Annotated in this window: 48 protein-coding genes (2 of these 48 cut by a window edge); 23 read left to right on the forward strand and 25 right to left on the reverse strand. The window is 70.1% G+C overall.

Annotated features, from left to right (window positions below; all coding sequences use genetic code 11):
* From CLV67_RS23520 to CLV67_RS23535, 4 genes are all read right to left on the reverse strand, one after another.
* Positions 1-631, reverse strand: partial view of an L-talarate/galactarate dehydratase gene (locus tag CLV67_RS23520; RefSeq protein WP_106321863.1) — the 5' portion only. The gene continues 497 nt to the left of window position 1, outside the view; only the first 631 of its 1,128 coding nucleotides appear in the window; the start codon lies at positions 629-631; the stop codon falls past the left edge of the window.
* A gap of 3 nt (positions 632-634) precedes the next feature.
* Positions 635-1,957: an enolase C-terminal domain-like protein gene (locus CLV67_RS23525; RefSeq protein WP_106321865.1), complete on the reverse strand. Its 1,323-nt coding sequence runs from the start codon at positions 1,955-1,957 to the stop codon at positions 635-637.
* On the reverse strand, positions 1,954-2,871 hold the full coding sequence (gene kdgD / locus CLV67_RS23530; protein ID WP_106321867.1) for a 5-dehydro-4-deoxyglucarate dehydratase: 918 nt from the start codon (positions 2,869-2,871) through the stop codon (positions 1,954-1,956). The genes CLV67_RS23525 and kdgD overlap by 4 nt, the downstream gene beginning before the upstream one ends.
* A gap of 63 nt (positions 2,872-2,934) precedes the next feature.
* Positions 2,935-3,822: a LysR family transcriptional regulator gene (locus CLV67_RS23535; protein WP_106321869.1), complete on the reverse strand. Its 888-nt coding sequence runs from the start codon at positions 3,820-3,822 to the stop codon at positions 2,935-2,937.
* Positions 3,823-3,926: 104 nt separating this feature from the next.
* On the opposite strand from CLV67_RS23535, the gene CLV67_RS23540 reads away from it, so the two are divergent.
* From CLV67_RS23540 to CLV67_RS23555, 4 genes are read left to right on the forward strand one after another with little or no spacing between them, the layout of a single operon-like run.
* The gene (locus tag CLV67_RS23540; protein WP_106321871.1) at positions 3,927-4,916 is read left to right on the forward strand and encodes a tripartite tricarboxylate transporter substrate binding protein; all 990 of its coding nucleotides are present in this window, start codon (positions 3,927-3,929) and stop codon (positions 4,914-4,916) included.
* Positions 4,913-5,365, forward strand: a complete 453-nt coding sequence (locus CLV67_RS23545; protein WP_106321873.1) for a tripartite tricarboxylate transporter TctB family protein — start codon at positions 4,913-4,915, stop codon at positions 5,363-5,365. The genes CLV67_RS23540 and CLV67_RS23545 overlap by 4 nt, the downstream gene beginning before the upstream one ends.
* A gap of 17 nt (positions 5,366-5,382) precedes the next feature.
* Positions 5,383-7,146 (forward strand): tripartite tricarboxylate transporter permease, encoded by a 1,764-nt coding sequence (locus CLV67_RS23550; RefSeq protein WP_106321875.1) that lies wholly within the window; start codon positions 5,383-5,385, stop codon positions 7,144-7,146.
* A complete protein-coding gene (locus CLV67_RS23555; RefSeq protein ID WP_106321877.1) occupies positions 7,143-7,541 on the forward strand; it encodes a universal stress protein in 399 nt (132 codons plus the stop codon). Before CLV67_RS23550 ends, CLV67_RS23555 begins: the two co-directional genes overlap by 4 nt.
* Positions 7,542-7,922: 381 nt before the next feature.
* Here CLV67_RS23555 and rfbD read toward each other — a convergent pair whose 3' ends face one another.
* Both rfbD and rfbB read right to left on the reverse strand, forming a co-directional pair.
* Positions 7,923-8,768 (reverse strand): dTDP-4-dehydrorhamnose reductase, encoded by an 846-nt coding sequence (gene rfbD, locus CLV67_RS23560; protein ID WP_239166466.1) that lies wholly within the window; start codon positions 8,766-8,768, stop codon positions 7,923-7,925.
* Positions 8,769-8,854: 86 nt separating this feature from the next.
* On the reverse strand, positions 8,855-9,832 hold the full coding sequence (gene rfbB, locus CLV67_RS23565; protein ID WP_106321880.1) for a dTDP-glucose 4,6-dehydratase: 978 nt from the start codon (positions 9,830-9,832) through the stop codon (positions 8,855-8,857).
* A 45-nt stretch (positions 9,833-9,877) separates the two neighbouring features.
* Here rfbB and rfbA point away from each other — a divergent pair, with 45 nt between their 5' ends.
* From rfbA to CLV67_RS52015, 5 genes are all read left to right on the forward strand, one after another.
* Positions 9,878-10,750, forward strand: a complete 873-nt coding sequence (rfbA, locus tag CLV67_RS23570; RefSeq protein WP_106321882.1) for a glucose-1-phosphate thymidylyltransferase RfbA — start codon at positions 9,878-9,880, stop codon at positions 10,748-10,750.
* Entirely contained in the window at positions 10,747-11,358 is a 612-nt protein-coding gene (locus tag CLV67_RS23575) for a dTDP-4-dehydrorhamnose 3,5-epimerase family protein (protein ID WP_106321884.1), read from the forward strand. The genes rfbA and CLV67_RS23575 overlap by 4 nt, the downstream gene beginning before the upstream one ends.
* Positions 11,359-11,589: 231 nt before the next feature.
* Positions 11,590-13,086, forward strand: coding sequence for a sugar transferase (locus CLV67_RS23580; RefSeq protein WP_106321886.1), 1,497 nt, complete (start codon positions 11,590-11,592; stop codon positions 13,084-13,086).
* A 210-nt stretch (positions 13,087-13,296) separates the two neighbouring features.
* Entirely contained in the window at positions 13,297-14,052 is a 756-nt protein-coding gene (locus CLV67_RS23585; protein ID WP_106321888.1) for a hypothetical protein, read from the forward strand.
* Positions 14,049-14,201, forward strand: a complete 153-nt coding sequence (locus CLV67_RS52015) for a hypothetical protein (RefSeq protein ID WP_170153966.1) — start codon at positions 14,049-14,051, stop codon at positions 14,199-14,201. The genes CLV67_RS23585 and CLV67_RS52015 overlap by 4 nt, the downstream gene beginning before the upstream one ends.
* Positions 14,202-14,348: 147 nt before the next feature.
* Here CLV67_RS52015 and CLV67_RS54295 read toward each other — a convergent pair whose 3' ends face one another.
* Both CLV67_RS54295 and CLV67_RS23595 read right to left on the reverse strand, forming a co-directional pair.
* Positions 14,349-18,779 carry a DUF4082 domain-containing protein gene (locus tag CLV67_RS54295; protein ID WP_106321890.1) on the reverse strand — a complete coding sequence of 1,477 codons (4,431 nt, stop codon included), beginning with the start codon at positions 18,777-18,779 and terminating at the stop codon, positions 14,349-14,351.
* Positions 18,780-18,795: 16 nt separating this feature from the next.
* Positions 18,796-21,984, reverse strand: coding sequence for a N,N-dimethylformamidase beta subunit family domain-containing protein (locus CLV67_RS23595; RefSeq protein ID WP_106321892.1), 3,189 nt, complete (start codon positions 21,982-21,984; stop codon positions 18,796-18,798).
* A 350-nt stretch (positions 21,985-22,334) separates the two neighbouring features.
* On the opposite strand from CLV67_RS23595, the gene CLV67_RS23600 reads away from it, so the two are divergent.
* Entirely contained in the window at positions 22,335-23,285 is a 951-nt protein-coding gene (locus CLV67_RS23600) for a glycosyltransferase family 2 protein (protein WP_106321894.1), read from the forward strand.
* Positions 23,286-23,287: 2 nt separating this feature from the next.
* On the opposite strand, the gene CLV67_RS23605 is transcribed toward CLV67_RS23600, so the two are convergent.
* From CLV67_RS23605 to CLV67_RS23620, 4 genes are all read right to left on the reverse strand, one after another.
* Complete coding sequence (locus CLV67_RS23605) at positions 23,288-23,953, reverse strand: polysaccharide deacetylase family protein (protein ID WP_106321896.1); 666 nt, start codon at positions 23,951-23,953, stop codon at positions 23,288-23,290.
* Positions 23,954-23,959: 6 nt separating this feature from the next.
* Entirely contained in the window at positions 23,960-24,820 is an 861-nt protein-coding gene (locus CLV67_RS23610) for a glycosyltransferase (RefSeq protein ID WP_106321898.1), read from the reverse strand.
* Entirely contained in the window at positions 24,817-26,106 is a 1,290-nt protein-coding gene (locus CLV67_RS23615; RefSeq protein WP_106321900.1) for a glycosyltransferase family 4 protein, read from the reverse strand. The genes CLV67_RS23610 and CLV67_RS23615 overlap by 4 nt, the downstream gene beginning before the upstream one ends.
* Positions 26,107-26,359: 253 nt before the next feature.
* Entirely contained in the window at positions 26,360-27,430 is a 1,071-nt protein-coding gene (locus CLV67_RS23620) for a glycosyltransferase (protein WP_106321902.1), read from the reverse strand.
* 555 nt (positions 27,431-27,985) lie between these two features.
* Between CLV67_RS23620 and CLV67_RS23625 the strand changes: the two genes are divergently transcribed.
* From CLV67_RS23625 to CLV67_RS23645, 5 genes are all read left to right on the forward strand, one after another.
* Positions 27,986-28,738, forward strand: coding sequence for a hypothetical protein (locus tag CLV67_RS23625; RefSeq protein WP_106321904.1), 753 nt, complete (start codon positions 27,986-27,988; stop codon positions 28,736-28,738).
* The gene (locus tag CLV67_RS23630; protein WP_106321906.1) at positions 28,735-30,117 is read left to right on the forward strand and encodes an O-antigen ligase family protein; all 1,383 of its coding nucleotides are present in this window, start codon (positions 28,735-28,737) and stop codon (positions 30,115-30,117) included. The genes CLV67_RS23625 and CLV67_RS23630 overlap by 4 nt, the downstream gene beginning before the upstream one ends.
* 305 nt (positions 30,118-30,422) lie before the next feature.
* Positions 30,423-34,184 (forward strand): DUF4082 domain-containing protein, encoded by a 3,762-nt coding sequence (locus tag CLV67_RS23635; protein ID WP_106321908.1) that lies wholly within the window; start codon positions 30,423-30,425, stop codon positions 34,182-34,184.
* A 114-nt stretch (positions 34,185-34,298) separates the two neighbouring features.
* On the forward strand, positions 34,299-35,522 hold the full coding sequence (locus CLV67_RS23640) for a glycosyltransferase family 4 protein (RefSeq protein WP_106321910.1): 1,224 nt from the start codon (positions 34,299-34,301) through the stop codon (positions 35,520-35,522).
* The gene (locus CLV67_RS23645; RefSeq protein ID WP_106321912.1) at positions 35,519-36,988 is read left to right on the forward strand and encodes a lipopolysaccharide biosynthesis protein; all 1,470 of its coding nucleotides are present in this window, start codon (positions 35,519-35,521) and stop codon (positions 36,986-36,988) included. Before CLV67_RS23640 ends, CLV67_RS23645 begins: the two co-directional genes overlap by 4 nt.
* A 73-nt stretch (positions 36,989-37,061) precedes the next feature.
* On the opposite strand, the gene CLV67_RS23650 is transcribed toward CLV67_RS23645, so the two are convergent.
* The gene (locus CLV67_RS23650) at positions 37,062-38,129 is read right to left on the reverse strand and encodes a right-handed parallel beta-helix repeat-containing protein (protein ID WP_146169267.1); all 1,068 of its coding nucleotides are present in this window, start codon (positions 38,127-38,129) and stop codon (positions 37,062-37,064) included.
* A gap of 506 nt (positions 38,130-38,635) precedes the next feature.
* On the opposite strand from CLV67_RS23650, the gene CLV67_RS23655 reads away from it, so the two are divergent.
* From CLV67_RS23655 to CLV67_RS23675, 5 genes are read left to right on the forward strand one after another with little or no spacing between them, the layout of a single operon-like run.
* Positions 38,636-39,496, forward strand: coding sequence for a hypothetical protein (locus CLV67_RS23655; RefSeq protein WP_106321916.1), 861 nt, complete (start codon positions 38,636-38,638; stop codon positions 39,494-39,496).
* Positions 39,497-39,534: 38 nt separating this feature from the next.
* Positions 39,535-41,103: an acyl-CoA ligase (AMP-forming), exosortase A system-associated gene (locus CLV67_RS23660; protein ID WP_106321918.1), complete on the forward strand. Its 1,569-nt coding sequence runs from the start codon at positions 39,535-39,537 to the stop codon at positions 41,101-41,103.
* Positions 41,100-42,326, forward strand: coding sequence for a pyridoxal-dependent decarboxylase, exosortase A system-associated (locus tag CLV67_RS23665; RefSeq protein WP_239166467.1), 1,227 nt, complete (start codon positions 41,100-41,102; stop codon positions 42,324-42,326). Before CLV67_RS23660 ends, CLV67_RS23665 begins: the two co-directional genes overlap by 4 nt.
* A 29-nt stretch (positions 42,327-42,355) precedes the next feature.
* Entirely contained in the window at positions 42,356-42,619 is a 264-nt protein-coding gene (locus tag CLV67_RS23670; protein WP_170153967.1) for an acyl carrier protein, read from the forward strand.
* A gap of 25 nt (positions 42,620-42,644) precedes the next feature.
* Entirely contained in the window at positions 42,645-43,547 is a 903-nt protein-coding gene (locus CLV67_RS23675; RefSeq protein ID WP_106321920.1) for a hypothetical protein, read from the forward strand.
* A 1,116-nt stretch (positions 43,548-44,663) separates the two neighbouring features.
* Here CLV67_RS23675 and CLV67_RS23680 read toward each other — a convergent pair.
* The 7 genes from CLV67_RS23680 to CLV67_RS23710 are packed head-to-tail and all read right to left on the reverse strand — an operon-like array spanning position 44,664 to position 51,862.
* Positions 44,664-45,680, reverse strand: coding sequence for a TolB-like translocation protein (locus tag CLV67_RS23680; protein ID WP_106321922.1), 1,017 nt, complete (start codon positions 45,678-45,680; stop codon positions 44,664-44,666).
* Positions 45,677-46,918 (reverse strand): MFS transporter, encoded by a 1,242-nt coding sequence (locus CLV67_RS23685; RefSeq protein ID WP_239166468.1) that lies wholly within the window; start codon positions 46,916-46,918, stop codon positions 45,677-45,679. The genes CLV67_RS23680 and CLV67_RS23685 overlap by 4 nt, the downstream gene beginning before the upstream one ends.
* 40 nt (positions 46,919-46,958) lie before the next feature.
* Complete coding sequence (locus CLV67_RS23690) at positions 46,959-48,065, reverse strand: DegT/DnrJ/EryC1/StrS family aminotransferase (protein ID WP_106321926.1); 1,107 nt, start codon at positions 48,063-48,065, stop codon at positions 46,959-46,961.
* Positions 48,062-48,715, reverse strand: coding sequence for an acetyltransferase (locus tag CLV67_RS23695; protein WP_106321928.1), 654 nt, complete (start codon positions 48,713-48,715; stop codon positions 48,062-48,064). Before CLV67_RS23695 ends, CLV67_RS23690 begins: the two co-directional genes overlap by 4 nt.
* Positions 48,712-49,851, reverse strand: coding sequence for a DegT/DnrJ/EryC1/StrS family aminotransferase (locus tag CLV67_RS23700; RefSeq protein WP_239166469.1), 1,140 nt, complete (start codon positions 49,849-49,851; stop codon positions 48,712-48,714). The genes CLV67_RS23695 and CLV67_RS23700 overlap by 4 nt, the downstream gene beginning before the upstream one ends.
* Positions 49,833-50,801, reverse strand: coding sequence for an NAD-dependent epimerase/dehydratase family protein (locus CLV67_RS23705; RefSeq protein WP_203737218.1), 969 nt, complete (start codon positions 50,799-50,801; stop codon positions 49,833-49,835). Before CLV67_RS23705 ends, CLV67_RS23700 begins: the two co-directional genes overlap by 19 nt.
* Positions 50,798-51,862, reverse strand: a complete 1,065-nt coding sequence (locus CLV67_RS23710; protein ID WP_239166470.1) for a Gfo/Idh/MocA family protein — start codon at positions 51,860-51,862, stop codon at positions 50,798-50,800. Before CLV67_RS23710 ends, CLV67_RS23705 begins: the two co-directional genes overlap by 4 nt.
* A gap of 301 nt (positions 51,863-52,163) precedes the next feature.
* Here CLV67_RS23710 and CLV67_RS23715 point away from each other — a divergent pair, with 301 nt between their 5' ends.
* On the forward strand, positions 52,164-52,757 hold the full coding sequence (locus tag CLV67_RS23715) for an acyltransferase (protein ID WP_106321931.1): 594 nt from the start codon (positions 52,164-52,166) through the stop codon (positions 52,755-52,757).
* A gap of 134 nt (positions 52,758-52,891) precedes the next feature.
* Here the strand turns inward: CLV67_RS23715 and CLV67_RS23720 are convergent, their stop codons facing one another.
* From CLV67_RS23720 to CLV67_RS23740, 5 genes are all read right to left on the reverse strand, one after another.
* Positions 52,892-53,482 carry a GTP-binding protein gene (locus CLV67_RS23720; protein WP_239166471.1) on the reverse strand — a complete coding sequence of 197 codons (591 nt, stop codon included), beginning with the start codon at positions 53,480-53,482 and terminating at the stop codon, positions 52,892-52,894.
* Entirely contained in the window at positions 53,466-53,810 is a 345-nt protein-coding gene (locus CLV67_RS23725) for a DUF742 domain-containing protein (RefSeq protein ID WP_106321933.1), read from the reverse strand. Before CLV67_RS23725 ends, CLV67_RS23720 begins: the two co-directional genes overlap by 17 nt.
* Positions 53,807-54,232: a roadblock/LC7 domain-containing protein gene (locus CLV67_RS23730; RefSeq protein WP_106321935.1), complete on the reverse strand. Its 426-nt coding sequence runs from the start codon at positions 54,230-54,232 to the stop codon at positions 53,807-53,809. Before CLV67_RS23730 ends, CLV67_RS23725 begins: the two co-directional genes overlap by 4 nt.
* Positions 54,229-56,472 (reverse strand): sensor histidine kinase, encoded by a 2,244-nt coding sequence (locus tag CLV67_RS23735; RefSeq protein WP_106321937.1) that lies wholly within the window; start codon positions 56,470-56,472, stop codon positions 54,229-54,231. The genes CLV67_RS23730 and CLV67_RS23735 overlap by 4 nt, the downstream gene beginning before the upstream one ends.
* A gap of 158 nt (positions 56,473-56,630) precedes the next feature.
* Complete coding sequence (locus CLV67_RS23740) at positions 56,631-57,056, reverse strand: MarR family winged helix-turn-helix transcriptional regulator (RefSeq protein WP_106322057.1); 426 nt, start codon at positions 57,054-57,056, stop codon at positions 56,631-56,633.
* 65 nt (positions 57,057-57,121) lie between these two features.
* Between CLV67_RS23740 and CLV67_RS23745 the strand changes: the two genes are divergently transcribed.
* Both CLV67_RS23745 and CLV67_RS23750 read left to right on the forward strand, forming a co-directional pair.
* Positions 57,122-57,511: a PPOX class F420-dependent oxidoreductase gene (locus CLV67_RS23745; RefSeq protein WP_106321939.1), complete on the forward strand. Its 390-nt coding sequence runs from the start codon at positions 57,122-57,124 to the stop codon at positions 57,509-57,511.
* A gap of 146 nt (positions 57,512-57,657) precedes the next feature.
* Positions 57,658-57,671: the 5' end (the start) of a M20/M25/M40 family metallo-hydrolase gene (locus tag CLV67_RS23750; protein ID WP_106321941.1), read on the forward strand. The gene runs 1,348 nt beyond the window's last position; only the first 14 of its 1,362 coding nucleotides appear in the window; it begins with the start codon at positions 57,658-57,660; the stop codon falls past the right edge of the window.

A 57,671-nucleotide genomic window follows, 5' to 3' on the forward strand; every position in this document is an offset into this window, starting at 1 on the left:
GACGGTCCCACTGCTGATTGGCGTCGACCATCAATGGCACCTCGTCGCCGATGTGTTCGCGCACCGCCCGTACCCGCGAAAGGTCTGTCGCAGCCGAAGGATGCCCGACTTTGATCTTGATGCCGCCGATCCCGGCACCGAGCGACCTGGAGGCGTTGTCGAGGATCTGCTCGATCGGCTCGTGCAGAAACCCGCCGGACGTGTCGTAGCAGCGCACCGAGTCACGGTGGGCGCCGAGCAGCTTGGCCAGCGGAAGACCGGCCCGTTTGGCCTTCAGGTCCCACAGCGCGACGTCGATCGCGGCGACGGCCTGCGTGGACGCGCCGCTGCGGCCCACCGAGGCACCGGCCCACACGAGCTTCGTCCAGAGGCGCTGGATGTCGTTCGGATCCTCGCCGATCAGATCGGGGGCGACCTCGCGGGCGTGCGCGAACTGAGCCGGCCCGCCGGCCCGTTTGCTGTAGCTGAAGCCGACACCCTCGTGACCGTCGGCGGTGCGGATCTCGGCGAACAGGAACGCGACCTCGGTCATCGGCCGTTGCCGGCCGGTGAGGACTTTCGCGTCGCTGATCGCGTTCTTCAGCGGCAGAGTGACGGAGGAGAGCGTGAGGCCAGTGATTCGGTCAGACATGGGTCACCGCACCAGACAGGGGCGCTTGGGGTCGAAGCGCCAACCGGGAATGAGGTACTGCATGGCCTCGGCGTCGTCGCGGCCGCCGAGCTGGTGCTCCACGAAGAGCTCGTGGGCGGCGGTGAGCGCCTCGCGGTCGAGCTCGACACCGAGACCGGGCGTGGACGGCACGGCGATCGCGCCGTCACGGATCGGGAACGGCTCGCGGGTGAGCCGCTGGCCGTCCTGCCAGATCCAATGCGTGTCCAGGGCGGTGATCTCACCGGGCGCGGCGGCTCCGACGTGCGTGAACATCGCCAGCGAGATGTCGAAGTGGTTGTTGGAGTGCGAACCCCAGGTGAGCCCGAAGTCGTGGCAGAGCTGCGCGACGCGGACCGAGCCACGCATGGTCCAGAAATGCGGGTCGGCGAGCGGGATGTCGACAGCGCTCGCGCGGACCGCGTGCGCCATCTGCCGCCAGTCGCAGGCGATCATGTTGGTGGCGGTGCGCAGGCCGGTGGCCCGCCGGAACTCGGCCATCGTCTCGCGCCCGGACAGGTCGCCCTCGCCGCCGACCGGGTCCTCGGCGTAGGCGAGCACACCACCCAGATCGCGGCAGAGCGCGATCGCGTCCTTCAGCGGCCAGGCGCCGTTGGGGTCGAGGGTGATGCGGGCCTGCGGGAACCGTTCGGCCAGGGCCCGCACCGCCTCGACCTCCGCCTCCCCGTCGAAGACACCACCCTTGAGCTTGAAGTCGCTGAACCCGTAGCGAGCCTGGGCGGCCTCAGCCAGCGCGACCACCGAGGACGGCGTCAGGGCGGGCAGGCGGCGCAGTTGTTCCCACTCGTCGGCCGGGTGCCGCTCACGCACGTAGGGCAGTGTGGTGCGGGTCGTGTCGCCGACGTAGAAGAGGTAACCGAGCACCGGCACGCTGTCACGCTGCCTGCCCTCGCCGAGCAGTTCGGCGACCGGCACGCCGAGGTGCTGGCCGAGCAGGTCCAGCAGTGCCGACTCCAGAGCCGTCACCGCATGGACGGTGACGCGCAGGTCGTACGTCTGAAGGCCCCGGCCCCGGGAATCCTGGCCCGCATGGACCGCGGCGAAGCTGCGCAGCAGCGAGGCGAATTCCGCGACGGGCCGGCCGAGCAGCAGCTCGTGAGCGGTCTCCAGGGTGCGCCGGATCGCCACGCCCCCGGGTGCCTCGCCCAGGCCGGTGCGGCCCTCGCTGTCGGTGACGACCACGACGGTACGGGTGAAGAACGGCCCGTGTGCGCCGCTGAGATTGAGCAGCATGCTGTCATGGCCGGCCACCGGCACGACTTCGATGCGCTCGATCGTCGGCTTCATGACCGGACCTTGTCGATCAGGCGGGCCAGGTCGGCCCTTTCCTCCGTGGTCAGATCGGTCAGCGGCGGGCGCACCCGGCCGCCGTCGCGCCCGACTGCGGTCAGCCCCGCCTTGATGATCGAGACGGCATAGCCGCGGGCGCGGTCGCGGATGTCGAGGTAGGGGATGACGAAGTCGTTGAGCATGCCGTAGACGGCGGTGCGGTCCTGCGCCCGGACCGCGGAGTAGAACCGCAGGGCGAACTCGGGCACGAAGTTGTAGAGCGCCGAGGAGTAGGTGCTCACCCCGAGTTGCAGCAGCGGCAGCGCGAACGTCTCGGCCGTGGGCAGGCCGCCGACATAGATCAGCCGGTCACCGACCCTGGCGTACGTGCGGGTCATCTGCTCGATGTCGCCGATCCCGTCTTTCAGCCCGATCAGCGTGGGGTTGCGATCGGCCAGCTCGGCGACGGTCACGTCCTCGAGGACCGCGTTGGCCCGGCTGTAGACGATCACCCCCAGCCCGGTGGCCCGGCAGACCGCCTCGACGTGCGCGATCAGGCCTGCCTGGCTCGCCTCGGTCAGGTAGGGCGGGAACAGCAGGATCCCGGCGGCGCCGGCCGTCTCGGCCGCCTGCGCCTGGGCGATCGCCTGTGCGGTGCCGCCGGTGGCCGGGGCGACCACCGGCACCAGCGTGCCGACCTCGTCGACGGCTGCACGCACCACGGTGTCGATCTCGGCGCTGGTCAGTGAGAAGCCCTCGCCGGTGCCGCCGGCGGCGAACAGGCCGGCGACGCCGTGGCTCGCCTGCCACGCGAGGTGTTCGCGGTAGCGCGGCTCGTCGAAGGCGAGGTTGTCGTCGAAGTGGGTCACGGGAAAGGAGAGGAGGCCCGAGGCGAGCCGGGCGGCCAGTTCGAGAGGGGGGATCCGGTTCACGAGGCAACCGTAGGAAGCGACGGTGATGCCTGTCCAAGAGTGTTTCGGCATCGGTTGATACCGTCAGCGCATCATGAAACTGAGGGCCGAGATCGCCCGGGGCAGCGCCGGATTGTCCGACTTGCGGGGCCAGATCACGTGCAGCTCGACCGGCTCGGGGATCGGTGTGGCGATCCGCAGGTAGGCGACGTTGGGCAGGCCGATCATGCCGGCGGAGTCGGGCACGAAGGCCACGCCGCGACCCCGGGAGACCAGCCACAACATGGTCATCACCTGGCTGACGGTGTGGATGACCCGCTCCTGCGCCAGCGGCACCATGCTGACGACCAGGTCGTAGAAGTACCGGGCCTTCTGCTGCGAGTGGAAGATCAACGGGACGCCGACCAGATCGGCGGGAACCACCGGCCGGCGCAGGTGGGCCAGGGGGTGATCCTCGTGAACCGCGAGGAGCAGGGCTTCCCGGTGCAGCAGGCGGGACTCGAACAGCTCCGGGTCGAAGGGCGGACGCGCCAGCCCCATGTCGATGTCGCCGGCGGTCAGCGCGTCGATCTGCTCGCGGGTGACCATCTCGAACAGCTCGACGTGCACCTCGGGCAGCTCCAGGTTCAGATAATCGAGGATCCGGCCCAGGTGCCCGAACGTCGAGGCCGAGGTGAACCCCAGCTTGATCACTCCGCGCATGCCGGAGGAGACCCGCTGGGCCAGGGCAGGGGCGGCCTCGGCGATCGTGAGGATGCGCCGGGACTCGGCCAGGAACGCGTGCCCGGCAGGGGTGAGCCGGACCCGGCGGTTGTCCCGCTCCAGCAGCTGCACCCCCACGGCTGCCTCCAGTTTCTGGATCTGCCTGCTCAGCGGTGGCTGGGTCATCCGCAGCCGGGCGGCCGCCCGGCCGAAGTGGAGCTCCTCCGCGACAGCGACGAAACCGCGGAGCTGCTCGAGGGAGTAAGTCATGCCGTGAAGGTATCAATCGATGCACTAATTGGCTTGGACATGCATGAACACCCGGCCATACGCTCGCCGCACCAGTGACCCCCCTCACAAGCGGGAGATTCCCGATGAAAATAACGCTCCCCGCACTCGGCCTGGCCGGTCTTCTCCTGCTCACCGGCTGTGGCGGCAACCTCGACTCGGACGGCGACAGCGGCTCCACCGCCGCCTACCCGGAACGAGCCGTCACCCTGCTCGTCGGTCAGGACGCCGGCGGCAGCACCGACCTCATCGGCCGTGCGCTGGCCGACCCCGCGAGCAAGGACCTCGGGCAGCCGATCACCGTCCAGAACAAGCCCGGTGCCAACGGGGCCGTCGCGGCCAAGGAACTCGCCGCTGCCAAGGCCGACGGGTACACGGTCATGGTGTTCGTCGGCTCGCTCGCCTACATCACGCCGCTCGCCGTACCGGCCGACCAGGCCGTCGACATCAACAATTACGAGGTGGTCACCGGGATCTCGCAGGACGACTTCGTCCTGATCGCCAACCCGCAGACCGGCTTCAAGACCGTCCAGGACATCGTCGCGGCCAAGCGGCCGATCAAGTTCGCCACCACCGGCGTCGGCACCGGCAGCCAGCTCACCCAGACCCTGCTGTTCGCCCAGGCCGGGGTCGACGCCACCGCGGTGCCGTTCAACGGCGGCGCACCGGCGCTCACCGCGGTCCTCGGCGGGCAGGTCGACGTCGCGGCGGTGCAACTCGGCGAGGCCAAGGAGCAGATCGAGGCGGGCAAGGCGGTCCCGATCGTCACGTTCGCCACCCAGCGGCCCAGCTACATGCCGGACACCCCGACCGCCACCGAGGCCGGCTTCCAGGTGCCGGTCCAGCAGTCCCGCGCGATCGTCGCGCCGAAGGGCACGCCCAAGGAGGCGGTGGACCGTCTGCGGACCGCCTTCCAGAAGGGCTTCGCCGACCAGGCGTACAAGGACTTCAACACCAAGCGTCTGCTCACCGCCAACGAGGTGGACGGGACAGCCCTGCTCCAGCAGTGGAACGGCTCGCTCCAGACGTACCGTGACCTGGTGGCCCAGCACAAGATCGACCTCACCGCCAAGTGACCACCGAACCCGCTGACGACCGGCCGCCCGCGGCCGGCCCGTCCGCCAACCTGATCGCTGCCGCCGTCGTGGTCCTCCTCGGCGGCGCGGCAATCGCGGGAGCCACCGATCTCGGCTCCGGCCCCGGCACCTGGCCGATGATCGTCGGAGTCGCCCTCGTGGTTCTCGGCCTGGCACTCGCCGTCCAGGCCCGCCGGGCCGAGCCACCCGAGCGGTTCACCCGCAGCAGCCTGCTGGTCGTCGCCGCGGTCGCCAGCATGATCGTCTATGTCGCGGTGATCGCCACCATCGGCTTCGAGATCCCCACATTGCTGCTCGCCTTCGTCTGGCTGAGATTCCTGGGCAAGGAGACCTGGCGTACGTCCATCGCCGTCAGCCTCGGCATCGTCGTCGTCTTCTACGCGCTGTTCGTCGGCGCGCTCGACGTCACCATCCCCCACCTGTTCTGAGTCCCTCGGGAGGACCGTTGTCCGCGGTCATCGACGGCTTCGCGGTCGTCCTCGAGCCGACGAACCTGCTGTACTGCCTCGTCGGCGTCGTCATCGGCATGCTCATCGGCGTCCTGCCCGGCCTCGGTCCGGCCGCCACCATCGCGATCCTGCTGCCCGTCACCTTCGGCATGGAACCGGTCACCGCGGTGATCATGCTGGCCGGCATCTTCTACGGCGCCCAGTACGGCGGCACCATCACCTCGGTCCTGCTGCGCCTGCCCGGCGAGGCGTCCTCGGTCGTCACCGTCTTCGACGGGTACGCCCTCGCCCGCCAGGGCCGGGCCGGCGCGGCCCTCGGCATCGCCGCCATCGGCTCCTTCGTCGGCGGCACCCTCTCGATCGTCGCGCTGACCTTCGTCGCCCCGATCGTCGCCGGGTTCGCCCTCGACTTCGGCCCACCCGAGTACACCCTCCTGGCGCTGCTCGGCATCATGCTGGTCGCCACCATCAGCAGCGGCGGCCGGATCCGCGCGCTCGCCGCCGCAGGGGTCGGCCTGCTGCTGGCCACCGTCGGGCGTGACGACTTCACGAGCGCCGAACGCTTCACCCTCGGCAACCTGTCACTGGCCGACGGCATCGACTTCGTGCCCATCGCGATGGGGCTCTTCGGTCTCGGCGAGATCCTCTACAACCTCGAGGAACGCCACCGGGCCGTGCAGCCGCCCGCCAAGGTCACCGGCGTCTGGCCCAGCCGCGCGGACCTGCGCCAGTCGTCCGGAGCCATCGGCCGCGGCTCGGTCATCGGGTTCGTCCTCGGCATCCTGCCCGGCGGCGGCGCGGTCCTCTCCTCGCTGGCCGCCTACGCCCTGGAGAAACGCCGCTCCAAACATCCGGAACGATTCGGCCAGGGGGCCATCGAAGGCGTCGCCGCACCGGAGACCGCCAACAACGCGGCCACGACCTCCTCGTTCATCCCGCTGCTGTCACTGGGCATCCCCGCCAACGCGACCATGGCCGTCATCTTCGGCGCGCTGCTCATCCAGGGCGTCACCCCGGGCCCACAGCTGGTCACTGAACACCCGGAGCTGTTCTGGGGCGTGGTCAACTCGATGTACATCGGCAACGTCCTGCTGCTGATCATGAGCATCCCGTTGCTCGGCGTGTTCGTCCGGATCCTCCGGGTCCGCGCCACGGTCCTCGCCCCGATCACAGTGCTGATCACCCTGGTCGGCGCTTACACGGTCAACAACAGCGTCTTCGACATCGGACTGGTCATCGGCTTCGGCGTTCTCGGCTATCTGATGAAGAAGGCCGGGTTCGACCCCGGTCCGATGGTGCTCGCGTTCGTCCTGGGCAGCCTGCTCGAGACGTCTCTGCGTCGTTCCCTGCTGCTCTTCGACGGCGACCCGACCGGCTTCGTCACCCGACCCATCTCCGGCACCCTCTTCGCCATGTTCCTCGCCGTCGTTCTCCTGCCGCTGGCCGGGACTCTGCTTCGCCGACGCCGCCCAGCCCCGACTGCGGGAGGCGAGGTTGCCGCCCATCCCGAAGCCGACCGTCCGACGGACACCGCGCAGACCCAGACCGGGTCGATGGAGCCCGGGCCGACGGTGAACGAGTCGGCGGAGAACCGACCTGCGGACAGCCAGCAGATGAAGAGCGGCCTTGTGGCCGGTAAGCCGGTGAGCCAGTCCCCATCGAGCACGGGGCCGGCGGACGCGCAGGTCGGCAGCATGGCCGAACGTCCCGGCGAGTCCCCGAGCCGGAACCCCAACTCCGAGACCAAGGAGCCGGAATGACCGTCCTTGTCGGTTACCTTCCCACGGTAGAGGGCGAGGCCGCCTTCGCTGCCGCTCTCGACGAGGCCGTACGCCGGGCGGAACCCCTGCTACTGATCAACTCGCCACGCAGTGGGGCGCCGGTGAGTGCTGACGCGGCCGCCCCCGCCGAGCTCGCCACTCTCACGAAAAGGGCCTCAGAAGCGGGCGTCGCTCTGGAGATCCGCCAGCCGTCACACACCGGCGAGCTTTCCGAGGCACTGCTCGCCGCCGCCGACGAGGCCGACGCGTCGGTGATCGTCATCGGCCTGCGTCGGCGGAGCCCGGTCGGCAAGCTATTCCTGGGCAGCGCGGCCCAGCAGATTCTCCTCAATGCCACCCGTCCGGTTCTGGCCGTCAAACCCGCCCATCACTGACGACCTGCCCGCCTGAGGCGATTCCCAGGAAGAAGGCAACCGGACAGGCTCCTGAGGGGAAAGCAGGTGGGCGGATACCCGGGAAGAAGGCAACCGGACAGGCTCCTGAGGGGAAAGCAGGTGGGCGGACACCCGGGAAGAAGGCAACCGGACAGGCTCTGAAGGAAAAACAGGTGGGCGGACACCCAGGAAGAGGCAGGTGAACAGGCTCCCGGAGGGAAAGCAGGTAGACGGGCTCCCGGCATGAAGGCAGGCGGGCAGACTCCGGGAAGGGAGGCAGGCAGGTCCGAAGGACAGGCTCGGAAAGGCAGGTGGACAGGAGGGGCGGTTCGGGAACGGAAGCGGCAACGCCGCCCGGAAGGCAGAAAGCAGAGGGACAGCTCAGGGCAGGAAGAGCGGCATGGCTTGGGTCAGCATGCCGCGCCATTCGGGCAGGGGCGCGACCCCGGTGCCCGACCAGCGGCCGTGGCTCAGGATGCTGTAGGCCGGCCGCCGGGCAGGGCGGGGGAAACGGTCGCTCGTGGTCGGGCGGATCCGGTCCGGGTCGAGGCCCGCCTCGATGAAGACCGCACGTGCCAGGCCGAACCAGCTGGTCGAACCGGCCGCGGTGCCGTGGTAGGCGCCGGGCGCCGCGCGGCCGGACAGGGCGGCGTGAGACAGGTCGACCAGCAGCTGGGCCAGGGCGTACGACCAGGTCGGCTGCCCCACCTGGTCGTCGACGACGTCGAGGGTGTCGCGGTCGGCGGCCAGCCGGAGCATGGTGCGCACGAAGTTGGGGCCGTGCTCGCCGTACAGCCACGCGGTTCGCACGACGTAGCCGCCGCTGGACAGCACCGCCCGCTCGCCGATCGCCTTGCCTCGCCCGTAGGCGTTGACCGGGGCGTGCGGATTGTCCTCCGGGTACGGCGAGGTCGCGGCACCGTCGAAGACGTAGTCGGTAGACACGTGGACGAGACGCTTGCCGGCCTCGGCCGCGAGGAGGGCGACGCCGTGACCGTTGATCGCGGTGGCAGCCTCCTCCTCGGTCTCGGCGCTGTCCACATTCGTCCAGGCCGCGGCATTCAGGACGATATCCGCCTCGGCCACCGCGGCGCGGACCTGTGCCTGCGAGGTGATGTCGAGTTCACCGCGGGTGGCCGCGACGACCTCGGTCTCGCCGTGCTCGGCCAGGACCTTGCACAGGTCGCGGCCGAGCATCCCGCCGGCACCCGTGACGAGCCACCGCACCGGCTGCCCCCCACCGCTGAGGGAGACGACGGCGGGGGAGGCGGCGGAGGCCGGAGAGGAGGAGGCGGCGGAAGCCTGAGACGGCATCAGAGACCGGCCCGCGACTTCAGCGGCTCCCACCAGCCGCGGTTGTCGCGGTACCACGCGACGGTCGCGGCGAGGCCGTCCTCGAGCGTCACCTGCGGGGCGTACCCCAGCTCCTGAGAGATCTTGGTGATGTCCAGCGAGTAGCGCCGATCGTGACCCTTGCGGTCCGCGACCTGCCGCACCATGTCCCAGCCGGCGCCGCACGCTTCGAGGAGGCGCTCGGTGAGCTCGCGGTTGGTGAGTTCGGTGCCGCCGCCGATGTTGTAGACCTCGCCGGCCCGGCCTTTCTCCAGGACGAGCTGGATGCCGCGGCAGTGGTCGGAGACGTGCAGCCAGTCGCGGACGTTGCCGCCGTCGCCGTACAGCGGGATGGGCTTGCCGTCGAGGAGGTTGGTCACGAAGAGCGGGATGACCTTCTCCGGGAACTGGTGGTGCCCGTAGTTGTTGGAGCAGCGGGTGACGACGACGTCCATGCCGTGGGTGCGGTGCGCGGCGAGAGCCATCAGATCGCTGCCGGCCTTGGATGCGGCGTACGGCGAGTTGGGCGCCAGCGGCCACGTCTCGTTCCAGGAGCCGGTGTCGATGGAGCCGTACACCTCGTCGGTGGAGACGTGGACGAACCGGCCGACTCCGGCTTCGCGGGACGCGTCGAGGAGGGCCTGGGTGCCGAGAACATTCGTTGTGACGAACGGCATAGCGCCCGAAATAGACCGGTCCACGTGTGATTCGGCGGCGAAATGCACCACCACGTCATGTCCGGGAAGGAGTTCCCGCAAGAGGTCGGAATCGGAAATGTCGCCCTGCACGAATCGCAGTCGGGGATCCGACACGGGAAGGTTTCCACGATTGCCTGAATAGGACAACAGATCCAGAACGGTCACCGAGGCACCGGCCGCACCGGCGTACTCGTCCTGCAAGAGGGCCCTGACGTAGGCCGATCCGATGAAGCCGGCACCACCGGTCACGAAAATCTGCACGGGTGGCGAGTTTAGACGTAGGCGCCGACTGTTTAGGGTCAGCCGGTGCGCGGAATTCTTCTCGCCGGTGGTACCGGTTCGAGGCTCTGGCCGATCACCATGGCCATGTCCAAACAGCTCATGCCCATCTTCGACAAGCCGATGGTCTACTACCCACTGACGACCCTGGTGTCAGCGGGCATTCGGGAGATTCTGGTCATCACGACCCCCGAGGACCAACCACACTTCGAGCGTCTGCTGGGTGACGGGAGCCGATTCGGCCTCGACCTGCAGTACGCGGTTCAGCCCAAACCCGACGGTATCGCCCAGGCGTTCCGGATCGGGGCCGACTTCATCGGTGACCAGCCCGTTGCGCTGATCCTGGGGGACAACATCTTCCAGGGTGTCGGCCTCGACCGGCAGCTGTCCCGCTTCGGCGACCTCTCCGGCGGCCGGATCTTCGCCTATCCGGTGGCGGACCCGGAGCGGTACGGAGTGGTCGAGTTCGACGAATCGGGCAAAGTGCTTTCAATTGAGGAGAAACCGGAGCATCCCAAGTCGACGTACGTGGTGCCGGGCCTCTACTTCTATGATGCCGACGTGGTGAAGATCGCCGAGAATCTGGAGCCCAGCGCCCGCGGCGAGCTGGAGATCACCGCGGTGAACGAGGAGTATCTGCGCCAGGGACGGCTCGATGTGACGGTTCTGGACCGGAGCACGGTATGGCTGGACACCGGGACGTTCCAGTCCATGGTCCAGGCCTCGGAGTACGTCCGGGTGATCGAGGAGCGGCAGGGTTTGAAGATCGGTTGTGTGGAGGAAGCGGCCTGGCAGGCCGGCTTCATCTCCGACGACGAGCTGCGCGAGCTGGCGCAGCCGTTGCTGAAGAGCGGGTACGGCCAATACCTGATCCGTCTGCTGGACGGCGGTGTGCGGTGAAGATCCGCCCCCTGGGTATCGAGGGCGCCTTCGAGGTGACCCCGGTGCAGCACGGTGACGATCGGGGCCGGTTCCTGGAGTGGTACAGGTTCGACGCCCTGGCCGAGGCTGTCGGGCATCGGCTCGACCTGGCACAGGCCAACCTGTCGACCTCGGCGCGGGGTGTGGTGCGCGGTGTTCATTTCGCCGATGTGCCGCCGGGGCAGGCGAAGTACGTGACATGTGTCTCGGGCGCGGTGCTCGACGTGATCGTCGACATTCGCGTCGGTTCGCCCACCTTCGGGACGTGGGAGGCGGTGCGGCTGGACGATGAGGATCGCCGGGCCGTCTATCTGTCCGAAGGATTGGGGCACGGATTCTGTGCCCTGACCGAGGGCGCCACCGTGGCCTACCTGTGCTCTTCGACCTACCGGCCGGGGCACGAACACGGAGTGCATCCGCTTGATCCCGAACTTGGGATTGCCTGGCCGGTGGCCGAGCCCGTACTGTCCGGCAAGGATGCTGTGGCTCCCAGCCTCGCCGAGGCCGGCGCGAAAGGTTTGCTGCCTCGTTACGCCGCTTGTCACAGCTATGTCGAATCGCTGCGTCAGATTGACGACAGTCGATAGTGAGAGTGCCTGCGCGGTCCTACTTGGACACTCGCGTCTCCCGGTTCCCCGCATCATCCGAATCGCCATGCCTGTCGAACGGAAAGATGTAGCGCGATCGTGGTCGCATTGACAGTCTGTCTGTTGTGTCTCGGTGGTTTCCGCCAAGGGGCGTTTCTGGTCGGTGTGTCCGAGCACACCTTCACATGTGGATCATCATGAGTCGGTCGCAGCCGACGATGGGGGCCTGGCGTGCGAACAATTGAATCAGTCGAGACCGTCGATCTCGCGGCGACCGCCGCGCAGCTCAAGGCCCGTTCCCGGGCCACCAAGGCCCGCACCGGGTGGCAGAGCCGCTACGCCCGGTCGCTCTACGTCATCGACTTCCTGGTGGGCCTCAGCGCCGCCTCGTGGGCGCTGCTGCTCCGGTTCGGCGCCGAGGGCATCGCGCCGTATCAGCGTGATTACCTTGCGCTCACACTGCTTCTGCCGCTGGCGTGGATCGCGTGCCTCGCGTTCAACCGAGCGTATGAGCCCCGTCACCTCTTCGTAGGCACCGAGGAGTATGCGCGGGTATTCCGTGCGGGATTGGCGCTGACCGCCGCTCTCGCCATTGTTTCGTTCGCATTCGATCTGCGCCTGGCCCGCGGTTACGTCCTCATCGCCATGCCACTGGCGCTCCTGGTCGACCTCGGCGCGCGTTTCTTCTACCGCCAGCGACTGCACCGCGCCTGGGCCAACGGCCAGCGCCTGCACCGGGTCGTCCTGGTCGGTCACGAGCGCGCGGTGCTCGACATGACCCGCCGGCTCAGCCGCGAGCGTTTCCACGGTCTCGGCGTGATCGGTGCCTGCCTGCCGCCCGGTCCGCCCCGTACCCGGGCCGTCACCGGCATGCCACCGATCTACGGCAACTTCGACGACGTCGCCACGGCGGTCGCCCGCTCGGACGCGGATACCGTGATCGTCCTGTCCTGCCCCGAGATCGACGGCCCCGCGGTCCGCCGTCTCGCCTGGCAGCTGGAACGCGACGACATCGACCTGATCGTGGCCAGCACTCTGGTCGACGTGGCCGGCGACCGGACCACCATCCGGCCGGTCGACGGCCTGCCGATGCTGCACGTCGAGCACCCCAAGCTCAAGGGCAGCGCCCGCGTCGTCAAGGAGATCTTCGACCGGGTCGGCGCGATCATGCTGCTCCTGCTCGCGTCGCCGGCGCTCGCCGTGGTGGCGCTGCTCGTGAAGTTCGGGCCGCGCGGTCGTGGCCCGGCGATCTTCATGCAGGAACGGGTCGGACGCAACGGCAAGCCGTTCATGCTCTACAAGTTCCGGACCATGCAGGTCGACGCGGAAGCGCGCCTCTTCGAACTCGGCAACCTCAACGACACCGACGGCGCGCTGTTCAAGATGCGTGAGGACCCGCGGATCACACCGGTCGGCAAGTGGCTGCGCCGCTTCTCGATCGACGAACTGCCGCAGCTGCTCAACGTGGTCAAGGGCGACATGTCGCTGGTCGGCCCGCGCCCGCCGCTGGCCAAGGAGGTCGCCGACTACCCGGCCGACATGTTGCGCCGCCTGGTGGTCAAGCCCGGCCTGACCGGTCTCTGGCAGGTCTCGGGCCGTTCCGACCTGTCCTGGGAGGAGTCGATCCGCCTCGACCTCACCTACGTCGAGAACTGGTCACTCGCCATGGACCTGGCCATCCTCTTCCGCACGGTCAGCGCGGTCGTCCGCAGCTCGGGCGCCTACTGACCGCTCCGCACCACCACAAAGGCCCGGGGAGCTGTCTCCCCGGGCCTTCTGACATTCAAAACCATCATCCGGTACGCCCTACGCGCGCCCGTGGCTGGCCGGTGCCCACCACCCGGTCCCGTGGCTCATGGAGGGCGACCCAGCCGTGTGGGCAACCCGGTCCCATAATCGCGTGGACACCCGAGCCGGCCCCCGGGCACACTCCCGCGAGTGAGTACGACGGATGCCGACCTGGCCCTGCTGTACCTGGCCGACTTCGGGTTCACTCCGATCGGACCCGACCGATGGCGGTCGGACGGCACCCCTCCGGAGGAGATGTCAGGCGAGGACGTCGCCTTCCACACCGCGTTCGAGATCACCACCGACGAGGACCTGGACGCCGTACAAGGTGTGCACACGGCGCTCGGCCTGCTCGACCTGACCGCCGCCTTCGAGGTGTTGACCCATCTCAACGCCTACGTCCTCGACAACACCGACCCGGCGGTCGCCGACACCTTCTGGGCCGGCCTCCGCGACCGGATGGCGGCCCCGGAACCGATCGAGCACCTCAGACTGAACCTGAGGACCTACTGGTTCTGGGGAGCGACGGCCAGGGCCGCCTTCGACGCGCTGCTCGGCGACGACGTGCGCCGCTTCGCGGAGGCGGGCCGCCTCCCCGACCTGGCCACCGGTCCGCTGCATCGGCGCGCCCGCCACGTCCTGGAAGACTCGGGCGCGGTCGACTGGGACGACAAGCGCGACGTCTATCAGGCCGCCGCCACCGTCGCCGAGCTTCGGCCGGCGGTTTTCCGCGCCCTGCTCGGCAGCTATCACGCCGCGTCCGGCCGACTCGACCCACCCGAGGCCCTGACCCTGCTCGACAGTCTGCATCTGCCCGCCGACACCGAACACCTGCCCCAACTGGCTGCGGTCCTCCGCAAGGGCGTAGCGAAGCACTACGAAAACCCCACCGCCTGGCGGGCGTGACGCTGTATGGCGCGCGCCGGCCCGGCGTTGACCTGACCGCGGAAACTCTTCAGCGTCTCGGCGCTGACCGCGAGGCCATCCAGCTGATTCGGTGGGAATACAAGATTGACGTCGAGTTGCCCGTCCGGGGAACCGTCGACATCCGTTGAACGACCACCATGCCGCGATCGACGGCCTGCTCGCCCCGCCCCGTGCCGTCGGCCTCCACCAAGGCTGACTGTGATGGTGTGACGGTAAAAGGGGGCCGCCCCGGCACCCGCGGGGAGCGGGTGCCGGGGCGGCCGTGGGGGAGGGGATTACTTCTCTGTGGGGTGGTGCAGCTCCGCGCCGTCGGAGGTGATGCCGACACCGTGCAGGACCGGCGTGGAGCCGCCGGCCGTCCGGGTCAGTTCGGCCCGGTACTGGGCGTACCGGGAACCACCCGGCACCTTGCCGCCCTGCCCGACCGCGGTCCACCCGCTCCAGGACGCGTCCGGCGTGCTGGTGCTGCCGGTCCGCACGAACAGCCGCACGGAAGACCCGCGAGGCACGGTGGCCTGGTAGGTCAGCCGGTCCCAGTGGACCATCTGCTGCACGTCCAGGACCCGCGACACGAGGCTGCCGGAGCGGCCCCCGCCCGCGAGCCGCACACCGTCGTCGCCGACCCTGGTGCCCGACTCCACACCGGTCCGCAGCTGCGGCGCCGTGTAGTCGGCCACACCGACCGCCGCCGACACGAACGTCGCCGCCGGGCGGTCCAGCGCCGGCCACGTCGTCACGTTCCCGGCCGCGTCGACACTGCGTACCCGATAGTGGTAGGTCTTCTGCGGTTCCAGGTCGGTCACCACGGCACTCTGCCGCGTGCCGCTCTGGGTGCCCGGCCACCGGTCCAGCGACTCCGGAGTGCCGCCGACCAGCAGTGTTCCGGCCGAGGACTCGCTGGTACGCCACGACACCTGTGCCGTGCCGTCCGGCCTAGGTGTCACGGTGACCGCCGAGGTGCCGGGACCGGTGCGGTCGGCGGCGCCGGTGGTGACCTTCTGCAGCGGGCCGGTGGTGGTGCGGCCGGCGGGGGTGGTGACCTTCACCCGGTACCAGTAGGTGGTGCCGGGGTTCAGGCCGGCGAGCCGCACGGTGCGCTTGCCGGACTCGGTGCCGTCCACCGCGGTCCGCGTGAGGGCGGTGGGCGCGTCGCCGTACACGATCTCGGTTTTGGAAGCACTGCTGCTCGCGACCGTGACCGATGCCGTGGTGCCGCCCGCCTCGGCCGCGGCTGTCGCGGTGAGGGTGGCGGTGGCCGCGGCGGCGTAACCGGCGGTGTACGCGCCCGAGGCGGCGCTGAAGAACGCGTACTCCACGCCCTTGATCGTGGTCCTGGTGAACGGGACCGCGACGCCCGCGCGGGTGAGGGTGGACAGCGTGCGCCCGCCCGGTCCGGCGGTCGGCACCATGCCGGTGAGGCCGTTGGCGCCGGTGCCGACGTTGACCGCGAAGGTCAGGTTGTTCCCCGACCAGGCGATGTTCGAGTACGAGGACGCGTTGCGCCCGTCGAGCCAGGTGAGCAGCTGGTGGCCGGTGATGATCGGCACGTTGCGGCTCAGCGCCGATGCCAGGACCTGGTCACTGTCGTACGTGGTGGCCTGGTCGGTGTGCATGTTGGCGGTGAACGCCCCGTAGTAGCCCAGCGACCCGAGGGCCGCGTCGAGCAGGGCGTTCGAGGTGTACGGGTAGCTCTGCCCCGACTCGTCGGTCATCTGGGTGGCGGCCTGGTAGTTGTCGATCAGCGCACCGCCCGAGTCGGCGAACCGCATCGGCATGCCCGAGCCGGTCATGAACCCGGGCCGGTCGGCGACCCAGGTGTCGGGCCAGTAGTAGTAGTTGGTGTCGAGCCGGATCCCGTTGGCCGTCTCGGCGGTGGCCTGGCTGGACCAGTCCGACCAGACGATGCAGTGCGTCCGGTTGGTGTCCGGGGCACGCACCGAGCTGTACTTGGACCGGAACGACGCCAGCTGGTCGGTCAGGTTCGCCGCGATCGAGGCCGCCGTGTAGTCCGAGCAGTTGGTGCTCAGGTGCAGGCCGACCTCGAAGCCGCGGGTCTGGTAATTGCCCGCCTGCGTGTTGCTGAGCGGGGTGTTCGGGTACACGTACGAGGTGAACCGCGGGCACTGCCAGTCGTCCACCACGCAGCCGGTCGCGCTGTTGGCGAGGTACTGGTCGAACCGGCCCGCCGTGCCGCCGGTGGCGTGGTCGTCACCGGTGGCGACGACGACCGCCTTGAGGCTGCGGGGGAAGTACCAGAACCTCGGCAGCGGCTTGCGGTCGAGGTTCATCGCCCCGATCAGGTTGGCGAGCAGTCGCTGCTGCTCGTCGGCCTGCGGGACCGCGACCTTGGTGAGGTCGACCCAGTCGGCCGAGCCGGCTCCGAAGTACATGTCGTTGGAGCGGACCGGCGCCTTGCCGTCCCGGTTCTGCTTCTCCCAGGCCGGGTTGCCCTGGCGGGTGTAGACCAGGGAGCGCGGCAGGTCGAAGGTGAACGCCGCCGCCTGGCCGCCGGAGGTGCCCACGTCGGTCAGGGTGACCGCCGGGTTGGTGGTGGCCGCCGTGGCGCTGGAGTACAGCGTCGCCACCGACCGCGCGCCGGCCAGGGTGTAGCGGTCGGCGGTGGAGTGGTACTGGATGGTCTGGCTGGTGATGCCGGCGCCGGGCGACGACGACGTGTCGACGCGCAGGTAGCCCTCGGCCAGGGTTCCGGTGGTCGACGTCAGGCCGAGCAGGCTCGCCAGCTGCTTGTCGGGACGGAACGTGATGAGGTTGCCGCCGCCGGAGACCCAGGTGGTGAACATGGTGACCTGGGCCGCGGTGAGCGGCGTCGAGCCGAGCAGCACCACGTCGTACTGGCCGAGCAGTGTGGCGTTGACCGCGGACAGGTCCACGGTGGCGAACTCGTTGAGGCCCTCGTTGCGCAGCACCTCGGCGGCGAACGAGGTGAACCCGCTGGCGCCGGAGACGGTCGACTTGATGACCAGGACCGGGCCGCCGGGACCCTGGTCCGGCGGCGGGGGCGGCGGAGCCGCGGTGGTGAACGACCAGGTGACCGGGGCCATCACGTTGCCCGCGGAGTCCCGGGCGCCGCTGACCGTGGCGGTGTAGGTGGTCGAGTACGCCAGTGCCGCCGACGGCGTGAAGATCGCCGAGGTGGTGGCGCTGTCGTAGGCGGTGCTGCCGGCGACGGCGCCGGACGGGCCGCTCAGGGCCACGGCGGCGGCCGTGACCGGCTCGCTGAACGTGGCGGTGACCGGGCCCGAGGTGGCCGCGCCGGACGATCCGGCGGCCGGTGCCCGCGACGACACGACCGGGGCCGTGGTGTCCGCCGCGGTGGTGTCGAAGACGACGTCCACCCAGTAGTTGGTCGCCTGGTAGGTGCTGCTCGGGAAGCCGCTCGCGCCGTACCGGTAGACGCCGTTGCCGCCGTCGGTGCCGTTGGCCAGGGCGGTCAGCGGGCCGCGGGTGACCGCCGAGGCGAGCCCGTTGCTGCTGACCGCGTACCGGCCCACCGGCGCGTGGTAGGACGCGACGTAGGTGGTGTTCGCGGCCACCGAGACCGGGCTGGTCAGGGTGGCGGTCTGCCATCCGGTGGCGCTCTCGCCGGTGAAGGTCACCGTCGTGAGCCGGGTGCCGCCGCTGTTCCACAGCGAGCCGGTGTGCGTGCCGGTGTTGCCGCTGCCCTTGTAGAACTTGAGGGCGGTGATGTAGCCGGCCGAGGTGGTACGGAACTTGACGCCCAGTTCGACGGCCGAGTTGTCACTGGCCGCCGCCGTGGCCGGGGTGGCCGTGGACGCCCAGATCGAGCACGGGCATCCGGAGCCGCCGGCCGCCGCCGTGGTGAACGACCAGGAGAACGGTGTCATCGTGTTGCCGGCCGCGTCCCGGGCACCGGAGACCGTGGCCGTGTAACTCGTCGTCGGTGCGAGCGAGCCCGGGGTGAACGTCACCGTACGGGTGCCCGCGTTGTAGGCGGTGGTGCCGGTCGCTCCGGCCACCGTGAGGGCGACCGTGCCGGTCTGGATCGCCTCGCTGAGGACCGCGCTGACCGAGCTGGTGGTCGCCACCCCGGTCGCTCCGGCCGCCGGGCTGGTGCCGGTGACCGCGGGCGGCGTGGTGTCGGCCGCGCTCGGGGTGAACACGACGTCCACCCAGTAGTTCGCGGCCTCCCACGTGTTGGTGGGGAAGCCGCCGCCGCTGCCGTAGCGGTAGACGCCGTTGCCGCCGTCCTCGCCGTCGCGCAGCGCGCGCAGCGGGGCGTTCTCGACGCCGGCCGAGGCGAACGCGCCGGTGTCACCGGCGTACCGGCCGTTCGGCGCGTAGTAGGACGCGACGTAGGTGGTGTCGGCGGTGATCGTGATCGGGGTGGCGAACGTGGCGGTCTGCCAGCCGGTCGCGGTCTCGCCGGTGAACGTCACCGACCCGAGGTTGGTGCCGCTCGCCGACCACAGGTTGCCGACGTGGGTGCCGGTGTTGCCGGAGCCCTTGTAGAAGCGCACCGCGGTGATCTGACCGGGCAGGTCGGACCGGAACTTCACGCCCACCTCGACGGCCGAGGGGTCGGAGTCGGCCGGGGTGCCCGGTACCGCGCTGGCGGCGAAGATGCTGCACGGGCAGGTCGCGGCGGAGGCCGCCGTCGGGGAGACGACGGCGACCATCGCGGCGACCAGGGCCAATATCAGGAGGAACGGACGTGTTCGAGCCATGGACAAAGTGCGCTCCTCAGGTGCCCGGGGTGAACACGACGTCCACCCAGTAGTTGCTCGACTCCCAGCTGTTGCTCGGGAAGCCGCCGCCGCTGCCGTACCGGTAGACGCCGTTGGCGCCGTCCACGCCGTTGCGCAGCGCGTGCAGGGGGCCGTTGTCGACCCCGGTGGTGGCGAAGAACCCGCCGTCGAACGCGTACCGTCCGACCGGCGCGTAGTAGGACACGACGTACGTGGTGCCGGCGGTGATCGGGACCGGCGTGGCGAAGTTCGCCTGCTGCCAGCCGGACGCGGTCTCGCCGCTGAAGGTCACCGTGGCGAGCTGCGTCCCGGTGGAGGACCACAGCCGGCCGAGGTGGGTGCCGGTGTTGGCCGTGCCCTTGTAGAAGCGGACCCCGGTGATCGTGCCGGCGACGTCGGAGCGGAACTTCATGCCGAGCTCGACCGCGGCGGTCTCGGAGTCGCTGGCGGTGCCGGGTGTCGCCGTGGCGGGCCAGACCGAGCACGGGCAGTTCGGCCCGGTCGGTGCGGTCCCGGTGGTGAACGTCCACGACGTGCTGGTCATGGTGTTGCCGGCGGCGTCGCGGGCGCCGCTGACGGTGGCGGTGTAGGTGGTGGACGCGGCCAGGGCGGCCGACGGGGTGAAGGTGACGGTCGAGGTGCCGGAGTTGTACGCCGTGGCGCCCGCCACCGTTCCGGCCGGGCCGGTCAGGCTGACCGCTGCCTGGGTGACGGCCTCGCTGAAGGTCGCCGTGACCGGGCTGCCGATCGCCACGCCGGTCGCCCCGGTGGCGGGGGTCCGGCTGGTGACCACCGGCGCGGTGGTGTCGGGCGCGGTGTCGTTCGGGGTGAAGACGACGTCGACCCAGTAGTTCGCGGACTCCCAGGACAGGGTCGGGAAGCCGGTGCCGAAGCGGTAGACGCCGTTGGCCCCGTCGACGCCGTCGCGCAGCGCGTGCAGGGGTCCGCTGTCGACGCCGCTGTCGGCGAAGTAGCCGACGTCACCGGCGTACCGGCCGTTCGGCGCGTAGTAGGACGCGACGTAGGTGGCGCCCGCGGTGAGGTTGACCGGTGTGGCGAAGGTCGCCTGCTGCCAGCCGGTGGCCGTCTCGCCGGTGAACGTCACGCTGCCCAGCTGGGTGCCGGTCGAGGACCACAGCTTGCCGACGTGCGTACCGCCGTTGTTGGGGCCCTTGTAGAAGCGGATCGCGGTGACCTTGCCGGCCACGTCGGCGCGGAACTTGACGCCGACCTCGGTGCCGGTGCCGTCCGGGTCGCTCGGTACCGCCGGGACGTCCTCGGCCGTCCACAGGCTGCACGGGCAGACCCGCTGGCCGATCGTGATCGAGCGGGTGGCGGGCGTGCCGATACGCGCGCTGTCGTCGATCGCGCGGGCGCGGATCTCCAGGGCGCCCGAGCCGCTCGGGGTGAAGCTGTACGTCCAGGTGCCCCGCCCGGTGGCGGGTTTCCAGGTGGTGCCGCCGTCGGTGGAGACCTCGACGCCACCGACCACGCCGCCGACGTCGGTGGCGGTGCCGGAGACGGTGACCCGGGAGCCGGACGACACCGTGGTGCCGGCGGCCGGGGCGGTGATCACCGCGGTCGGCGCCGTGGTGTCGGTGGACGCGGTCGCCGCGGTGAGGCCGCTCTGGATGGTGGCCGGCTGCGCGCCCATGTCGGCGAACAGGTTGACGGTGGCCTGCTTCATCGGGGTGCTGGCGGCGCCGGAGCCGCGGTCGTGGTTGCTGTCGAGGCCCCACGACCACTGCACGGTGCCGGCGCCGAAGACCAGGGCGCCGCTGGGTGCCCGGTAGAGCGTCAGGTGGTGGGTGGCGCTGCCGGAGGTGTACGACGAGCCGTGGTCGGTGAGGATCTCGACGCCGCTGGCGTTGGTGGTGGACAGCCGGATCAGTCCCTGCGGGCGGGCCGCGTTGACCAGGTCCTCGTCCCACTCGTAGCCGACCGTGCCGGTGCCGAGGGTGGCGGTGGCGTTGCTCGCCTGGCTGGCGACGGTGGTGCCGCGCCACAGGCGCATCTTGCCGTCCTCGGCGGGGACCTGCAGGTTCACCGTGCCGGAGTTGACCTCGAAGGCGGTGCCGGTGAGGCTGTTCTCCGGTCGTCCGCCGTTCTTGGGCGGGCTGAACCGCGGGTCACGCCAGGTGCCGGTCCATTCGGTGCTCGGGTCGATGACGGCGTTGGCGTGGGTCTCCTTGTAGCAGACCATGGTCCGGTACGTGGTGCCCGAGCCGTCCACGCTGGTCTCCCAGCGGGTCTTCCAGAACACCTCGTTGCCGCTGAAGAACGCCAGGTTCACGCCGGCGTCGCGGGCCGCCTCGACGTTGGCGCGCTGTGCGCCGGACCAGTACTCGTCGTGGCCGACGGACAGGAACGCCTTGTGGTTGCGCAGCAGGGAGCCGCGCCGGTCGGCGTCGATGCCCGAGATGTAGCTGACGTCGTAGCCGTTGGCCTCGAGGAACCGCACCATCGGGTACTCGGCGTTGAAGACCGCGTCCTCGGCGCCGGTGCCGCGCGTGGTGATCGGACGGTTGTAGCTGACCTTGTAGGCGCGTCCGGCGGGTGAGCCCTGGTAGAGGCTGTTGCCGCCGTAGGTGTTGTACGCCTGCCAGGTGGTGTCCGAGGTCTGGAAGACCAGGTCGGAGCGGCTGGCGTCGTCGCGGACCACGAAGACGACGTGGCTGGCGCCGCTGGTGCCGTCGGTGCGCACGAGCCGTGCGAAGTAGATGCCGGAGACCGAGGTGGCGGGCACGGGCCAGGACGCCGAGACGGCCCAGTTGCCGCAGTCGACGAGTCCGGTCGCGGGGACGGTGATGCAGTCCGGCTGGGTCTGGCGCCCGACCGGGTTGACGCTGGTGATGAGCCGGGCGCCGTTGCCGCCGTAGTAGCCCATCCGGTAGATGTCGAGCCGGTACGAGGTGGCCGTTGACTTGATCTTGAAGTTGACGGTCTCGCCGACGTTGACGCTGATGTCGGTGGTGAAGCCCTGCAGGGCGGCGCTACCCGAGCCGGACACGTCCCACGTGGCCTTCGGGGTGCCGGTCTTGGTGTTCTCGCAGGCCACCGGATTGACGACCGGGGCGCACGGGTCCGCCGCCGCGGCCGGTGTGGCGGACGGCACGGTCAATGCCGCCGCCACCAGGGTGAGAACCAGCAGCGTTCGACGCCGCAGGTATCTGAGATCTCGCAAGGGGTACGCCTCCCTGCCGCGCGCCCCCGGCGACACGGCCGTCGTCCACGCCGGGCCGCCCCGGCAGAGCTGCAAAGATCCTGAGATAGGAGCCCGACGATAACTATCGACCCGCTGACACTCAGAGAGCCCGATGGGTCTTTCGATCCTGTAGGCGGATGAAGCCCGCTACCGACTTGATCCAATCCGCGGACGAAAGTGCCACTCATGTCTGCCCGTTCGGTCATCCGGGCGCGGCCGGGCCGTACCGGGGTGCCGGATTCCGACACTCGCGATGACCGACCGGCGGTACCGGCTGTCCATGGCGGACGGCAGGATGATCGGCGTCTGTGACATCTGGGGAGGACAAGTTGGACAGCACGCCCGAAACCGTGGCGGTAGTCGTGGTCACGTACAACAGCGAACGATTGCTGCCAGACCTGATCGCATCGCTTCCGCCGGGGCTGGAGGGTGTGGACTGGCAGCTCATCGTCGCCGACAACGCCTCCAAGGACGACTCCGTGGGTGCCGTGCGGCGGCTCAAGCCCGACGCGATCGTGGTCGAGATGGGACGTAACGCCGGATATGCGGCCGGCATCAACGCGGCCGTTGCCAAGGCCGGCCGGTTCGACGCCGTGCTGGTGCTCAACCCGGACGTGCGGTTGACGCCCGGCTGTGTGCGTACCCTCCTCAAGGTTCTCAAGACCGAGGGGACCGGCATCGCGGTGCCGCTGCTCAAGGACGGTGACGGCGAGCTCATCCACACGATGCGCCGGGAGCCGTCGGTGCGCCGGGTGCTCGGCGACGCCCTGATGGGCGCGGTCCGGGCCGGTCGGTACCCGGCGCTCGGCGAGATGGTGACCGACGAGAGCATGTACACGGCCGAGCGGGTCGCCGACTGGGCCGAGGGCTCGACCGTGCTGATCAGCGCCGAGTGCTGGAACCGGATCGGCGCGTGGGACGAGTCGTTCTTCCTCTACTCCGAGGAGACCGACTTCGCGCTGCGGGCCAAGGACGCCGGCCTCGCGACCCGCTTCACGCCGGAGGCCCAGGCGGTGCACCTGGAGGGCGACTCCAAGGTCTCTCCGGCGCTGTGGACGCTGCTGACGCTCAACAAGGTGCGGTTGTACGGCCGTCGCCACAACCGGGCGCTCGGTGCCGCGTTCTGGGCGGCCCTGGTGCTGCGCGAGGGCAGCCGTGCGGTGCTCGGCAAGGAGCCCAGCAAGCTGGCGACGAAGGCGCTGGTCAAGCCGTCCCGCCTGCGGGAGGCGCCGGGGCCGGACACGGTCCAGCGCGACGCCGCCCGCGTGGCGGGCCGGTAGTTCTAGCGCAGTCGCTTGACGACGCCGACCGCCTCGAGCTTGAGGCGGGTCAGCGCGCCGGGGCCCACGAGAGCCTCGGCGCGCAGGCCGTCGACGGTGTCGTCGGTGCGCAGGCTGTAGCGGGGCTGCAGCCAGCTGCCGGAGTTCGCGCGCCGCCGGTCGCTGGTAAACACCCGGTGGTACCCGAGCCTGCGCATCTTGGTGAGCAGCTCCCGGTCGTAGCGGCCCAGCGGCAGGGCGGCCCGGTCGACGGGTACGCCGACCGCCTCGGTGATCTGCTCGCGGGCGGTGACCAGCTCGTCGGTGCTGGTCTCGGCGTCCATGCCGCGCCACGGCCGGTGCCACATGCCGTGCGTGCCGATGGTCATGCCGGCCGCGTGCAGCTTGCGTACGTCGGCCTGGTCCAGGCTGCCCGGCTTGCCGAACCGGCCGGCCAGCACGAAGAAGTCGGCGGTCAGGCCCCGCTCGAGCAGGCCGGGCAGGCCGATCTCCAGGTCGGACGTGTTGCTGTCGTCGAAGCTGATCCGCACCGACGGCCAGGTACGGATCTCGTCGAGGACGGCGTGGTACAGCTCCTCGCTGATCCAGTACCGGTCCTCGCCCAGCTCCAGCTCACGCTGCGGGGTGCCGATGCCGTGGAAGCAGATGTTGATGACGTCGTCGCTCATGACTTCCTATCGCTGTTCCGCGGAATCACTGATCCGGGATGACTCGTCACGTCCCCAGGCGGCGCCGCCGTCACCGGCCCGCTTGGCGGCCAGCGCCGCCCACACGGTGATACCGACGTAGCAGACCGCCGCCGGGGCCAGCCAGGGCCGGGGGACCACCACGTCACGCAGCCAGGAGCTGCGCGCGGCGGCCCGGACCGGCACGGTGATCTCGCCGCGGTCGGCGGCCGCCCGCATGGCCGCGTTGCCGCCGCGGACCCGGACCAGGCGCCGGATCAGGTCACCGGTGCGCCGCGGGGTGGCGACGCGTGCGGCGTACGCGTTGACGTGTTCCTTCTCCTCGGGTGCGAACTGCGAGTCGAGGAACAGGTCGTCGGCGACCAGCTCGGGGAACCGGTCGAACCGGGAGCGCCCCTCCTTGGACAGCGCCACCACGCCACGCCCGAACAGCCCGTCGCGCATGACCGGCAGCCGCCCGTGGATCGCGAAGTAGGCCTTGACCAGCAGCGGGCGTCCGGTCAGTTCCAGCTCGCGGCCCACGGTCGCGGACGGCGCCCCGGCCTCGAGGACCTCGGTCAGCGCACGGACGGCCGCGGTGCTCAGCACGATGTCGGCGTCCAGGTAGATCCGGGGGAACCCCTCGGCGGCCGCGTCACCGGCGTTCAGGGCCCCGGCCTTGCCGGGCTTCGCCAGATCGAGCACGCGTACGCCCGGACGCGATCCGGCGATCGTGACGGTGTCGTCGGTGCACCCGTTGGCCACGACGGTGACGTCGATCTCGCCGGGGTGCGCGTCGGCCAGCAGCGCGTCCAGGCAGCGCCCGATGACGGCGGCCTCGTTGTGGGCCGCGATGACGACACTGGTCACGGCTGGTCCACCCGGGTGGGCTGCTCGGAGCCGGTGCGCTGACGCGGGATCCGCGGGGCTTGCGTGGACTGGGCGGGCTGTTTGGGCAGGCGCTTGGCGAGCAGCCGCTGGAACACCGAGGCGTACGGCCCGGCCTGGTGCTCCCAGGAGAGCTGGCCGAGGAACCGGTCGCGGCCCAGCTTGCGCATCTGCGCGCGGCGCTCCGGGTCGTCGAGCAGCTCGTTGATGACCGCGGCGAACTCCTCCGGGGCGCCGGTCGGCACGTACGCGCCGGCCTCGTCCAGGGTGCGCCGGGTCTCGATGCCGTCGGCGGCCACGACCGGCAGGCCGCGGCCCACGTACTCGACGGTCTTGGCCATCGTGGAGAGCTGGTTCATCCGGGTCGGCAGGTCGGGCTGGATCGCCACGGTGGCCGAGCGCAGCACCTCGTCGACCTGCTCGCCGTTCAGCCAGCCGGTCAGCTCGACGACGTCCTCGAGGCCCTTCTCGGCGACCAGGGCGCGCACCGACGGCATGCTCTCGCCGTCACCGGCCAGCACGATCTTCCAGCCGTGGCGGCCGCGCAGCCGGGTCAGCTCGTCGGCGGCCAGCACGACGCCCTCGACGTTGTCCTGCGGGCCGAACACACCCAGGTAGACCACGCGGAGCACGCCGTCGGCCGGCACCGGCTCCTGCGGGTCGCCGTCGACCTTGATCTCCTTCAGGGACGGGCCGTTGCGGACCACGGTCACCTTGTCCGGGTGCACACCCTTGCGTACGGCGTTGTCCTTGAACGACTGGTTGGTCGCGACCACCTCGGTGGCGGTGCGCAGGGTCAGCCACTCGAAGGCGTTGAGGGCGCGCAGCACCCACTTGTTGGGCTCGCCGTCGCCGCGGGAGATGTAGACCTCCGGGCACAGGTCGTGGTGGTCGAACACCCACGGCCGGCCGATCGCGCGCAGCAGCAGGGCGAGCGGCCAGTAGACGTCCGGCGGGTTGCAGACCTGCACGGCGTGGGCGCGACCGGCCAGCACCTCACCGATCAGGCGCACCGCGATGCAGAGGAAGGACCAGCCGAACTCGACGGCGAAGGTGAGCAGGCCGCTGCCGTACACCTTGACCGGGTAGGGCTTGAGGCGGGTGTTGCGGCTGCCGGGGAGGACCTTCAGGCTCTTGTCGCCTCGCGGTGCGATGACCGTGACGTCGAAGCCCTTCTCCTCCAGCGTTAGGCATTCCCGGATGACGCGGCGGTCGCGTTCGGCCGGCAAGTTGGCGATGAGAATGGTGACGTGCGGATTGCCTGGCATCGTCTCGTCTGTCCTTCTGGGTCGATCGACTCGCTGGACACAGTGCCGGGTCCCTCCGGCAGCGGCCAGTGGCTGTCCGGCCGGAATCATGTCGTCCATTTCACTTAGACGGCCATCTTGATCCACATTCGGAGTAATGACCGTTTTGGAAGCCTTATCGGTTCCGTTGTGAATGGGTGCCCAATGCACTGTAGATATCGACCGGTATGCACGTTCCCGCGGCCCCCGCCCGCGGGTGTCGTATCGAGGACAGCTAGGGTCGGCGCAGCCCGCCGTAGAAGGCGAGCAGATCGTCGCGCAGGCCGTCCTCGTGGTAATGCGACAGCACGTGCTTCGAGGCCGCCAGGCCTGCCGAGCGCAGCGCGCCCGGGTCCGCCTGATACCTGCCCAGCGCGTCCTCCACCGCCACGGCGAAGGCCAGCAGATCGGCCTCGGCGATCGGCGCGCAGAACGCCGGGTCGAAGAAGTCCCGCCCGCCCAGGCCGGTGAAGCCCACCACGTACGCGCCGCCGGCCATCGCCTCGGCCGGTGGCAGGCCGAACCCCTCGCGCTCGCTGAAGCTGAGGAACACCGCGCATCCGCGCAGCGCCTCGGCGGTCTCGGCCTCGGTCAGCCCGTCGATCGCCAGCAGCTCCCAGCCGTCCAGGGCGCCCCGGCCGCGCAGGATGTGCAGCAGTTGCTCCTGCTCCTCGGCCCGGCGCCGGGGCATGAAGCCGATCCGCCGGCCGGCCGGGGTGGTGCCCGGGTGGAAGACCCGCTCGTCGACGACCACCCGCGCCACGTGCACCGGCAGATCCGGGAACGCGTACCTGAGCAGGGCGGCGTTGTCGCGCGAGACGGTGAGCAGCGCCTCGATGCCGGGCACGCCGGCGTACGGTGCGCCCGGCCCGGTCTCCGTGAACGGCACCCGGGCGAAGGTCGAGTAGGCGTTCTGGTTGAAGACGACCTTGCGGCAACCGGCCGGCAGGGCGTCCAGCCCGGGCCCGTAGTACTCCGGGACCACGAGCAGGTCGTCGCGTCCGAGGGTCACGTCGCGGGCGGCCAGCACCCGGGTCTCGTTGCGGAACCAGCCGACCCGGAAGCCGGGCCGATCGTGCAGCACGGCGGCGTCCCGGCCGGCGGCGTTGAGCAGGTCCACGTGCCGGTAGATGACCCGGATACCGCCGGACGGCTTGTCATCGTCCGGGCACAGATAGTAGATGGTGCCGGTGCCCGGAGTGTCCGAATCGTACTTTAGCTCCGCCGGTGTCCGTCGGCGCAGCTCACGGCCGGACGCCACCCGCCGGAGGGCGTCGCGAACAGGTTGGACGATCGGGTTCGGCATGAGGGGAGACTCCACGAGAGGTCGGTTGCGACCGCCACCGGCCGCCTACGAAACCCTCCCCGTCCGATCGGCCGAGGACAACCTCCGAACGGATCACCGGAGAAGTCCAGTTGCCGACCGGTTCCGGTGCCGGAGATACCTTATTATCGATTTCGGCGCACCCCTGTGACGTAGATCTAGAGATTCCAGCATTCGGGTTCCATGGGGGACACTGGCGCTGTCAGGGCAGGTACCACTAGGTTCTACCCGCTGGTCGGCCGCCGGGGTCCGATCTTCCAAACGCACGAACGGTAACGGCAAGGGGAACTGTGGACCTCTGGGACATGACCAAGCTGCTCTTCCGGCGGTGGTATTTCTCGCTCCCCATGCTCCTGGTGACCCTGGCGTTCGTCGCCGTCGCCGCCGTGACCGTCAAGCCGGACTACAGCGCCAAGGGCCACACCCAGTTCATCCCCCCCGACCGGCACCACCGCCAAGGACGGGACCAAGAACCCGATCGACAACCCGTGGTACGACCTCGGTTACGAGGCCCTGGCCAACGCCACGGTCATCGACGTGACCAAGAAGTCGGTCCTCGAGCAGATGGTCGAGCAGGGTCTGAGCGACAACATCACGGTCACCACCGACCAGGTGCCGCTGTTCGCCATCGAGGTGGTCGGTGAGTCGCCCGAGCAGGCCACCGCCACCGTGCAGTTCGTGCAGAAGGGCATCGCCGACGCCGTCCAGCAGCGTCAGGAGACCCTGCGGGTGGCGGACACCGACATCATCAAGACGCTGCAGCTCGACGACGGCGGCGAGGTCGAGGAGAAGAGCTCCAAGATCATGCGGGTGATGGTCGTCGCCGCCGGCCTCGGTCTGCTGCTGACCGCCGGCTTCACCATCGGCATCGACGCCCTGATCCGCTGGCGTGCCAACCGCCGCCGCAAGGACGAGGACGAGGACCCGACCGCTCCGTCAGTCGTCGGCGCCGTCCCGTCGGGTGGCCGCGGTGGAGGCCAGGTCCCGCCGAGTTACGAGAAGACCCAGACCGTCATCATCCAGCAGCCGCCTGCCGCGGCGGCCGCCGCCAAGCCGGCCGAGCAGCAGGGCGCGCGTGCCGGCAACGGCAGCAACGGCAAGCCGTCGGTGCCGCAGCAGCGTCGTGGCACCGAGAGCAGCGGTACCGCGTACCGGTCGCAGCAGACCTCCGGCAACACCCCCGAGCAGCGCGGCCCGGACCCCCGCCTCGAGCAGGCCCCGGCCGACGCCACCATCGTCCTTCCGCCGTGGGGCTGGAAACACGACGACAAGAAGGCCGAACGGCGGTGAGTTCGCCGACCGTCTCACACCCGGTCGACTTCGAACCGTCCCTGCTCGATGAGAACGTCTACAGCTCGCGGCGGTACCGGACCACGATCGACGTGGCCACACTCGTCTCGATCTGTGTGGTTCTGCTCTATGTCCTCCCCGGCACCCTGATCGTCCCGAACCTGACGTACGCGGGACGACCCGCGCTGCTGCTCTGCCTGCTGATGTTCGCCTGGTGGTGCCTGGCCCGGCTCAGCCCCCGGCTGTTGCTGGTCGGCCCGCAGCCGATCCGCTGGTTCCTCGGGCTCTACCTGATAGCCAACGTGATGTCCTACATCGCGGGCCTCCTGCGCGGTCTTCCCACGCAGGAGGCCAACGCGCAGAACTTCGCGATGCTGCAGCTGTTCGAGTTCCTCGGGGCGGCGCTGATCGTCGCCGACGGCATCCAGAACTGGGACCGGCTCAACCGGGTGCTGCGGATCATGGTCTACAGCGCCGGCTTCATGGGTGTGGTCGGCATCCTGCAGGCGACCCTGAAGATCGACGTCTCGGAGTACTTCGTCATCCCCGGCCTCGAGGTCAAGGGTGGTCTTGTCGGCTTCGGCACCCGCGGTGACGAGGGTCAGTTCCGCATCGCCGGCACGACGACGCACTACATCGAGTTCAGCGCCGTGGTGGCGATGATGGTGCCGTTCGCCATCCACGTGGCCCGGTTCGCCGAGACGAAGTTCCAGCGCCGGTTCGCGGCGCTGTGCGGCTTCCTGATGGCCGTCTCGAACCCCATGTCGATCTCCCGGACCGGCATCGTTGCGCTCGCACTCGCGCTGATCATCATGGTGCCGATCTGGTCGTGGCGGTTGCGCTACACGTTCCTCTACATGGGCGTCGCCGCGCTCGGGGCGATCACGATCGCCAAACCGGGTGTGCTCGGCACGCTCAAGGCGATGTTCCTCAACGTCGGGGTCGACCCGAGCATCGAGGGGCGCACCAACGACTACGACCTGGTCGGGCACTTCTACGATCAGCGGCCCTGGCTGGGCCGCGGGCCGCGGACGCTGCTGGCCGATCCGGTGCGTGACACCATCCTCGACAATCAGTGGCTTTACACCCTGGTGACCGGTGGGATCATCGGTGTCGCGGCGCTGCTGATCCTGCACATCGCCGCGATCACGCTGGCCGTCATCGCGTTGCGGCGATCCAAGCGCGAGCAGGACCGGCATCTCTGTGTGGCCCTGATCTCGGCGCAGGCGGTCGCGGTCGTGGTCGGTGGCACGTTCGACTCGCTGTACTACACGACCTTCGCCATCACGCTCGCCCTTTTCATCGGCATGTGTGGCACCGTGTGGCGATTCACGCATCCGGCCAGGACGGTGAGAACCGCCACCGCCCGCCGGACGTGATCGGCTGCCTCCCTAACATGGGGGGCGATTCATGATCAGCCGAGTCGCCGGATCGGTCGGCCGACCTCTGTGGAGGACGAGCGCGTCGGGTGGCCCGGCCTGTCCAGTCGTATGAATTTATCGGCCGAAGTGCGGTACGCCCGGTGGATCGCCGCGGCTACGCTCCCGCTGAAATGCGAGGTGAGCGTGCCGGATGGACACCATGGGCCGCGCATCGTCCAAAGGGGGCAGACGTCTTGAGTAAGTGGAAGGCGTTGCTGGTGGCCTATGCAACGCCGGACCCGAGGAAGTGGTCGAAACGGCGCATGCTGGCGACTCTGGGGGGAGTCGTCACGGTGGTGGCCGCCGGCATCGTGGTACTGCCGGGAGTGGCGCAGGCTGATCCCTGCGCGCCCGGAAACAACCCGATCGTCTGTGAGAACAGCAAGGACGGCACACCGAAGACGGTGTGGGACATCGACGGCGCCGGTGATCCCGATCTGCAGGGCTTCGCGACCGACATCAGTGTCAACGCGGGTCAGAAGATCGACTTCAAGATCAAGACGACGGCCTCCGAGTACGAGATCCAGATCTACCGCCTCGGTTACTACGACGGCGACGGCGCCCGCAAGATCGACGACGTCACGCCGCTCACCGCGCCGTCGCCGCAGCGCGAGTGCATCACCGACTCGGTGACCTCGATCTACGACTGCGGGAACTGGGACGTCTCCGCCTCCTGGGACGTGCCGGCCGACGCGGTCTCCGGCGTCTACATCGCGCGCCTGTTCCGCGACGACACCGACGGCTCCAGCCACATCACCTTCGTCGTCCGGCAGGACGCGAGCACCTCCGACGTCTTCTACCAGACGTCCGACGCGACCTGGCAGGCGTACAACCTGTACGGCGGTGCCAGCTTCTACGCCGGCGGCCCCAACGGCCGGGCCTACAAGCTGAGCTACAACCGCCCGTTCGCCGACCGCGGCAGTGTCGAGCGGCGTGACTTCCTGTTCGGCGCGGAGTACCCGATGATCCGCTTCATGGAGCGCAACGGGTACGACGTCAGCTACACCACGAACGTCGACAGCGACCGCCGCGGCGCTCTGATCAAGAACCACCGGGTGTTCCTGTCGGTCGGTCACGACGAGTACTGGAGCGCGAAGCAGCGGGAGAACGTCGAGGCGGCCCGTGACGCGGGCACTCACCTCGCGTTCTTCAGCGGCAACTCGGTGTACTGGAAGACCCGCTACGAGTCGAGCAAGGACGGCTCGGACACGCCGTACCGGACCGTGGTGACGTACAAGGAGACCTGGGCCAACTCCCGGATCGACCCGGAGGACGAGTGGACCGGCACCTGGCGCGACTTCCGGTTCAGCCCGCCCGCCGACGGCGGCCGCCCGGAGAACGAGCTGATGGGGACCATGTACATGGTCAACGACGGCGATCTCGCGGTGACCGTTAAGTCCGACGAGGGCAAGTACCGGCTCTGGCGGCACACGAACCTGGACCAGATCCCGGCCGGTGACTCGGTGGCCCTGTCACCGCACACCGTCGGATACGAGTCCGACGAGGATGTCGACAACGGTTTCCGGCCGGAGGGCCTGGTCCGTCTGTCGACCACCACCGGTCAGGTCCCGCAGCTCGTGCAGGACGGCTGGGGCAACAAGGTGTCGCCGGGTGAGACCACCCACCACCTGACGCTCTACCGGGCCGGCAGCGGCGCGCTGGTCTTCAGCGCCGGCAGCATCCAGTACACCTGGGGCCTCGACGAGGTCCACGACGGTGAGCCGACCCCGGTCGACAGCCGCATGCAGCAGTCGGTGGTCAACCTGCTCGCCGACATGGGCGTGCAGCCGGCCGACCTGATGGACGGCCTGCACGCGGCCACCGCCTCCACCGACGACACCGCGCCGACCGTGCAGATCACCGCCCCCGCGGCCGCGACCAAGCTGGTCCGCGGCAGCGAGGTGACCCTGCAGGGCACCGCGGCCGACGTCGGCGGACACGTCGCCGGGGTGGAGGTCTCCACCGACGACGGCGCCACCTGGCACCCGGCCACGGGTACCACCGAGTGGTCGTACAAGTTCCACGCGACCGGCCTGAGCACCCAGAACGTGCGGGTCCGGGCCGCCGACGACAGCGCCAACCTGGGGCAGTCGCCGACCACCCGCGACTACGGCCTGACCGGTGCCAGCACGCTGTTCGGCAACCGGGTGCCGCAGACGCCGGAGGTGCCCGACGGCAGCCCGGTCGAGCTGGGCGTGCGCGTCAAGCCGGCGGTCGACGGCTGGATCACCGGCATCCGCTTCTACAAGGGTGCCGGCAACACCGGCACGCACACCGGCACGCTCTGGACCGCCGGCGGCAACCGCATGCGGACCGGGACGTTCGAGGACGAGACGGCCTCCGGCTGGCAGACCCTCAAGTTCTCCTCGCCGGTCAAGGTCGACGGCGGCACCACCTACGTGGCCTCCTACTACGCGCCGAGCGGCAACTACGCCAGTGACAACTGGATGCTGGCGAAGGACTGGAAGAGCGGCCCGCTCACCGCGCCGCGGTCCACCACCGCGAACGGCAACGGCCTGTTCAAGTACGCCAACGGCGGTGGCTTCCCGGACGAGTCCTTCGACGCGGCCAACTACTACGTCGACGTCACGTTCGGGGTCAGCGGCGACCTGCCGCCGACGGTGACCGGCACGACGCCGGTCGACGCCGCGGCTTCGGTGCCGACCACCACGCACCCGTCGGCGGTGTTCTCGAAGGCGCTGAAGCCGTCGTCGGTGAAGTTCACACTCACCCCGGCCGGCGGCACGGCGGTCACCGGCGCGACGGCGTACGACGCCGCGGAGAAGCGGGTGACGTTCACCCCGGCGCAGCCGCTGGCGGCGGCGACGACCTTCACCGCGGTCGTCAGCGGTGAGGACTCCGAGGACCGCGAGGGCAAGGCCACCTGGTCGTTCAGCACGGCGATCGACGGCACGGTGCACTCGCTGTTCCCGAGCGACGCGGTGCCCACCACGGTCTCGGTCAGTGACCCGGCCAAGGTGGAGCTCGGCGTCAAGTTCTCGGCCGCCAGCGACGGTGAGCTCGTCGGGATCCGGTTCTATCAGGGTCCGGGCAACGACGGCACGCACCAGGTGAGCCTGTGGCAGGAGAACGGCTCGAAGATCGAGTCGGCGGTCGTGCCGAACTCGTCGGAGACCGGCTGGCGCACCGCGTACTTCGCGGAGCCGGCCGACATCACGGCCGGGACCACGTACGTGGCGTCGTACTTCGCGCCGAACGGCAACTACGCGTTCGACGGGGCGTACTTCGCCGACGGCTTCACGCGGGGTCCGCTGACCGCCGCGGGTGGCAACAACGGCGTCTACCGGTACGGCGACAGCGAGTTCCCGTCCCAGTCGTACAACGCCACGAACTACTGGGTGGACCCGCTGTTCGTCAGCGACGCGGAGGTGCCGCCGACCCCGACGCCGACCGTCACCTCGGCGTCGCCCACGCCCAGCGTGACGTCACCGTCGGCGTCGCCGAGCGCGAGCCCGAGTTCCTCGCCGAGCACCAGCCCCTCGACGTCGCCGAGCACGAGCACCAGCCCGTCGCCGTCGACGCAGCCTCCGGCCGCGAAGTACGGCGTCTTCACCGACCAGGACACTCCCGCCACGGCCGGCTGGGACGACTCCGACGCGGTGGAGGTCGGGATGAAGGTGACCCCGGCGGTCAACGGCAAGGTCCACGGGATCCGGTTCTACAAGGGCGCGGGCAACACCGGTACGCACAAGGGCACGCTCTGGTCGCCCGGTGGCATCGAGGTCGCGACCGTGACCTTCGAGAACGAGACCGAGTCGGGCTGGCAGACCGCCCTGTTCGACGAGCCGGTGGACGTGATCGCGGGCTATCAGTACATGGTCTCCTACCACGCTCCGGCCGGGCATTACGCGGTGACCGGAAGTGGGCTGGCCGACAGTCGTACCGTCTCGGATCTGACGGTGCCCGCCAATGGCGGCGCCTACCGTTACGGAACGGGCGGCGTGATGCCAGGATCATCGACGACCGTCAACTTCTGGGTCGACCTGGTATTCAGCCCTAACTGACCCTGGGGTGCACCGACCGTGGCGCGGACGGCCTCGCCGTCCGCGCCACGGTCGCGCCCGGGCACCAACGACCGCGGCGGAGAGTCCGCCGCACGACCGACTGGGGGAGACAGGGTGCGACTGATCGTCGGCCTGCATCATCTGGAACTCGGCGGGAGTCAGCTCAACGCTCTGGACCTCGCCGTCAGCATGCGCGACTACGGCCACGAGGTCGCCGTGTTCGGCAACTACACCGACCGGCCAGGCCCGATGGCCGATCTCGTGCGCTCCCACGGCCTGCCACTGATCGCCCAGCGTCACGGGGCCGAGCGGCTCGGCAAGACGATGCCGGCCCGCCCGGCACTGTCTCGCGCGCTGGCCCGTGCGGCCCGGGAGTTCCGCGCCGACCTGCTGCACGTCTACGAGTTCTCGGTGGGGCTGGACGCCTTCTTCGGCGCGCACGTGCGCCGCGGGCTGCCGGTGGTGACCACCATCTACGGCATGCGGGTGCCGCGCTGGATGCCCCGCTACGGCGAGATCATCGTCGGCACCCAGCAGCTGGTCGAGGAGGCGGCGGCGTTCCGGGCCCGGCCCACGCTGATCGAGCCGCCGGTGAACACCGACTCCGACGACCCGGCCGCGACCGACGGCCCCGCGTTCCGCGCCCAGCACGGCATCGGCGCCCACGAGATCCTGATCAGCGTGGTGTCGCGGCTGGAGCCGGACATGAAGGCCGAGGGCGTCCTGCGGACCATCCGGGCGGTCGAGCTCCTCGACGACGTGCGGGTGCGTTTCCTGGTGGTCGGCGACGGCCCGTCGTTCGCCGACGTGTCCGCCGAGGCGCAGCGCGTCAACACGGCGCTGGGCCGTACCGCGATCATCATGGCCGGGTCGATGGGCGACCCGCGCCCGGCGTACGCGGCCGCCGACATCATGGTCGGGATGGGCGGTTCCGCGCTGCGGGCCATGGCGTTCGCCCAGCCGCTGGTGGTCCTGGGGATCCGCGGCTTCTTCCTGCCGGCCGGTCCGGACACCGTCGGCCACTTCCTGCGGGAGGGCTTCTACGGCATCGGCGAGGGTGACGTCGATGCGGCGCCGCTCGCCGAGGCCCTGCGCACGCTCGTCGACGATCCGGCGCTGCGCGCCGAGCGGGGGCGGTGGGGACGGCAGCTGATCCTCGACCGGTTCAGCCTCAAGGCGGCGGCCAAGACCCTCAACGAGGTGTACGAACGAGCGCTCGCCCACCGGGTGCCGGCTCGTCGTCGCCTGAGCGAGGGCGCGCGGGTGGCCGGTCACAAGGCGATCGCCGACTCGCTCTCCGACGGCGCGCGCCAGCGGGTGCGGCGGCTGCTCGGATGAGCGTCCAGGAACCGCCCGCCCCGCCCGAGGAACCCGCGCTCTTCCAGAAGGCGTCGCGCGCCCTGGGCTGGAGCCTCGCGAGCACCATGCTCAGCCGGTTGAGCACCCTGGTCATCGGTATCGCCCTGGCCCGCATCCTGGGGCCGGAGGAGTTCGGCACGTTCGCGGTCGCCCTCGTGGTGCTGACGGCCGTGCTGAGCTTCAACGAACTGGGTGTGAGCCTGGCGATCGTGCGCTGGCCCGACGATCCGGAGGAGATCGCGCCCACGGTCGCCACCCTGTCGGTGGTGTCCAGCACCCTGGTCTACATCGCCTGCTGGTTCGGCGCACCGGCGTTCGCGCAGGCGCTCGGTGACGAGAGCTCGATCCCGGTGATCCGGGTGCTGGCGCTCAGTGTGATCGTCAGCGGCCTGGTGGCGACCCCGGTCGGGCTGCTGCAGCGGGCCTTCAAGCAGAAGCAGAAGACCGTCGCCGACCTGGCCACCAACTGGACCAGCGCGGCGGTGTCGATCGCCTTCGCGCTCTCCGGTGCGGGTGCCATGAGCCTCGCGATCGGCCAGCTGAGCGGTTCGGTCGCGGGTGCGGTCATCTTCTTCGCGTACGCGCCGCGCGGCCTGCGGTTCGGTTTCAACCGGTCGAAGGCGCGGGCGCTGCTGAAGTTCGGTCTGCCGCTGGCCGGGTCGAGCATCATCGTGTTCGCGACCACGAACGTGGACCGGATCGTGGTCGGTACGGTCCTCGGACCGACGGCGCTGGGCTATTACATGCTCGCGCTGAACCTGGCGAACTGGCCGATCACGATCTTCTCCCAGCCGGTGCGGGCCGTGGTGCCGGCCGCGCTGGCGCGTCTGCAGCAGGACCGTCCGGCCATGCGGTCGGCGTTCCTGTCGGCGGCCGGTCTGCTGGCGGTCATCGCGCTGCCGGCCTGTCTGCTGCTGTCCGGCGCGGCCGGGCCGCTGATCCGGTTCCTGTACGGCGACGTCTGGGACCCGGCGTCGACGGTGCTGGTGTGGCTTGGCCTGCTGGCGGCGCTGCGGATCCTGTTCGAGCTGTTCTACGACTACTTCGTGGTGCTGGCCAGCACCCGGGTGGTGCTGGTGGTCCAGACGGTCTGGTTCGTGGCGCTGCTGCCGGCGCTGTATCTGGCGAGTGTGCACGGTGGCCTGGAGGCCGCGGCCGCGGTGCAGTTCGGCGTCGCGCTGGTCCTGGTGCTGCCGCTGTATCTGGTGGACCTGTACCGGACCGGGGTGTCGCTCGGCACACTGCTGTCGCGGGTGGCGCCCGCGCTGCTCGGCGGGGCCGTGGTGGCCGTCGCGGCGGTGGCGGTCACGCGTACGGGCTGGCCCGATCTGGCCGTGCTGATGGTCTCCGGAGTGGTCACGGTGGGGGTCATGGCGCTGCTCGGTTACCGGCTGCGGCACGTGCTGCGGGAGTTGCGCTCGGCCGGCGTACCGGCTGAGGGGTAAAGGTTTTTTAAGCGAGACTTAAGGTTCGCAGCGAGTGGGAGGGGTCCGGGGGCCCCTCCCACTCGCTATTGCATCAACACTCGTTAATGGCCTTCACCGTGCTCGTGATCCTGCCGGTCGACCAGTCGTACTTCACCGTGGCATTCCCGCTGAAGTTGTCGATGAGGCCGCAGGAAACCTCCATCGGGCCGTACCCGAAACTGCCCGCCACCACTTTGTTGCCGGTGACCGCGGGGAAATCGCCACCGGTCAGCCGGATCGCGTAACCGCCGCCGGCGATGAGGTTGTCCTGCACCACCGCGCCGTCGTTGCCCTGGTCCGGTACGAAGATCGGCGCGGTCGGGCACTCGTCGAGTCGCTGGTCGATCGTGTTGTGACGGATCGTGACCGTGGGCCCCTGGTAGGCCTGGATGCCGTCACCGTGCGGGTCGTCCGACGCGCACATCCCCGGCGGCACCGCGAGCTGGGCGAACGAGTCCTGGATGACGACCTTGCCGGCGCCCTTGTAGTCGCTGGCGCCGACCCGCCAGCCCTCCATCCGGTTGATCACCTTGCAGCGCAGGCAGGTGTAGTCGGCGACGCCGAAGGCGTACTGGTCGTTCTTCGAGTACTCCTGGCCGGGCGGGTTGACCACCTCGGTGTCCTTGATCGTGGTGTGCCCGTAGATCACGTTGCCGTGGAAGTTGTCGATCGAGCCGTAGACGCGGCTGCGGCTGATCGTCACGTCGGACGCCCTGACGATGATGCTGCCGGTCACGAGCTGGTCGGTGACGACCGTGCCGGACTTGGTGATGGTCAGGTCACCGTTCACCGTCTTCTTCGGCTTCCAGCCCGCGGGGACGCCCGTGCAGGCCGGGGTGGGGTAGCGGGGGAGCGCGCAGCTGCCGCCGCCGCCGACGTACGACGTGCTGCTGCTCTTGCTCTTGCTCGTCGACGGCTTCGGCTTCGCCGACACCGAGGCCGACGGCTTCACCGACAGTGACGGGCTGGGCGCCACCGAGCCGGACGCCGACGGGGCGCCGGACGGCGCGCCGAGCTGATCCTGCGGCAGATTCCCGGTCGCGGCGATCTCGGCCTGACGATCCGGTTCGCTGTTTCTCAGATACGACTGGACCACGAAGGCGCCAGAGGCGGAAAGCACGACGAAAACCGTCGCAAGAATGGGAGCGAGAGCTTTCGGCCGGAACTTACGGCGATGCTTCATCTGGGCGCGATCTCCTCGTGATGAGTCCCATTTTCCGGGCGGTCATCGAGAGTCTTCTGCAATGGATGACCTGAGCATCCTAGAAGATCCCCGGCGAAACCGTGAGCCGCCTGAGACGGAGCCAAGAATCGCTTTCGGCGCAGTGAATCATATTTGCTGGCAATTCCGCTGATCCCGGCGAATCGGGTGAGATCGCCTCCGAAGTGGACCGGTTCAGGAGATCGCGGACAGGGCGCTCCGGGCACGCGGGGCAATCGTCCGTTCGTCCGGTACCCGACCCTCCGGAGTGGTCGTATCGGCAATCCGGAGTGACGGAAAGCTGGCACAGCGGCGGCGTCCGCTCACCCCCTCACGGTAAGGTCGGCGCGACCACGAACCGGAAGGGCAACGACATGAATTCCACCCCCGGACGGCCTTGTCGGCCGGTCGGAGCGGCGAGCTAGATGGGAGTTCGGGTCAGCGCCATCACCGCCTCGGACGTGCCCGAGGTCGCGGATTTCCTGCACCGCGAGCTCAACGAGAAGGTCTCCGCGCAAGCGTGGGCACAGGCGGTCGACGTGCCGTGGAAGGTCGACGCACCGAACCACGGTTTCCAGCTGCGCACCGACGACGGCACCGTGGTCGGTGCCTACCTCGCCTTCTACTCCGACCGCACGGTCGGTGACCGGGTCCTGCGGTTCTGCAACCTCGGCGCCTGGTGCGTGCTGCCCGAGCAGCGGTTCCACAGCCTGAAGCTGCTCAAGGCCCAGCTCGACCAGAAATGCGACGTCTACACCGATCTGTCGCCGAGCGGCAACGTGGTGCCGGTCAACACCAAGCGGGGCTTCCGCTTCCTCGACACCGCGACCGAGCTCGTGCCGAACATCACCCTGCCCTCGCTGCCCGGCTCGGGCTCGGTGACCGCCGACCCGCGGGCCATCGCGAGTGCGCTGACCGGCGCCGAGGCGCAGATCTACCAGGACCACGCCGGCCTGGCCGCGGCCCGCCACCTGCTGCTCACCCGCGGCGGCGAGACCTGCTACGTGATCTTCCGCAAGGACCGGCGCAAGGGCCTGCCGCTGTTCGCCTCGATCCTGTACGTGAGCAACCCGCCGCTGTTCCGGCGCATGTTCCGTCAGGTCTCCAGCCACCTGCTGCTGCGCCACGGCCTGCCGGCGACGCTGGCCGAGACCCGGATCTCCGGCGGCGGCCTGCCCGGCGGCCGTCCGCTGGCGAACCCACGCCGCAAGATGGTCCTCGGCGACGGGATCGCCGACTCCGACGTCGACTACCTCTACAGCGAACTCGTCTGCCTCAGCTGGTGACCTCCCCGGTGCCCGTCCTAAGGAAGAAGCAAGCCTCTATGCGCGTCCGTCTGCACGACCTGGTCCGGGAAGCCGCCGAGCGGTTCCCGGAGAACGCCGCCCTCACCTTCAAGGACCAGACGCTGACCTACGCCGAGCTGCGGGAGCGCATCCTGGACGCGGGCCGTGGCCTGCGGCGGCTCGGGGTGGAGCGCGGTGACCGGGTGGCGGTGTGGCTCGACAAGCGCGTCGAGACGGTGGTCGCGGTCTTCGGCACCTCGGCGGCCGGCGGCGTCTTCGTGCCGATCAACCCGGTGCTGCGCCCGCGTCAGGTGGGACACGTCGTGGCCGACTGCGACGCCCGGGTGCTGGTGACCACCCCGGACCGGTTCCAGTCGCTGCGCGAGGAGCTGGAGAACCTGAAGTCGGTCGAGCGGGTCGTCCTGGTCGGCGGTGCGGGCGTGGAGGCGCCGGCCGGCGCGCGGTACACGATCAGCACCTTCGACGAGCTGCCCGAGGCCGGGACCGCCGTCCCGGACGCCGGTGGCATCGACGCCGACGTGGCCGCGATCCTCTACACCTCCGGCAGCACCGGCAAGCCCAAGGGCGTGGTGCTCTCGCACCGCAACCTGATCGTCGGCGCCGAGAGCGTCAGCACGTACATCGGCAACACCTCCGACGACGTGATCCTGTCGGTGCTGCCGCTGAGCTTCGACGCCGGATTCAGCCAGATCACCACCGCGTTCGCGACCGGCGCCCACGTCGTGCTGATGAACTACCTGCTGCCCCGCGAGGTCGTCCGGCTCTGCGCCAAGCACCAGGTGACCGGCCTGACCTGTGTGCCGCCGCTCTGGCTGCAGCTGGTCGAGCAGGCCTGGACCCCCGAGGCGACCGCGTCGCTGCGCTACTTCGCCAACACCGGCGGGCGCATGCCGCGCACCACCCTGGACCGGCTGCGGGAGACCTTCCCGACGGCGAAACCCTTCCTGATGTACGGCCTGACCGAGGCCTTCCGGTCCACCTACCTCGACCCGGAGCAGGTCGACCGGCGGCCCGACTCGATCGGCAAGGCCATTCCGAACGCGGAGATCCTGGTCGTACGCCCGGACGGCACCGAGTGCGACGCCGGTGAGGAGGGCGAGCTGGTGCACCGCGGCGCCCTGGTGGCGCTCGGCTACTGGAACGACCCGGAGCGCACCGCCGAGCGGTTCAAGCCGCTGCCCGCGCGGGAGGGCACGCTCGCCCCCGAGCTGGCCGTCTGGTCCGGTGACACCGTGGTCCGCGACGAGGAGGGCTTCCTCTACTTCGTCGGCCGCACCGACGAGATGATCAAGACGTCGGGTTACCGGGTCAGCCCCACCGAGATCGAAGAGGTCGCCTACAGCACCGGCCTGGTCCGTGACGCCGTGGCGCTCGGCCTGCCGGACGCGAAGCTGGGCCACGTCATCGCGCTGGTGGTCAGCCCGACCGAGGGCGCCGAGATCGACGAGGCGGCGCTGCTCGACCGGTTCAAGCAGGACGTGCCGATCTACATGCTGCCGAAGCGCATCGAGGTCCGCCCCGAGATGCCCCGCTCGCCCAACGGCAAGTACGACCGCAACCTCATCCGCCAGGAGCTGAACCAGTGACCGAGCACCCCACCGTCGCCGCCTTCGGCCGCAGCGAGGGCAAGCTGACCGTCGGCGGTGTACCCGTCGACCGGCTCGCCGACCGGGCCGGCTCCACGCCGTACTTCGCCTACGACCGCCAGCTGCTCACCGACCGGATCGCTCAGCTGCGCGCGGCGCTGCCCGAGGGCCTCAACCTCAGCTACGCGGTCAAGGCCAACCCGATGCCGGCCGTCGTGCAGCACCTCAGCGGCCTGGTCGACTCGTTCGACGTGGCCTCGTCGGCCGAGATGCTCGTGGCGCTCGACACCACGGTCCCGGCCAACCGGATCAGCTTCGCCGGGCCCGGCAAGACCGACACCGAGCTGCGCCAGGCCGTCGCCGCCGGCGTGACCATCGAGATGGAGTCGGAGAACGAGGCCGACCGTCTGGTCCGCATCGGTGAGCTGCTCGGTGTCCGGCCGCGCGTCGCGGTGCGCGTCAACCCGGACTTCGCGCTCAAGGGCTCGGGCATGCGGATGGGCGGTGGCCCGCAGCAGTTCGGCGTCGACGCCGAGCGGGTTCCCGCCCTGCTCAAGCGCCTGGGCGACACCGACCTGGAGTTCCTCGGCTTCCACGTCTTCGCCGGCTCGCAGAACCTGCGCGCCGAGAGTCTCATCGACGCGCAGCGGCACACCGTCGACCTGGTGCTGCGGCTGGCCGAGGACGCCGCCACGCCGGTGCGGTACGTCAACCTGGGTGGCGGGTTCGGTATCCCGTACACCGACAAGGACCAGCCGCTCGACCTCGCGGCCGTCGGCGACAACCTGTCCGAGCTGCTGACCGGCCGGTTGCGCCCGGCCCTGCCGGAGGCCCGGGTCGTGGTCGAGCTGGGCCGCTACATCGTCGGCGAGTCCGGCGTGTACGTCACCCGCGTCGTCGACCGCAAGGAGTCGCGCGGCAAGACGTTCCTGGTCGTCGACGGTGGCCTGCACCACCAGCTGGCCGCGTCCGGCAACTTCGGCCAGGTCATCCGCCGCAACTACCCGCTCGCCGTCGGCACCGGCTTCGGCGCGGAGCCGGTCGAGACGGTGTCGGTGGTGGGTTCGCTGTGCACGCCGCTGGACCTGCTCGGTGACAACGTGACCCTGCCGCGCGCCGACGTCGGCGACCTGATCGTCATCTTCCAGGCCGGCGCGTACGGCCTGACCGCAAGCCCGACCGCTTTCCTGAGCCACCCGGCCGCGGCCGAGATGCTCGTCTGATCCACAGAACTACGACGGAGGAACAAAGCATGGACCTGAACAGCTCGACCCTGCTCGACGAGGTGAAGGCGGTCCTCGTCGACACGCTGAGCATCTCCGACCGGGCCGGCTCGATCAGCGCCGACACCGAGCTGCTCGGCAACCTGCCGGAGCTCGACTCGATGGCCGTCCTCGAGCTGGTCGCGTCGCTCGAGGAGCGGTTCGGTATCACCGTCGACGACGAGGACGTGACGGCCGAGGTGTTCGAGACCCTCGCCAGCCTCACCGCCTTCGTGGCGGAGAAGCGGAACTGACCCTCTCGTGCGCAGAGGTCGCCTGGTGGCGGCGCTCACGGCTTTCGTGGCCGTGGGCGCCGGCGCGTTCTGGTACATCCAGTCCGGTTCCGGCGACGGCGGCAGCACAGAGGCCACGTTCGCCAACGACCGCAAGAAGCCCGGCGCCTTCCCGGACGCGGCGTCGACCGGCGTCCGGGACGGGGTCTCGCTGCGCGCCTACGACGGGCCGTGCACGATCGAGGACTCCGGTTACGTCATCGACTCCCGTGACGTCCGCTGCCCGCTGGTGATCAAGGCGTCCGACGTGGTGATCCGCAACAGCAAGGTCACCGGGACGGTCAAGGTCGAGGGCCGGGAGAACTCCCTGCTGATCGAGGACTCCGACATCGACGGCGGCGAGGCGTACCTGCACACCGTCGGCTTCGAGAACGTGACCGTGCTGCGGTCCGACCTCAAGGGCGGCCAGAGTGGCGTCAACTGCTACTACAACTGCCTGGTCCAGGACTCGTACCTGCACGACCCGTTCGTGCCGGAGGGTGAGGACTGGCATCTCAACGCCTTCCTCTCCAACGGCGGCAAGAACATCAAGCTGATCGGCAACACGCTGGCCTGCAACCGGCCGACCAACGCCGCGGGCGGCGGATGCACGTCCAACGCGTCGATCTTCGGTGACCTCGGCCCGAACAGCGACTACACGATCGAGGGCAACCTGTTCGTCGCCTCGGACGAGATGTCGTACTGCTTCTACGGCGGCCACGACCCGAACAAGAAATACGGTACGCAGGCCGAGCGCATCGTCATCAAGGACAACGTGTTCCAGCGCGGCTCCACCGGCAAGTGCGCCTCGTTCGGTGCCGTCACCTCGTACAACGTGGCAGGCACCGGCAACGTCTGGCAGAACAACAAGTGGGACGACGGCAAGCCGTTCGACAGCCCCGCGCAGTAACAGCGGCCGGCGCACACACAGCGACACGGTGTGCTCCGATCGTTGCCATGACGACGGTGCGCGTCCGCGAATCCGCAGCGTGTGCTCCTGCCGTGGCCGGCCACGACAGTCGCCGGCCACGACGTCACACGCACACGGAAAGCGCCAGCGTGCGCCCGACGCACCCGGGAGCCCGACAACGGCGGCGGCAGCACACCGGCGATCGCACGACCGGTGTTCTCAGCCTCCGAGCCCAGCCATGATCACGAGCGGCGGCTGCGTACCAGACACCCTTCGAGGTCAGGGTTTCCGGCACTTCGCCGGCCACCGGTCGCGGACGGCCGTGCCGGACCCGACAGCGGCGCGCCCAGACCGCCCCGCTCGCCACCCACTGGCCCCACACAATCCCGGGCCGCCCAACGACCACGGCGGACGGTCCCCGCATACTGCCGCCCGCCTGCAGACCGAGGAGCACACACTCGGGCTTCGTGTGTGCTCCTGACGTCGCTGGCAACGACGGCCCGGTCCCACACAGCGAAGCCGTGGACGCCTGCCGTCGCCACCGCGACGTCAGAGTCGCGCGCAGCAGCTACGTGTGACCTCACCGCCGCAGCACCGGCCCTCCACGACGCCGCTCTCCCGAGCACCGCATCAGGCGGCGCTCTCCCGAGCACCGCATCAGGCGGCGCTCTTCAAGTCCGCCAGGAAATCCCGCTGCCAACCGGTGACAGCCGGATTCCACGGCTGAGCTACGGCTGGCGGTCAGGGGCCAGCCCGCCAGCCGCGGCGCCGGGTTTCGGTTGATCGTCCGGCGGTGGCTGGTGAACCCTTCCCTGCGCCGGAAACAGCAACATCCCGCAGCCCGGCCCGAAAACGGCCGTAGTCGATCGTCCAGCACCGGAACATGGCGGTATCGGGCCGCGAGCCGTAGCCCAGACTGGTATCACCGAAGCCGGCCGCCGACCGAGCCGGCTTTCCGGCCGGGACGGCTTTCCGGCCGAGCCGGCTTTCCGGCCGAGCCGGCCGCAAGGCCGAAGCACCGCCGACGACTCAGCCGCAAAGCCGTCCCGGGAGCCCGCGAGCCGTTTCCGAACCCCCTGACGCGGCTCGCCGGTTCACACCCTGACCATGGAAGGTCTAGCGGACGACGGCGGGCGACCAGGCGTCGCTGACCAGCACCTTCGGTTCGCCCGTCCCGTCCGCTGGCACCGCCCACACGTCGCTCGACGCGGACGTCTGATCCTCGCGCGGCAGCCCGTAGATGACGGTCGCGTCGTCGAGCCACTCGACCTGGTCGTCGACGCTGCGGGTCTCCGCCAGCACCGTCTCCCTACCGTTGCGCAGGTCGTAGACGGCCAGCCGCCACTTACCCGCCGGCAGGTCGCCGTGCTTCTTGAACGCCACCCGCGTGAGGTCCGGCGACAGCGACGGGCACTCCACGTCGCCGCGCACCGACGTGACCCGTCGCTGGGACAGATTGCCGTCGACCAGCCACGTCTTGCCGCCGGAGGCCGCGGTCGCGTAGAACCGGTCGTCGTCGAGGAACGTGACGCCCCACAGGTTCTTGTCGGCCGCGGTGATCACTTTGCCGTCCACGACCAGCTCGAACTTCTCGATGTCGCCGACCACCTCGCCGTCGGTGCGGGTCACCACCGTCCGGGTGGAGAACTGCCCCGGGTTGGCGTAGGAGTCACCGAACACGAACGTCGTGGTCGCCGCCAGCGAGCCGTCGCGCGACAGCCGGGCCCGGCTGGGCAGCCCGGTCAGTGGTAGGTCACGCATGGGCGCCCACGCCGTGTCGAGCAGCTGGGCCTTGTACGTGGTGACCAGCCCACGATCCGCGGACAGGCAGATCGCGTCGGCCGCGGTCGCGTACACCCGCTCGCACGACGCGGACGTGAACGCCCGCGGCCCGGCCGGAGCGCTCAGCGGCACCACGGCGACCTGGCCGTAGCCCTGCCCCAGCGCCGTGCTGCGGAACACCAGGTGCGGCTGTGAGCGCATCGCGCCGAGGTCACCGCCCGCGGAGACGGCGGGTGCCGCGGCCAGCGTCGCCGCCTGGTCGCGCCGCACGTTCCACACGTATCCCACCGACCCGGCGAGGGTGACCGCCAGGATCGCGGCGAGCAGGGCCAGACGTGCCTTGGGACTCAAGCGTTCACCTCGGTGGAGTCGATACCGCGGAGCAGCCAGGCCACGCCCGGCACCGCGAGGAGCAGCAGGCCGGCGAAGAGCAGCAGCGACCAGGCGGGCCCCTGCAGGCTCCAGAGCAGGCCGAAGACGACCGAGGAGGCGAATCGGGCGAGCGCCACCACGGTCTGCGCGGCCGCGATGCCGCTGCCCCGCGCCTCGTCCGGGACGAGGCGGCTGATCAGGGCGGGCAGCACCCCGTCGGTGGCCGCGTAGAAGACGCCGAGCAGCGCCAGGACGGCCAGGGTCAGGCCGAGTCCGCCGGTCGGCAGGGCGCCCAGCAGGTACGCGGCGAGCAGCGCGCCGTGTCCGGCCACGAGCACCCGGGCCCGGCCGACGCGGTCGGCGAGCCGGCCCATCGGCACCGCGAGTGCCAGGTAGACGAGGTTCGTACCCACGTAGAGCAGGGGGAAGTAGACGGCGGCGAAGTCGTCGCGCTCCTGCAGCGCCAGGTACAGGAATCCGTCGCCGACGGTCAGCAGGCCCAGCACACCGGCCGCGAGCAGCGGGCGGCGCAGCGACCGCCCGGCCACCGCCCGGAACGCGCGCCGCAGACCGATCCGGGCGGTCCCGGCCGCGGTGCGCAGGTTCGGCACGAACAGCACCAGCACCGCGACACCGATGACGGCGAACGCGAACGACACCACCCAGATCGAGTCGTAGCTGCCCGGCACGGCGGCCAGCAGAGCGAACGCGACCAGCGGGCCGATCGCGGCGCCGATGGTGTCCAGGGTGCGGTGCACGCCGAACGCGCGGCCCAGCATCTTCGGGTCCGACGCCTCGGCGATCAGCGCGTCCCGGGGCGCGGTGCGCAGGCCCTTGCCGAGCCGGTCGACCGTCACGACGGCGGTGATCGCGGCGAAACCGGTGGCGACGAGCATCGCGATGCGGCTCAGCGCCGACGCGCCGTACCCCAGCACCGCGACCCACTTGGGCTGGCCGCCGCGGTCACCGGCATAGCCGCCGGCGATCCGCAGGAAGGCGCTGACGCCCTGGTACATGCCGTCCAGGAAGCCGTAGGCGACCGGGCTGAGCCCGACCGCCGCGGTCAGGTAGAGCGGCAGGACCGACGCCACCATTTCGGAGGAGACGTCGGTCAGCAGGCTCACCACACCGAGCAGCACCACGGTGGACGACACCCGTTTGACGGTGCGCCCCGCCCCGCCTGGTTCGTCGGAGCCGGGGCGGTCGCGCAACGTCACGTACACGGTGTTACCTGTCTCTGCTCAGGATGCTCACTGTTCAGGAGGCGAGGGCCTTGCCGAGTTCCTCGGCCACCCGAGCCTGCTGGTCCGGGGTGATCTGCGGGTAGATCGGAAGGGACAGGATCTCCGGTGCGGACGCCTCGGCGTTCGGGTACGACCCGCCCAGTGAAGCAAAGGCGCCGGTGCGGTGCACCGGGATCGGGTAGTGGATGGCCGCGCCCACACCGGCCGCGTTCAGCTTGGCCAGCACCTCGTCGCGGTTCGGGACCCGCACGCAGTAGATGTGCCACACGTGCACGTTGCCGTCCAGGGTGACCGGGCGGACCACCTGCTCGAAGCCGGCCAGCAGCTCGTCGTAGCGGGCGGCGGCGGCCCGGCGCTGGGAGTTCCACCCGGCCAGGCGGGCCAGTTTGGCGCGCAGCACGACCGCCTGCAGGCCGTCGAGGCGGCTGTTCACGCCGACCAGGTCGTGGTGGTACTTGCGCAGGCCACCGTGGCTGCCGAGCGTGCGCACCGTGGTGGCCCACTCCTCGACCGCCGTGGTGACGGCGCCCGCGTCGCCGTACGCCCCCAGGTTCTTGCCCGGGTAGAAGCTCGTGGCGGCGATGCCGTCGACACCGGAGCCGAGCCCGTGCCGGGTGGCGCCCTGCGACTGAGCGGCGTCCTCGACGATCACGATGTCGTCGCGGGACAGGGCAGCGAGACCGGATTTGATCAGGTCGACGGGGGCGAGCTGGCCGTACAGGTGGACGGGCGCGATCGCCTTCGTGCGCGGCGTGATCGCGGCGAGCGCGGCGTCCACGTCGATCAGGTAGGTACGCGGGTCGCAGTCCACCAGGACGACAGCGGCGCCGGTGCGGGCGACCGCCTCGGCCGTGGCGATGAACGTGTTCGCCGGCAGGATCACCTCGGTGCCCGGCCCGACGCCGACGGCCTTGAACGCCAGCTCCAGGGCGTCGGTGCCGTTGGCCACGCCGATCGCGTACGGCAGCCCGGAGAACGCCGCGTACTCGCTCTCGAACGCGGCCACCTCGGCCCCGCCGATGAAGGCCGTGTCGGCGATGATGCGCTTGAAGCCGGCCTCGACCTCCTCGGCCACCTCCGCGTGGGCGGCGGCCAGGTCGACGAGCGGGATGCGGGTCATGTGTTCTGCCTTTCCGGAACGGTTGCGTTGCGCAGGAAACGGGCGGGGCTGCCGGCCCAGACCTGGCCCGGCGGCACGTCGCGCAACACGACCGAGCCCATGCCGACCAGCGACCATTCGCCGACCGTGACGCCCTCGCGGATCAGGGCGCCGGAGCCGACGTACGCGCCGGTCTCGAGGATCGCCCCGCCGCCGAGCCGGACGCCGGAGGCGACGGTGGCGTACGAGCCGACCAGGTCATCGTGGGTGAGCACGACCTGTGGCATGACCGCCACGTGCGCGCCCACGGTCACGTCCGCGGTCAGCACCGTGCCTGCCAGCAGCACGGTGCCCTCGCCGACGGAGCTGCCCGTGCCGATCGTGACCGACGGGTGCAGGACCGTGGCGTAGCGGCCGGCCGGCAGGCCGAGCCGTTCGACGATGCGCTGGCGCACCGTGTAGTTGCGGGGGTTGCCGACGCACACCACGACGTCGGCGTCGAGCCCGATGACGCTGTCGACGGGCCCGAGGATGGGCAGGCCGGAACGGACGGTTCCGTGCAGGTCCGGGTTGTCGTCGACGAACCCGAGGACCCGCCGGCCACCCGCGAGAGCGGCCGAGGCCGTCTCCCGGGCGAACCCGCCCGCTCCGACGATGACCAGGTCTTTCACCGGGTGGCCAGCTCGCGCAGCACGCCGACGATGTGGTTCTGGTCTGCTTCGGTGATCTTGTGGTGCAGCGGCAGGATCAGCGACTCGCGGGTGATCCGCTCGGTGACCGGCAGCGGGCCGGGCGTGACGTCGGCGTAGGCGGGCTCCAGGTGGGCCGCCATGATGCCGCGCCGCGCCGACACCCCGCGTGCCGCGAGCTCGGTCAGCACCTCGTCCCGGCTCGCCCGGAAGCCGTCGAGCAGCACCCAGAACGACTGGTAGTTGGTCTGCCCGTAGGCCGGGTCACGGACCGGCACCAGGCCGTCGATGTCGGCCAGCAGCTCCTGGTAGCGGGCGGCGAGCTGACGGCGCTGAGCGACCAGGCCGGCGAGCTTGCCGAGCTGCACCAGGCCGACCGCGGCCTGGATGTCGGTCATCCGGTAGTTGTAGGCGGTCTCGAGGTACGCCTCCAGCACCGGCTGCTTGGACGCGTGCCGGTCGGCCGCGGACACGTTCATGCCGTGCTCACGCAGCCGCTTCAGGCGGGTGGCGTCCTCCGGTGAGTCGACCGTGACCATGCCGCCCTCACCGGTGGTGATGAGCTTGCGCGGGTGGAACGACCACGCGGCCACCCGGGCGCCGGTGCCGGCCGGAGCGCCGTACGCCGTCGATCCGGCCGCGCACGCGGCGTCCTCGACCAGCCCGATGCCCCAGCCGTCGGTGGCCTTGCGCAGCGCCGCCGTGTCGAACGGCACGCCGCCCTGGTGCACGGCGATGACCGCGCGGGTCCGCTCGGTGCGTACCGCGTCGATCGTCTCGACGGTGACGTTGCCGGTGCTGAGCTCCACGTCGGCGAAGACCGGCGTGGCACCCACGTAGCGGACCGCGTTGGCGGTGGCGATGAACGACAGCGACGGCACGACGACCTCGTCGCCGGGCTTGATGCCGAGCAGCACGAGCGCCAGGTGCAGGCCGGTCGTGCACGACGACACCGCGACGCCGTGACCGGCGCCGACCGCGGCCGCGAACTCCTGCTCGAACTTCGCGACGCGTGGTCCCTGGGCGACCCAGCCGGAGCGGATCGCCTCGGCGGCGGCCTGCGCCTCCTCTTCCCCGAGGTCGGGGATCATCACCGGGATCACTTGGACGACCGCCACCAGTCGACGAGACCCTGCAGGCCCTCGTGCAGGCTGAGCTGTGGCTTCCAGCCGAGCTTCTGCTCGGCCTGGGTGATGTCGGCCAGACGGCGGGTGACGCCGTTGACCGCGCGGGCCGGCCCGTGCTCGGGTACGAGGTCCGACTTCATCACGGCGCTGAGCGCGGCGGCCAGGTCCTTGAGGCTGGTCTCCTCGCTGGCGGCGATGTTGAACACCTCGTCGGTGACGTCCGCCTTCGCCGCCAGGATGTTGGCGCGGGCGATGTCGGCCACGTGCACGAAGTCCATGGTGGCGAGGCCGTCGCCGAGGATCAGCGGGGGAGTGCCCGACTCGATGCGCTCCATCCAGCGGATGAGCACCTCGGTGTACAGGCCGTAGATGTCCATCCGCGGGCCGTACACGTTGAAGTAGCGCAGCGCGACGTAGTCCAGGTCCTTCATCGCCTTGAAGCTGCGCAGCGTGGCCTCGTTGAATGCCTTGGCCGCGCCGTAGAACGTGTCGTTGTTGTACGGGTGGTGACGCTCGGTGGTCGGGAACTGCTCGGCCAGGCCGTAGACCGACGCCGACGACGAGGCGATGACCTTCTTCACTCCGGCCTCGGCGGCCGCTTCGATCACGTTGAACGTGCCGTCGACGAGCACCTCGTTGGCGAGCCGGGGCTCCTCGGCGCACTGGGTGATGCGGATCGCGGCCAGGTGGAAGACCAGGTCCTTGCCCTCGGTCAGCGAGCGCACCAGGTCACGGTCGCGGATGTCGCCCTCGACCAGGGTGATGGCGCTGGAGTTCTCGAGCGCCCAGGCCAGGTTCTCGCGCCGGCCGCGCACGAAGTTGTCGAGAATCACGATCTCCGCGGCGCCGCCACGGACCAGCTCGTCGACGACATGCGAGCCGATGGTGCCCGCTCCGCCGGTGACGAGGGCACGGGTGCCCTCGATCTGTACGCCTGTCACGCCATGTGCCCTTCGTCCAACTTGATCATGGTTCCGCCCTCGGCCAGGCTACGCGAGGCGGCCTGGAGGATCTCCAGCACCCGAAGGCCGGAACGACCGTCGGTGAGCGCCGGAGTACCCGTCGTGATGGCTCGGGCGTACTCGTCGACCATGGTCCGCAGCGCCTCACGCTCGGTGAGCGCGGGGGACACCACGTCGCCCGACCGGTACGACACGAGGATGTCGCGCCGCTGCTCGTCACCGAGTTCGTCGGGTGACGCCACGTCGACGCCACGGTCGTAGATCGACAGGCGCTGGCTCGGGTTCAGGTCGTCCCACACCAGGGTCCGCTTCGACCCGCCGAAGATAGCGGTGCGGACCTTCACCGGCGACAGCCAGTTCACGTGGATGTGGGCGATCGCACCGGTGCTCAGCTGCAGCGTGAGATAGGCCACGCAGGCCCGGCCCGCGCCGATGCCGTCGGCTCCGTGGGCCGCGACCGCGATCGGGCGCACCGACGGCGGCAGCACGAAGTCCAGGATCGACAGGTCGTGCGGCGCCAGGTCCCAGATCACGTCGATGTCCCGCTGGACCAGGCCCAGGTTGATCCGTACCGAATCCAGGAAGTGAAGTTCGCCCAGCTCACCGGCGGCGAGCAGATCGCGGATCCGCAGCACCGCGGGGGTGTAGCAGTAGGTGTGGTCGCACATCAGCGTCAGGCCGCGCTTGTCGGCCTCCTCGACCAGCTGCAGGCCCTCGTCGAACGTCGCCGCCAGCGGCTTCTCGACCAGCACGTGCTTACCGGCCTTGAGCGCGGCCATCGCGACCGGCAGGTGCGTGCCGGCCGGTGTGGCGATCGCCACGGCGTCGACCGCGGGGTCGGCCAGAACCTCGTCGAGGTCGGCCGAGACCTGAACGGTGGAGTAGCCGCCGAGGACCCGCTGGGCCCGCTCGACGTCGAGGTCGCACAGCCAGCGCAGCCGGAAGTTCGGGCTGCTCTGGAAGTTGCGGACGAGGTTGGGGCCCCAGTAACCGGCGCCGACGACGGCCACACCGATGGGAGCGGGGAGCGGAGAAGTCACGAGCATCCGTTTCGTCGGAAATCGGGCGGGAACGCGTCCGTGCAGGATGGACGGACGGTGCCGACGCAGTCCGTCGGGAAAGCTATCGATCCGCCGCAACCCAGCGCCAGATCGCGGATGGATTTCGGACGGAGCTGGGGGGCATCGCGATACCTTCGGCCATTCGGGGTACGCCTGACGGCCAGGGGCCACGCAACCCAACGGTCAGATTGGCCGGGAACGTCGTTTTGCTGACATCGCCGGGGTGGTCGGACCGTTACCCTGTGCCCCGATCTCCGCCGATCTTCCGGGAAGGTTCCCCATGACCGTCAATGTCGCCCCGACCGCCGATGTGGACGACCGGGCCGAGATCGGTACCGGCACGCGAATCTGGCATCTCGCCCAGATCCGTGAGCATGCCACGCTGGGCCGCGACTGCAACATCGGCCGTGGGGCGTACGTCGGTCCCGGTGTCGTCATCGGCGACAACGTGAAGCTGCAGAACCACGCGCTCGTCTACGAGCCGGCCCGCCTCGCCGACGGTGTCTTCATCGGCCCGGCCGCGGTGCTCACCAACGACGAGTACCCGCGCGCCATCACCCCCGAGGGCCGCCTCAAGACCGGCGACGACTGGACCGCCGTCGGCGTCACGATCGGTGAGGGCGCCGCGATCGGCGCGCGTGCCGTCTGTGTCGCGCCGGTCAGCGTCGGCCGGTGGGCGCTGGTCGCCGCGGGTGCGGTGGTCACCAAGGACGTGCCGGACTTCGCGCTGGTCGTCGGCGTTCCGGCCCGGCGGGTCGGCTGGGTCGGCCGGGCCGGGCGGCCGCTGGTCGCCAAGGGCGGCGACATCTGGACCTGCCCCGAGACCGGTGCGGAATACACCGAGTCCGAGGGCGTCCTTTCCGAGATCATTTAGTACGGCTACGAGGAGCACCCGGGCTCCGCAGCGACGCAGGCGCCGGGTCCGGGCCGGCAGCGCCGCCGCCGGGCTGATGCGATGGCCCGGACCGGCTCCGCCGGTCCGAAACCCCGGCGGCGCCGGTCCGGGGGTCAGCTCGCCAGGCGGTCCAGGCGGCGGGCCAGGACGCGTTCGGTGAGGGCGACCAGCACCGACTTCACCGAGTCACGGCAGCGGGCGTCGCACTCCAGCAACGGCATCGTCTCCGCGACCCCCAGCGCGTCGCGGATCTCGGCCGCCTCGAAGCGACGGGCGCCCTCGAAGGCGTTGACCCCGATGATGAACGGGATGTCGTGCTCCTCGAAGTAGTCGATCGCCGGGAAGCAGTCCTCGATCCGGCGGGTGTCGACCAGCACGATCGCGCCGAGCGCCCCGTGCACCAGGTCGTCCCAGAGGAACGCGAACCGGTCCTGCCCCGGCGTCCCGAACAGGTACAGCAGCAGCGACTCGTCCAGCGTGATCCGGCCGAAGTCGAGCGCGACCGTGGTGGTGGTCTTGCCCGATACCGCCGACGTGTCGTCGACACCGATCGACCGCTCGGTCAGCTCGGCCTCGGTCACCAGCGGCTCGATCTCCGAGATGGCGCCGACGAACGTGGTCTTGCCCACCCCGAAACCGCCGCTCACGACGATCTTGACTGCGACCGGCGACGGCAGTACCGCCGTGCTAGAGCGCCCGAACACGATCCCTGATCCTCTCGATCAACGCGGTGGTCAGCTCACCCGGCACCGCACCGGCCCGCAACATGCCCTGCGTCATCAGGTCCGCGACGATCACCCGGACCACACCGAGCGGCGCGCCGAGCGCCGCCGCCAGGTCCGCCACCGACATCGGCCGCTGGCACAACTCGACGATCCGCCGTGACTCGAACCGCAACGGTGCCGACAGGGCGGCCGGTGCGGCGGCCAGCTGTGTCTCGATCCGCAGGTTGTCGTGCAGCGGCTGGGTACGCCCGCCGGTCAGCATGAACGGCCGGACCACCGGCTCCTCAGCGTCGGGTTGCGGGTTCATCGGGGTAGCTGCTGCCGCGATTCGGCGATCAGGGCAGGTGTCAGCAGGTCGCCGAAGCGGTCGGCCAGCAGCGAGATCTCGTAGCCGACCAGTCCCAGGTCACTGTCGCCGGTGGCCACGACGCCGAGGCAGCTGCCACCCGGGATCACCGAGATCACCAGGAAGCCGCGGTGCATCTCGATCATGATGAGTTTCAGTCCGTCGAACTCGTACCGCCGGGACGCGCTGCGGGCCAGGCTGGCCATGCTGGACACGATCGCGCCGAGCTGGTCGCCCTCGGCCCGGGACAGCCCGTCGGACGCGGCGATCAGCAGGCCGTCGGAGGAGACCGCCACGGCGTCGCGTACGCCGTCGGTCTGATGGACGAAGTTGCCGAGCAGCCAGTTGAACTGGTGGCGGTCGGCCTGAGCCTCGACGCTCACAGGATCTCCTCACTCACGGCGTGCCGGTTGCGGCCGGCTCCGCGCTGGATGCCCGCACGCAGCGCGGTCAGCCGGTCCCGCACGGCGTCGGGCGAGGCGGCGACCGGCGCCGAGGGCGCGGGCGGGGGTGATGTCACGGGTTCCGGACGGGTGCGTTGCGAGCGGGGGGCACGGCGGCGCAGGCCGTTGACGGTGTGTCCGGCTTCGGCCGGGCGGCGCGGTGCGGGCACCGCGGGGGTCGCCGTGGTTGCGGGCTGCGCGTCCACGACGACGTAGTCGACGTCCGCGGCGAGCGGCCGTGGTCCGGGCGACGGTAGCTGCACCGACGGCAGCTCGACCGGGGGCCGGACCGGGGCGACGTCGCTCGAAGCCGCGCTCAGAGGGGCGGCTACCGGCAGAATCGCGGTCGGCAGTGAGACCCGCGCGGTCACCCCGGTCACCGCCGACCGGGCCAGCTGCACGTCGACGCCCATCTCGGCGGCGAGCCGGCCGACCACGTAGTGGCCGAGGAACCGGGCCGGGGCGGTGAGGAAGTCGCCCTCGCCGCGCAGCCGCCGGTTGGACACGTCGAGCTCCTCCTCGGACATGCCGACGCCCTGGTCGCAGATCGCGATCAGGTAGCCGTCGTCGACGAGCCGCCCGTGGATCTCCACGTCCAGATCGGGCGGGGAGAACGCGAGACCGTTCTCGATCAGTTCGGCGAGCATGTGGGCCAGGCCGCTGGCCACCGAGCCGGCCACCATCGCCTCGTCGAGCCGGCGCAGCGACACCCGCCGGTACTCCTCCACCTCGGACACCGCGGCCCGGATCACGTCGGTCAGCGGCACCGGCCGCGACCACTGGCGCGGGCTGGCCGCACCGACGAGGACGAGCAGGCTCTCGGCGTTGCGGCGCATGCGGGTGGCGAGGTGGTCCAGCTCGAACAGGTTGGCCAGGCCGGTGGGGCTGGCCTCCTCCTGTTCGAGCTTGGTGATGAAGCCGAGCTGGCGGCGCAGCAGGTTCTGGTTGCGCCGGCCCAGGTTGGCCAGCGATTCGGCGCCGGCGCGGCGCAGTTCGGCCTGTTCGGTGGCGAGCGCGTACGCGGTGGCCTGCACCCGGTCGAACGCGTCGGCCACCTGCCGCATTTCGGAGCTGGCGCCCTCCGCCACGGGCACCGGGCCCGGCGGTCCGCTCGCCTCGCCGGCGGCCGCCTTGCGCACGGCCTCGGGCAGCCGCTCGCCGGCCAGCCGGTTCGCCTCGGCGGCCAGGCCTGCCAGCGGGCTGGACACCGACCGCGCGGCGACCGTACCGAGATAGACCGCGATGCCGATGCAGACCAGGATCACCGCGGCGAGTGCGGCGAGGCGCAGGTTGGCCTCGTCGATCAGCTCCTTGGCACGGGCCTGCAGGCCCGCGCCGATCTCCTGCGCGAGCCGGGCCATGTCGTCCAGGACGGGGCCGGTGGAGGTCCACCAGAGTTGCGGGTCGACGCGGATCCTCTCGCCGTCGGCCGAGCGCAGGGCGCGGGCCTCCAGCTGCTGGGCGCGTTTGGCGTCGGGGGTGGCGAGCAGCCGGTCCCTGGCCGTCAGGGCCGCCGGTGTGGCGTACTCCTCGAACTCGGCGTACGCGGCGTCGAGTTCGGCGCGCAGCTGCACGAATCGCAGGTACTCGCCGTCGGCGAAGCCACCGGCCGAGAACACGCCGTTGAGGAACGCGCGCTGCCGGGCGGTGGCCTCCTTGGCCAGGTTGAGCATGGCCAGTGACTCCGAGCCCAGCCGCATGGTCGCGTCGGCGGCGTTGTCCAGCGCGAAGTAGACCTCGCCGAGTTCCTCGACGACCTCGTTGTAGTCCTCGAACACCTCGGCCCGGTCGGCGTCGCCCGCGTCGGTCTCGTCGCGGATCGCGGCCAGGGCGTCGATCTGCTCGAGTGCCTCGGTGACCTGCCCGTCGAGGTCGCCGCGATCGGCGACGAGCTGTTCGACGGCGTCGGCCTGGGCGTCGACGCGCTGCCGGGCCGGTGTCACCTCGGCGGCGAAGGACTGGTTGCCGGCCAGCAGGCCGGCGGTGACGCCACGTTCGGTCTGCACCTGCTGGGCAAGCGCTTGCACGGCGAGGTCGAGGGTGATCGCCTGCTCGGTTCGCGAGGCGAGCCGGTAGGTGGCGAACTCCTCGATCACCACGACGGTGAGCAGCAGCATCATGGCCGCGACCGGGAGTGCCAGCATGCGGACGATGCGGCCCCGGATGGTTCGGCCCTTCATCAGCGTCTCCTCCGTCGAGATGTCTCTCCCGCAACGCGGGACAGAATTGACGGACGCCAACATGCGGTCAACACCCCTATAGAGCGACAGCGTTGCCGCAGACGCCTCACCACCGGTTCGTCGGAGCCCGGTGCGGGCACGGTCCTACGAACGGGTGGTCAGGATTGGAGCGTGGTGATCGCCCGCTCGAGGAGTGCGGCGAGTTGCTCGCGCTCGGTGCCGGTGTAGGCGGCGGCGAGTGACCGTTCGACCCGCAGGGCGGCGGCGTCGGCCTTCTCGAGCAGGGCGGCGCCGGCCGGGGTGACGCGGTTGACCACGACCTTCTGGTGCAGCGGCGACGGGTCGCGTGCGATCAGGCCCTTGGCCTCGAGGTTGGTCAGGACGGTGGCCATGGTCTGTGGGGTGACCAGGGATTCCCGGGCGAGCTGGGCCGCGGACATGCCGTCGTTCGCGGAGAGCAGCAGGAGTGCGGCGTATTGCGGGACGGTCAGCCCGAACTCGCGCAGCACGGCCGTCTTGCGGGCGATCAGGGCCTGCTCGGCCCGTTTGATCACCAGGCCCAGCCGGTCGTCCATCGCGCTCATGACGGGCATTCTGCCACGGGACCCGGGTTGTCGACGTGCTCTGTCTTATGACAGAGTCCTGTCACATGAGCATCATTCCGGACAGCCACACCGATCTGCTCGACCGGCCGCTCTTCGGCCACCTCGGCACCGTGCGCGACGACGGCGAACCGCAGGTCAACCCGATGTGGTTCGCGTTCGACGGCGAGTTCCTGCGGTTCACCAACACCACGACCCGCCGCAAGTACCGCAACGTGACCGCCGAGCCGCGGATCAGCCTGTCGATCAATGACCCCGACCAGCCGTATCGCTATCTCGAGGTCCGTGGTGTGGTCGAGCGCATCGAGCCCGACACCGAGGGCGTGTTCTTCGCCGAGCTGGCGAACCGCTACCGCCTCGACATGGCGCTCCCGCCCGGCGACGTCGAGCACCGGGTCGTCTACGTGGTGCGTCCGACGGCGGTCAGCTACCAGTAGTGACCACGCGGTCCATTGTCCGATGTGAATATCGACAATAGTCTTCCTTTCGCGTTGATCGTCATCCCGACCGGGAACGGCGATCTCATCAGCGAGGGGGAGTCTTGGAAACACCTGCCGAGAAGTCTTCACTGAGCCGCCGCCGCATGCTCACGTTCGC

Origin of the sequence: Actinoplanes italicus (genome assembly GCF_003001815.1) — a bacterium.
Lineage (GTDB): Bacteria > Actinomycetota > Actinomycetes > Mycobacteriales > Micromonosporaceae > Actinoplanes > Actinoplanes italicus.

Coding starts and splice junctions, on each gene's coding strand:
- CLV67_RS23620 (WP_106321902.1), bottom strand. CDS start 27,430: ATGCCGAACCCGATCGTCCAACCTGTTCGCGACGCCCTCCGGCGGGTG.
- CLV67_RS23655 (WP_106321916.1), top strand. CDS start 38,636: ATGGGAGTTCGGGTCAGCGCCATCACCGCCTCGGACGTGCCCGAGGTC.
- CLV67_RS23635 (WP_106321908.1), top strand. CDS start 30,423: ATGCTGGCGACTCTGGGGGGAGTCGTCACGGTGGTGGCCGCCGGCATC.
- CLV67_RS54295 (WP_106321890.1), bottom strand. CDS start 18,779: ATGGCTCGAACACGTCCGTTCCTCCTGATATTGGCCCTGGTCGCCGCG.
- CLV67_RS23735 (WP_106321937.1), bottom strand. CDS start 56,472: ATGAAGGGCCGAACCATCCGGGGCCGCATCGTCCGCATGCTGGCACTC.
- CLV67_RS23535 (WP_106321869.1), bottom strand. CDS start 3,822: ATGACTTACTCCCTCGAGCAGCTCCGCGGTTTCGTCGCTGTCGCGGAG.
- CLV67_RS23555 (WP_106321877.1), top strand. CDS start 7,143: ATGACCGTCCTTGTCGGTTACCTTCCCACGGTAGAGGGCGAGGCCGCC.
- CLV67_RS23690 (WP_106321926.1), bottom strand. CDS start 48,065: ATGACCCGCATCCCGCTCGTCGACCTGGCCGCCGCCCACGCGGAGGTG.
- CLV67_RS23540 (WP_106321871.1), top strand. CDS start 3,927: ATGAAAATAACGCTCCCCGCACTCGGCCTGGCCGGTCTTCTCCTGCTC.
- CLV67_RS23740 (WP_106322057.1), bottom strand. CDS start 57,056: ATGAGCGCGATGGACGACCGGCTGGGCCTGGTGATCAAACGGGCCGAG.
- CLV67_RS23525 (WP_106321865.1), bottom strand. CDS start 1,957: ATGAAGCCGACGATCGAGCGCATCGAAGTCGTGCCGGTGGCCGGCCAT.
- CLV67_RS23605 (WP_106321896.1), bottom strand. CDS start 23,953: ATGAGCGACGACGTCATCAACATCTGCTTCCACGGCATCGGCACCCCG.
- CLV67_RS23715 (WP_106321931.1), top strand. CDS start 52,164: ATGACCGTCAATGTCGCCCCGACCGCCGATGTGGACGACCGGGCCGAG.
- CLV67_RS23725 (WP_106321933.1), bottom strand. CDS start 53,810: ATGAACCCGCAACCCGACGCTGAGGAGCCGGTGGTCCGGCCGTTCATG.
- CLV67_RS23645 (WP_106321912.1), top strand. CDS start 35,519: ATGAGCGTCCAGGAACCGCCCGCCCCGCCCGAGGAACCCGCGCTCTTC.
- CLV67_RS23745 (WP_106321939.1), top strand. CDS start 57,122: ATGAGCATCATTCCGGACAGCCACACCGATCTGCTCGACCGGCCGCTC.
- CLV67_RS23660 (WP_106321918.1), top strand. CDS start 39,535: ATGCGCGTCCGTCTGCACGACCTGGTCCGGGAAGCCGCCGAGCGGTTC.
- CLV67_RS23615 (WP_106321900.1), bottom strand. CDS start 26,106: ATGCCAGGCAATCCGCACGTCACCATTCTCATCGCCAACTTGCCGGCC.
- CLV67_RS23670 (WP_170153967.1), top strand. CDS start 42,356: ATGGACCTGAACAGCTCGACCCTGCTCGACGAGGTGAAGGCGGTCCTC.